A 45,609-nucleotide genomic window follows, 5' to 3' on the forward strand; every position below is an offset into this window, starting at 1 on the left:
GGCAGGGCCCGGCGCCCCGCCGCGGCCGCCCGAGGCGGTTGCCGAACCGGCAACCGCCTTGGTTGCCGAACCGGCAACGATATTTGCCGATACGGTCGGGCCGGTGGATGGTGGGACGCATGAGTGCGACACACCACCACCAGGACCGGACCGCGCCGACGACGACGGTCGAGTACTGGGAGTCCTTCTACCAGGAACGCGACCAGATCTGGTCGGGACGGCCGAACTTCCTGCTGGTGCGGGAGATCGAAGCGGTCGCCCCCGGTACGGCACTGGACCTGGGCTGCGCCGAGGGCGCCGACGCCATCTGGCTGGCCGAGCGTGGCTGGCGGGTGACGGCGGTGGACGTCTCGGAGACCGCGCTGGCCCGCGCCAGGGCGCAAGCGGCACGACAGCAGCTGCCCAGCGAAATCGATTGGCAGCGGCACGATCTCGACCACACCTTCCCGTCCGGGCGGTACGACCTCGTCACGGCGCAGTATCTGCACTCACCGGCGGCCGAGGACGGTGAACGGACGCGAATCCTGCGCCGGGCCGCCGAGGCGGTGGCGCCCGGCGGGCTGCTGCTGATCGTCGGGCACGCGCAATGGCCCAGCTGGGTGCTGGAACCGCCCGCCGACGTGCACTTCCCGACCACCGCCGAGGTTCGCGCCGGCCTCGCGCTCGACCCGGCCGAATGGCAGGTGGAAGTGGAGGACGAGGTCGAGCGCGAGCACGCGGGGCCGGAGGGACAGCCCGGCACGCGCAAAGACAACATCCTGCGAATTCGCCGCCGCTGATCCGAGCCCGAACCCCGCTCGACGCCGTCGGCCCGCACAGCGCACTCCCAGGTTTGCCCCAGGTTGCGGGCAGGCAGCCTTCCTAGCCTTCGAGGAGAAGTTCACACGGAAGGAAGGCGAAGATCATGGCGTCGACAACGAGCGTCCCGCCGGACGTGGAGGCCGTCGCGAGACCCGTCGGCGCCCATCGCGCCCCGGCCCTCGAGCGATCACGGGCGGATCGCGCGTTCTTCGGGCCCGCGACTCAACCGCGGTGGGCGCGCCCGGCGCTGTTCGCGCTGCTGGTCGCGACCGCGGTGCTGTATTTCTGGAACCTGACGGTCTCCGGGTGGGCGAACGAGTATTACGCCGCCGCGGCGCAGGCGGGCACGCAGAGCTGGAAGGCGCTGCTGTTCGGCGCGCACGACGCGGGCAACGCGATCACGGTGGACAAGCCGCCCGCGGCGCTGTGGGTGATGGGGCTGTCCGGGCGGCTGCTCGGATTCGGTTCATGGTCGCTATTGGCGCCCCAGGCCTTGATGGGCGTCGGCTCGGTGGCCCTGCTGTATGGCGCGGTGCGGCGGTGGAGCGGCCCCGGCGCGGGCCTGTTGGCCGGTACTGCGTTAGCGGCCACTCCGGTGGCCGCGTTGATGTTCCGCTTCGACAACCCGGACGCCCTGCTGACGTTGCTGCTGGTCACGGCGGCCTACTGCACGGTGCGGGCGATCGACGCACCCGGGCTGCGCTGGCGTTCGGCGAGCACCGGCTGGCTCGCGCTGGCCGGTGTGGTCATCGGATTCGCGTTCCTGACCAAGATGATGCAGGCGTTCCTGGTCCTGCCCGCGCTGGGGTCGGTGTTCCTGGTCGCCGCGGCGGGAGGCTTCTGGTCCCGGATCGTCAAATTGTTCACCGCGTGCGCGGCCATGGTGGTCGCGGGCGGATGGTACGTGCTGCTGGTCGAGCTCTGGCCCGCGGATTCGCGCCCCTATATCGGCGGTTCGACCGACAACAGCCTGTGGGAACTGGCGCTCGGCTACAACGGGATGGGCCGGCTGCTGGGCGGCAGCGGCAATCCGAGCGGAGGCTCGGGCGGACCCGGTGGCGGCGGCATGGGCGGCGCGTTCGGCGGCGACACCGGATTGGCCCGGCTGTTCAGCGGCAGCATGGCGACCGAGGTGTCCTGGCTGCTTCCGACGGCGCTGATCGGCCTGGTCGCCGGGCTGTGGCTGAGCCGCCGCGCACCGCGTGCCGATCGGCTGCGGGCGGCGATGATCCTTTGGGGCGGGTGGCTGCTCGGCACCGGCCTGGTATTCAGCTACATGAGCGGCATCATCCACCCGTACTACACGGTGGCCTTGGCGCCGGGCATCGCCGGTGTCGCCGCAATCGCGGTGACGCAGTTGTGGCGGCGGCGCGGGCACGCGGCGGCCAGGATCACGTTGGCGCTGCTGTCGGCGGTCACCGGCGGCTGGGGCTTCGTCCTGCTGGACCGCACACCGGACTGGTTGCCCTGGCTGCGCTGGACGGTGCTGGTTTCGACCGCACTCGCGGCGGTGGGCCTGCTGGTAGGCGCGCACCGGTCGCGCGGGATCGCCGTGACGATCGCGGCGGCCGCGCTGCTCAGCGGAGTCGCCGGGTCCACGGCCTACGCGGTCGAGACGGTCACGCACGCGCACAGCGGCGGCATCCCCACCTCCGGGCCCGCGCAAGCAGGTTCGATGGGCGGGCTCGGAGGTGGGCCGGGCGCGGGAGCGGATGGTCCGCCGACCGACGGCCGCACCGGCTCCGCGGACGGCACCGACCTGCCGACGGGAGACACCACTCCCGCCGGTACCGAGCTGCCGATCGGAGACACGCCCGCCGCCGGCGACGGCCGGTCGACCGGCGACGCGGGTGGACCGGGCGGAAGCGCCGGCAACGCGGAGCTGGACGCCCTGCTGGAGAACACCGACAGCCGGTGGTCGGCGGCGAGCATCGGCTCCGGCACCGCCTCGAGCCTGGAATTGCGCACCGGCACGTCGGTGATCGCGATCGGCGGCTTCGGCGGTGGCGACGACGCGCCGACGCCGGCGCAGTTCCAGCAGTATGTGGCCGATGGCGAGGTGCACTACTTCGTCGCGCAGGGGCAGGGCATGCGCCCCGGCTCCAGCGGGGAGAAGTCGGCGGCGGACGAGATCACCGAGTGGGTGAAGGCGCACTACACCGCGAAGACGGTCGGCAACATCACGGTCTACGACCTGACCGCACCTACCGGCAACTGATTGCCCGGAATTCGACCGCAGGAGTATCGCCGCGCCGCACGGTGCGGCGATACTCCTGCCGCGTGTTCGGCGGCAGCGCCTCGACACCGCCGCCGGCCCTTCGAGTTCGGCGCGGCACTGGCAACCACCGGAGGCGGCCGCCACAGATCGCCCGCGGCGAGGGCGCACCGAGGCGTATGGCGAGCCCACCACCTGATCAGCTCGCCGGTCCGGCAATCGCCACGAACCATGGGGCCGAAGCCCAGGGGCACACACCATCGCGGGCAGTGATGATCCGCGGTGCGGCGCACAGCATGCCGATCGGCTGCCCGCACAGACCCCTTGCTGACGCACGATCGCATCGCTTGTCGCCGACGAGCCCGGGCACCCGGATCGGACACCAGGCGCAGGCAGCCGCACCGGGCATGGTGGACGCGAAGGACGGTGAACAGCGCGCCCGGCCAGTGGTGCGCTCCCAGGAAACACCCAGCTTGCTCGCAGGTTGCTCCGTGCCTGCGAGGCAATCATGGACTCATGACCGGCACCGAACCCGAAGCCCGCGTCCTCATCGTGGACGACGAACCGATGATCATCGAACTGCTCGCCGTGAGCCTGCGGTTCCAGGGGTTCGAGGTGGCCGCCGCGCTCAGCGGCACCGAGGCACTGGATCGGGTGCGCGGATTCCGGCCGGACGCGTTGATCGTGGACGTGATGATGCCCGGTATGGACGGATTCGGGATGCTGCGGCGGCTGCGCGCCGACGGGGTGACCGCGCCCGTGCTGTTCCTGACCGCGCGCGACGACGTCGACGACAAGTTGACCGGACTCACCCTCGGCGCGGACGACTACGTGACCAAGCCGTTCAGCCTGGAGGAGGTCATCGCGCGACTGCGAGTCATCCTGCGCCGCAGCGGCCTACAGTCCGCTGACGAGGGCGTCAACCGGATGACGGTGGGCGATCTGGTGCTCGACGACGACAGTCACGAGGTGTGGAAGGCGGGTGCGCCGGTGTCGCTGTCACCGACCGAGTTCACCCTGCTGCGCTACTTCATGGTCAACGCGGGCAAGGTGCTGAGCAAGCCCAAGATCCTGGACCACGTCTGGCGCTACGACTTCGGCGGCGACGCGGGCGTGGTCGAGTCGTATGTGTCGTATCTGCGGCGCAAGGTCGACACCACCGAACCGAAACTGCTGCACACGCTGCGCGGCGTCGGTTACGTGCTGCGCGAACCCCAGGCGAGCCGGAGGTGAGCGTACGAACGGAACTCGCGCGGCGGATATCGGCGGTCCCGCTGCGGGTGGGACTGGTGATCGTGCTGCTGCTGCTGACGGCGGCGGCGCTGTTCGCGTCGGGTGCGGCGGTGACCTCGGCGCTGAGCCGATCGCTGACCCAGCGTACCGACGAGCAGCTCTACGACGCGGCGCGGTCCTGGGCGCAGCCGCGTCCGATGCGGCGGGTGATCACCGGTGACGGTCGCACGCAATGGATTCCGGCGGATCTCCCGGCCGCGCCGGTGCAGCCGAGATCGGTGGGCGAGCAGCCGCGCCGGTTCTTCGAACTGCGCACGGGAGCCGACGGCCAGGTGTATTCGGACCCGCCCGGAGGCAACAGCGCCGCGGGGGCCCCGGACCTGGGCGGCGCGAGCGCCCAGACGCCGAGAACGGTGGACTCCTCGGACGATTCGCCGGTGCGCTGGCGGGTGCTGACCACGACCAACGAATACGGTTCCACCACCATCGGCCTGCCGCTGACCGACAACCAGGAGACGGTCTCGCGGCTGATCTTCTTCGAGGTCGGCACGGGGGCAGCGGCTCTGCTGGCCCTGGGCGCCGTCGGCTACCTGGTGATCCGGCGCAGCCTGCGGCCGCTGCGCGAGGTGGAGCAGACCGCGGCGGCGATCGCGAGCGGCGACCTGCACCGGCGGGTGCCGGTGCGCGGCGTCGACACCGAAGTCGACCATCTGGCGCGGTCGTTGAACGAGATGCTCGCCCAGATCCAGCACGGCGTGGCCGCGACCGAGGCCTCCGAGGAAGCCGCCCGACGCTCGGAAGCGCGGATGCGCCGCTTCGTCGCCGACGCCAGCCACGAACTGCGCACGCCGCTGACCACGATTCGCGGTTTCGCAGAGTTGTACCGGCAGGGCGCCAGTACCGATACGGGAATGGTGGTCGGCCGGATCGAGGCCGAGGCCGAGCGCATGGGTGTGCTCGTCGAAGATCTGCTGCTGCTGGCGCGGCTGGACGAGAAGCGCCCGCTGGAGCGCAGACCCGTAGACCTGCTCGCGCTCGCCGGCGACGCCGTGCACAACGCGCGGGCCATCGCCGCCCGCCAGAAGCCGTCGCCCGCCGCGCCGGACCGCTCGATCACCCTGGTGATCGGCGAGGGCGAAGGAACCATGGATGTCGTCGGCGACGAGGCGCGCCTGCGCCAGGTCCTGGGCAACCTGCTGGGCAACGCGCTCACCCACACTCCGCGCGAAGCGGCGATCACGGTGCGGCTCACAGCCGCGCCCGATCGCGTCCGCGTCGCCGTGATCGACACGGGCCCCGGCCTGTCGCCCGACGCCGCTGCGCGGGTATTCGAACGCTTCTACCGTGCGGACGCCTCGCGCACCCGGACCAGCGGCGGCACCGGCCTCGGCCTGTCCATCGTGCAAGCGCTGGTGACCGCACACGGCGGCCGGGTCTCGGTCGACAGCGAACCGGGCCGCGGGGCGACCTTCACCGTGGTGTTGCCCCGGGAACCCGCCGATAGCCTGCCCGTAGGAGAGTGGGCTCGGTCCGGGTAGCACGGGGTCCGCTCAGCGCGATCCCCGACGGAAACCGTCGGCCTGCGCCGCGCCGGTGCGCGGCGCCCCAGGGACGCCGAGCTGTCGGACGGCCTGGCGGTGCGCATCGGATCGCCGATGGCGTAGGCGGCCGCCGCTCAGCGTGGCGCGGGTAGGAAGATGTCGTCGAGCGGGGTCCCGGAGCCGGGGGTAGCGCCTTCTTCGGCGAACCATTCCCAGTGCATCACACGGGCGAGGACCGGGTTGGGCAGGCGCAGGAGCACTTTCGCGATGGTCGCGAAGCGGCTGGAGCCCTCGATGATCGAGCGGTGGGCGGCCAGGGCGGTTTTGCGTTGCGCGGCATGGGCGGCGACATCGATCCGATGGGTGATCGCCGAGCGCGGACTGAACAGCGTGGCGAGGGCCGACGGGTCGTAGCGGAAGGGGACCCGCAACCGCTCCAGCGAACGAACCAGGCGCGTGTAACCCTCGCGCGGCAGGGTGGCGTCCAGGACGCGCGACACACCGGCGAGTTCCGCCGCGCGCTTGCCCACTCGGTGCACACGGACGTGGTCGCGGTGCCCGTATCCGCCGTTGCTGTCGTAGCTGAGCAGAATCTCCGCGTGCTCCTCGCGAAGGATCGCGGCCAACCGCCGCGCCGCCTCCTCGGGATCCGCGCGGGCGAATCGCATCCGGTCCGGCGGGTCGGCGTACAGCACTGCGCCGTGTCCGCTGTCGGCGTAGCCGAGGTGCACCACCCGGTGCACGCCGAGGGCGGCGGCGCCGGCCTCCAACTCGCCCAGGCGCAACGGCTTGCGGCCATCCAGATCCTCCATGTGGCCATCGGTGGCCACCACGATCACCGTCCGGTGCCCGGCGGCGGACAGCTTGGCCAAGGTCCCGCCGGTCAGCAGGGTCTCGTCGTCCGGGTGCGCGTGGAATGCCACAACGGTCGCCATCGCACCAGTGTGCCAAAGGCATTCACCACAGATCCCTGGCCAGCCGGGTCGCGCCGACGAGCATGTAGCCGCCGGTCAGGGCGACCATGGCGACCGCGGCCGGGCGCGGGGCGTCACTGCGCAGGAGGCGCACCCCGCCGTGCGTGGTGTCCAGGATGTCCACGAGCAACGCCAGACGCTGCCAGCGTGGCAGTTCCTCGGCGGGGGCGGTCAGATACCCCAGGCCCAGCGCGATCGCCCGCGCGCCGAAGATCCGGGTCATGTAGTCGAGTTCGGGCGTGGGACATACGCCGAGCGCCCTGGTCAACGTCCGTGGCGCCACGAGAGCGGCCGACCCCAGCGCGACCCGTCCGAGCGCCAGGCCGCGCAGGGCACCGGCCAGTGGGGAGCGGGTTTGCCGCATGCTGTTCGTCACCATGCCCCGAGCCTCGCCCAGAACGCCGATCAGGTCGATTACCTGCGAGGTAATCGACCTGACGACGGTATGGGCGAGGGACTCAGGGCAGCGGAACCCACTGGTCGAAGAACCAGAAGCCGTGCGGGCTGGGCTGCGGGTCGCCATGGTGCTGCTGCTCGGGAGCGTGGTCGCGGCCCTGGTCGCGATCGTTGTGACCCGGATCCGCGCTCGCGACACCCGCGCCCGCGCCGACCGCGGCCAACGCGATACCCCCGGCCACCGCCGCCTTCGCCACCTTGGACTTCAACACCTTCATACTTGTCTCCTCGATCCGGCCCGTCGGGCTCCCGGCCGAACTTCGACCGCGGAGACAATCCTCGGTGCGCGATCTCGAGACACTCCGATACTGCGCTGGGAACCTCCTGGCAACTCGAATCTGCTCCTACAGCGAATCGACAGCTTCGAGAAAGCCTCCGGCGCGCCGGGCGTCCGCCAGGGACTACCCTGAGGTCCTCCGCCATCCGCCCACCAGGAGAGGACAGCCGTGAAGCTTCTCGTCACCGGCGGCGCCGGTTACATCGGCAGCGTCGTCGCCCACCAGCTCGTCGACGCCGGCCACGAAGTGGAGATTCTCGACGACCTGTCCACCGGCTTCCCGGAGAACCTTCCGGCGCGCGCGGCATTCCACCAGCTGTCGATCCACCGTGTCGCCGACGTGCTCACACCCGCGTCCGGTTTCGACGGCGTGCTGCACTTCGCCGCCAAGATCGAAGTCGCCGAATCGGTCGCGAACCCCGAAAAATACTGGTGGAACAACATCGAAGGCTCGCTCGCCTTGCTTCGCGCCATACGCGCCGCCGGCATCCCGCGACTCATCTTCTCCAGCACCGGGTCGATGTACACCGGCGACGGAAGCACGCCTTTCGACGAGAACGCGGAAGTGCGTCCGGCCAATCCGTACGCGGCGACCAAGGCGTCCGTGGACATGATGATCGCGGGCGAGTGCGGCGCGAGCGAACTCGGCGCCGCGTCACTGCGTTATTTCAACGCCTCCGGCGCCGTCGTCGCGCACGACATGCGGCTGGGCGAGCGCCACGACCCGGAGTCGCATTTGATCCCGATCCTGCTGCAAGCCGCGGCGGGACAACGTGATTCGTTCACGCTCTACGGTACCGACCATCCCACGCCGGACGGCACCTGCATCCGCGACTACGTGCACGTAGCCGACCTCGCCGCCGCTCATCTGCTGGCGCTGGAGGCCATCCGCCCCGGTGAATACGAGGTGTACAACCTCGGCAACGGCAGCGGCTACTCCAACCGGCAGGTGCTCGACACGGTGCGGGAGGTCACCGGACGCGACTTCCCGGTCCACTACGGTCCGCGCAGGCCGGGCGATCCTGCCGTCTGCGTGGCCGCCAGCGGCAAGGCGGGCGCCCGGCTCGGCTGGAAGCCACAGCGACCGGATCTGGCCGACATCGTCTCCGACGCATGGCGCTTCCACCGGTCGGTGTACGGCGACTGATCGACCGAGCAAATTTTCGGCGTATTCTCACGTAGTCCCGGGCAACCTCCATCCGCGCGCCCGGGAATCGCGAGTCGATCAGAGAATGAACAGAATCAGCGCCTTCTGCAGGGTGTCCATGATACGGCCGATGGTGATCGCGATTTCGACGGTGCCCACGACAGGCCCCTTTCCTCGGACATGGCAAATCCTCGACACATCAATTCAAGCGCGCGCGAACGCGATTCGCCAAGCGCGCGCCGGGTCTCGTTCGGGCGGATCGGCGAGGTTCATCCACGGTGCCCCGCTCGTCGAATCATCTGTGTCGCGAGACCGGTCGCGACAGCGGGGCCGATCAGCGCACCGCACAGGCATTTCGATCCATCGACAGGAGCACAGGTGACGTCGTCGCAACCGTTGGTCCGGGAGGACTCGCACGACTGTTCTCGGCATGCGGCCGACACGGTAGGGCAAGCCGCGGCGATACTCGGCATGCTCCATCGAATCCCCGCCGACCACGCGGAGGTATCCGCGCGCCTGACGCCGCTCGCCGATCGCAGTGCGGACATCGCGTGCGAACTGCTCGGCGAGTCGGCGGGCCGGTGCGCGCTGGGCCGGGCGCTGCACAGCGTCGTCATCCATCTCCGGACGACGGCCGAGCTCGCGAACCGGCACCGCGTGACAGTGCTCGCCGACGAACTCGTCGAGATCATCGGCATCGTGCAGGAGTGCGGGCAGAACACGGCCCGATCGTTCGCGGCGCCGCTGGACTCCATGTGGGCGGCACACTACCGCGCCGAGATCCTGCGGCTGGCCGACGACGCCGACGACGCTTTCCGCCGCCTGTTCGCGCGGTGGTACTTCGACACCGACGACCTGACGACAGTGGCCGGTATGCGGGAGGTCGGCGACGAACTGGAGAACGTGGTGCGAGCCTTCGAGTCGGTCGCCGACGCCGCGGTGGCCGCGGACCGGCCGGGCGAGCTGGTCGGGTGACCGCTCGCGGCCACTACATTCCGACGAAATCGATGATCGGCGCCGGGTAGTCCGCCGGATCGACCTGCTCGCGCCACGGCCGGTGGACGCGCGCACCGGGGAGGTGCGCCAACTCGGGAATCCAGTGCCGGACGTACGCGCCGTCCGGGTCGTAGCGCTCGGCTTGGCGCAGCGGGTTGAGCACCCGATTCGGCCTGGTGTCGGTCCCCGTCCCCGCGACCCACTGCCAGTTGAGCTGGTTGTTGGCCAGATCCCCGTCCACCAGCCAGCGCAAGAAGTGCTCCGCCCCCACCCGCCAGTCGACGCGCAACGACTTGGTCAGGAAACTGGCCGTGATCAGCCGCGCCCGGTTGTGCATCCAGCCCTCCGCGTGTAGCTGCCGCATGCCCGCGTCCACGATCGGATGCCCCGTGCGCCCCTCCCGCCAGGCGTCGACGGCTTGCGGGTCCTCGCGCCAGCGGATCTCGCGGGCACGGTAGTCCGACCAGGCCGCGGATGGGCGGGCGGCCAGCAACTGGTGGTGGAAGTCGCGCCAGGCCAGCTGCCGGGCGAACGCGCGCCCGCCCTCGGTGGACATGTCGACCCGGTGCACCAGCTCCACCGGAGACACGCAGCCGAAGTGCAGATACGGCGACAGCCGCGAGGTTGCGTCGGCGGCGAGGTCGTCGTTGTCGCGCGCGTAGTGCTCGACCGGCCCGGACAGCCAGTCGCGCAGCATCTTTCGTCCCGTCGTCGCACCGCCCACCGCCAGCCGCGGCGATGTCCGGCCCGCGCACAGCTCCCCCGCGTCCGGCAGCGGCAGGCTCGACACCTCCGGCACCGTGAGGCCGCGCGGCGTGCCGAGCGGTGTGCGCCGCGGCGCTTCGGACCAGCGTCGGAAATACGGGCTGAAGACGGCGAAGTGGTCGCGCCCGGTGGCGGGCAGCAGCGTTTGCGGATCGGCGGCGGTGATGGTGGCGGGATGCGTATGCAGCTGACAGTCGCGGCGCGCGAGTCGTTGGCGCAGAGCGCGTTCCCGGCGGCGGCTGTAGCCGCTGACGTCGGCGGCGACGTGCACGCTCTCGGCGTGCACCTGGGTGACCACGCGATCGACCTCCGCGGCCACGTCCCCGCGGCGCAGGACCAGGTTGCCGCCGAGTGCGCGCAGTTCGTCGTCCAGCTCGGCCAGAGCCGCCGCGAGGAACCGCGCGCGGTTCGGCGCGGCGAAGCGGCCGGAGAGGATGGCGTCGTCGAGCACGAACAACGGCACTACCGCGGCGCCCTCCCGGTGCGCGGCGGTCAACACCGGGTTGTCCCGCACCCGCAGGTCGCGGGTGAACAGAGCGATCGCGACGGTCATCGCGCACCCACCCGTCGTACGGCGCGAATTCTCATCCTCGGGCCTCCTTGCCGGACGGTGGAATCGTGCTCGGCGCCCATGAGGGCCGCGCCGGCGCGGCATCGGGCGGCTCAGCCACACCGCCGACGACGCGACCCTCGCGGGTGCCGAGCATCCCGGTCACCCCGCGCAGAGCGGGACGATGCGCGACTCACCGCCCGTCGTCGGCGAGGTCAGGTACACGCACGTGTTCTGACCGGCCGCGGTGATCGCCGCGCGCACCTGCTGCCAGGCATCCGCGTCCAGCGAAACCTCGCGAGCCAGGACGAACCCGGATATCCGGCTCGGGTCGGTGACCACCGCCCACGAATAGTCCGGGCCGAGCGCGGTGACGATGTAGTTGGTCGGCCCCTCCCTGCGATCCTGGGTGGGCACGCCGGGGAAGCTGACATGCAGCTGCGCCCCGGTCTCCCGGTCGTTGACAGTCGCGGTGCCGTTGATCTCGTTGCGCGTGTTCGCCCACGTGGTGCAGGTGTTGCGCACCGCGATGTCGCCCTGCGGATCGAGTGTGTAGTTCGCCTGCGTGTCGCGCGCGCAGTTCAGATTGAAGTATTGCGGGATGGCGGCGAGTTGACGCCAGGTGCCCAAGTACCGCTCCAGCTCGAGCCGCGGCACCGGGGCGGGCCCGTCGGCCGGGCTGAACGCCGCGGCGGAACCGCCCGCCGCCAGCGCCGTCACGGACAGCGCCGACACCACCCCGGCGAGCAGGCGGGTCGACGTACGCAGCAGATTGCGACGATGCACGCTAACTCCTAGAAATCGGCGACGCTGTCCACTCTAGCACAGAACGATGCATAATTGATGCAACATATTTCGTTCCCGGAGGATCGATGACGCGGCGGACAGCGCACCGGCATCGGGGGCCGCGCGACCGTCGGACACGGGCGCGCTCATCCCGCGAACCACCGTCCCGCTCGGGCCGCTCGGCGACCCGTGATCGTCGACCGCGCCGTAACCGGCCACCGAGGTGCGTCGAAGCGACGATTTCGCGAGTCCGCGGTTCCGTCTCGATGCCGACTCGCTCCGCGAATCGCCCGCCGCGCGCCGGGCAGTCGCTCCGCTCGGATGCCGTCGCGCCGCGGCCGCCGCTGCTCACCGCCCTGGACGCCGGCGCCCGGCACTCGCCCACCCGTGCTCGGACCGCACGGCGGCCCGCACGGAACGTCGGGGCACGAAATCGAGGATGACGTGGCGCCATCGCGCGGACCCATCGACAACCCGGGCGGGAATGATCCCGTCGGCGGCGACGGGCACAATAGGGCGATGCCCGCCGGTCCTGTCCCTGTGTCCGACGCGGCCGGATATACGGTGCGCGCGGTCGCCGAACGTCTCGGTATCCCGACCGCGACGCTGCGCAGCTGGAATCGCCGCTACAACATCGGTCCACCGCAACACCGCCCGGGTAAGCACCGCCTGTATACCGAGGCCGATATCGCCATGCTGGAGCGGATGCTGACGCTGATCCGCGCGGGTGCGAGCCCGGCGGGCGCGGCGGCGGCGGTGCGCGGACCCGCGCCCACGCTCGGGCACCGGGAATCGCTGCTGGCCGCGGCTTTCGCGCTGGACACCACCGCGGTGTCCAGCCAGCTCGAAGCGCACGTGCGCGCGTTCGGCGTAGTGGACACCTGGGACCTGCTGTGCCGCCCCGCTTTCGCCGACATCGTCGATCGCCAGCTCGGCGGCGAGGGATGCATCGATGTCGAGCACCTGCTGTCCTGGTGCGTCATCTCGGTGCTGCACCGGACGAGCCCGCCGTCGGCGGCCGACGGCGCGACGCCCGTGGTGCTCGCGTGCACCAGCGGAGAGACGCATTCGCTTCCGCTGGAGGTGCTGCGCGCGGCTCTCGCCGAACGCGGCGCCGGAGCGCGGATGCTCGGCGCCGACGTGCCCGCCACCGCACTCGCCGACACCCTGGCCCGGTTCGACCGTCCCGCCGCCGTACTGCTGTGGTCGCAGCAGGAGTCCACGGCGTTGACCTCCGCCGTCCGCGCCTGCCTCGGCGCGGGCGCGCGCGTGCTGGTCGGCGGCCCCGGATGGGAGGCGGTCCTCCTCCCCGAGGGCGTGGAACGAGTCGACAGCCTGCTCGACGCCGCCGACCGGCTCGCCTGAACGCACGGCTCGGGTAGCTCGCTTCACCCCTCCATGATCGATGCGAAATTGATGCATCTGCAATGTGGAAACCGGTGCGGCGGCCGTCGCAGCAGAATGAGCCGCAACTATCGAGCACCAAACTACCGATGTCCCCGTTGGCGGTATCTCGCCTACGCCGATGCTGGGTACCGCATCCGCTACCGCAACGGGAGCGCCGGGGGCCCGGCCGGGACCAGGGCCTCCCACGTCACCCCGCGGGCCTGCCGAGCAGATGACGCAGCGCCGGTTCCAGGGCGGGGGTGCGGAATCGGTGACCGGCTTTCGTCAGCCGGGTGGGAACGACGCGCTGACTGGCGGACGCCACTTCCCGGTTGCCTTCGCGGCCCAACAGCAACGCGGGAGCGAACCCGGGTACGGGGAACAGCGCCGGACGGTGCAGCACGCCCGCCAGGACCTTGGTGTACTCCGCGTTGCGAACCGGGTGGGGGGCAACGGCATTGACCGCCCCGGACAGTCCGGTGTCCCAGAGCGCCCGATGGTAGACGTCGATCAGGTCATCGATCCCGATCCACGACAGCCACTGACGACCGTCGCCGATGCGCCCGCCCAACCCTGCCGTGAACAGCGGGCGCAACAGCCGCAGCGTGCCTCCGCGCGGAGACTGCACGATCCCGGTACGCACGCGCACCACCCGCACACCCGCTTCGGCGGCGGGCACCGTCGCGGCCTCCCACTCCTCGACCACATCGGCCAGGAAGCCGTCGCCGCGCATCGACTGCTCGGTCAGCGTCTCGTCGCCGCGATCGGCGCCGTAGTAGCCGATCGCGGAGGCGCTCACGAAGACCGGCACCGCCGCCCGCGCCGCTACTTCGGCGAGTCTGCGGGTCGGCCCGATCCGGCTGTCCGCGATCGCGCGCTTGTGCCCGGCGGTGAATCGGCCCGCGATGGAGGCCCCGGCCAGATGCACCACCGCGTCCACGCCGTCCAGCAGATCCGGCGCGGGATCCGCGGGGTCCCATCGTCTTTCGTCCGCGGCGCGCGGCGCGTGCCGGACCAGCCGCACCACACGATGCCCGCCGGTGGACAGGAACGCGGTCAGCGCCGAACCGACCAGGCCGGACGCTCCGGTCACCGCGACGGTCCTGGACACGAAACCCTCCCCCGCCGCCCGCGCGTGCGCAGCGAGGTCGTCGGCGAGCTGCCGGTGGCGGTAGGCGAACATGGGCCGCAGGACCGTGGCGGGCACCGGCGCGTCCACCCGGTCGATCACCCGGGTATGCGTCCGGTCGACGACCTCGAAATCGTGGGTATGCCGCCACGGCAGCAATCCGGCCGGCAGCGAGCCGACGCCGTCGACGGTGACCGCGTCGACGAACCGGCGCGGCGGGTCGTACTCGCCGGGATCGTGCCGGGCCACCCAGCGCAGGCCGCCGGGCAATCCGAGCACCGCCTGCCCGTCGGACAGCGAGTCCGACTCGGCACGCGGTGACACCGGCTGCCACGGCGGCGCCAGGCGGGCCAGCGCGCCGGGGCGGGCGTGCCAGGCGAACACCTCGGACCGGGGTAGATCGATGACGCTCGCGTACTCGATACCCATGACCCGACTGTAGCCCCAAACCGACCCGATGCAGCGTTTCTGCATCGTTCTTCGACTCACAATCTCATAAACCACAGGAAACGGTCGATGAACAGGACGTCCGATGCAATTTGTTGGCTCGAAATCCCCCCGACCGGCAGGGTCGCGGGGTCAGACGACGAAGGGGATCAACGCTTTCCGGTCCACCGGATACGCAGCGAACTTCTCCCGGTACCACTTGTGCGTGGCGAAGGCGCGCGGGACCAGATTGCCCGCCGTGATCAGGAAGATCACCACGCCGGCCAACGACCACGTCGCCAGCGCGAAGCCCGCCCAGGCGATCAACTCACCCAGGTAGGCCGGGCTGCTCACGAACCGGAAACCCGCGCCGTAGGGAATCCGGTATTCGGCGGCGCCCGGATCGTTCTTGTCGCGCAGGTTGCGCACGATCGACTCCGAGCGCACCAGCAACGCGAACCCGCCCAGATAGAAGACGAGCCCGAGCAGGAACCGCGGATCGGTCAACCACGCCGGTCCGTATTGATCGAGATAGTCGTGACCGAACAAGCTGCCGTTGAGATAGCCGTGCAGCGCCGTGACGAACACGCCCGCGGCGAGCACCGAGATGTTGAAGCTGCTCCGCTTACCGGGCATCTGCCGGATGGACAGCGGGAAGAACCAGCCGCGATTGCCATAGTGCAGTACCCAGATCGCGGCGAGCGCCGAGGAGGTGGGCTCGAAGCGGTTCGGGCCCGCGAGATAGCAGATCGCGAATACCACCGTCGCGGGCATCTCCATCAACCACCAGCCCAGCTTGGGGTTCAGATTGAAACCGACCTCGGTCGAGGCGAACCGCCCGTAGGGACTCTGCGCGAAGAAGCCGCCGAAGACGACGAACGCCGCGAACACGAAGCCGATCGTCAGTACGGTGTCGTAGGCGGTGTTCCCGGTATACCAGTCCATCGAGACCCCTTGCCGTGCGGAGGCGACCGGCGTGACACCGGAACGCGACGCCAAAACTAGAACTTGTTCTACCATGTGTCCAGTCCCGGCTCGCATCAACGGAGGTATTGCCCATGCCGCTGGATCCCTCGGCCGCGGCGCTGCTCGCGGCCGTCGAGGCGTCGCCGCGCGCGGTCGGCGCGCACGACAAGTCCGCGTGGGTGGGACTGTTCGCCCCCGGCGCCGAGGTCAACGATCCGGTGGGATCCCGCCCGCACGTCGGCCGCGCCGCCATCGAACGGTTCTACGACACCTTCGTCGGGCCGAACACCATCGCGTTCCGGGTCGACCGTGACCTGGTCCATCCGCCGACGGTGGTGCGCGATCTGACCATCGTCACCACGATGTCCACCGGCGCCACCGTCTTCGTACCGATGCATCTGCGCTACCGGCTGGTCGAGCGGGACGGTGCGTGGCGGATCGCCCACCTGGCCGCGCATTGGGAGCTGGCGGGCATGATCTGGCAGCTGCTGCGCACCGGGCTGCCCGGGTTCGCCGCCGCGCTGAAGCTCGGGCCGCAACTGATCGTCAACCAGGGCGTCGGCGGGGCGCTGGGCATGCTGCAGGCGCTCGGCGGCGTGGGTCGCCGCGGGAAACGCGCCACTACGGGGCTTTTCGCTGCCGCGGCGAGCACCGACCTCAGCCGCGTGCGCGAGTTGCTCGGGCATCGGGCCTATCTCGAGCTGCCCGCGGGCACGCCGGTATCGGTGGAGGAATTCACGAACCGGGTGCGCAACATGCGCTGGAGCAAGGTGATCGCCGCGGGCCGCACCGTCACGGCGAGCGTGCGGCTCGGCGCGGTCGCCGGAGTCGCGATCGTGGAGTTCGCGGCCGGCGGCGACAGCATCGCGAGTGTGACGTTCTATCTCGACGGTGACTGACGCCGGATCGTCCGCTGCCGCACCCGGCTACCACACCGCGTTCAGGACGTGAGCTGTCCGGCGCGTTCCACCGTCCGGCCGGTTGTCGCAGCTTCGACCACCGCGACCGGTGCCGCATGCTCGGTCCAGCCGGGCGGACCGAAGACGTATCCGAGCCGCCCGCGCCAGGTGCTCGCACCACGCACGTCGCGGATCAGCGCGGCCAATTCGTGATAGTTGACCTTCAGCGGGTTGTCGGTGCCGATGTTCTTGGTGAGGCCGTAGCGGACCGGTTCGGATTCGGCGGCGAAGCTGCCGAACATGCGATCCCAGATGATGAGGATGCCGCCGTAGTTCTTGTCGATGTAGGGCTTGTTCGAGCCGTGGTGGACACGGTGGTGCGACGGGGTGTTGAACAGGAACTCGATCGGGCGCGGCAGCGTCCGGACGCGCTGGGTGTGGATCGGGAACTGGTACAGCAGCCCGATGCCCTGCAGCAGGAAGATCATCCAGGCCGGAAACCCCAGCAGCGCCGCGGGCACCCACGCCAGCCCGCGCAGGATATTGGGGACCGGATGCAGCCAAGAGAGCCGGATCGCGGTGGAGAGATTGAAGTACTCGCTCGAATGGTGCACGTTGTGCGCGGTCCACATCAGCCGCACCCGGTGGTCGGCGCGATGCGCCCAGTAGTAGCAGAGATCCGTGACGATCAGGCCGAGTACCCAGACCCACCACGAGCGCGGCGAAAGATGCAGCGGGGTGATCGCGGCGGCGGCGACCACCGCCGAGAACGGCACCAGATACTGCATCAGCGGTTTCACCAGCCGGCCCAGGGTGAACGTCGCGATGTTGGACGCGGTGTCGCGGGCCGACCCGCTGGTGCCGGATCGGTCGGGATCGCGCCGGTAGGAGATCCACTCCACCAGCATGAGCACCGCGAACGCGGGAATGGCATAGCTCAACAACTCCACACGGCCCATGAGTTCTCCTTCATCGTCCGCCGTCGACATCGACGCTACGGCTGCGCGGCCTCGAGAACATCGCGCCGACGAGGGATCGCGCGTCCCCCGCGCGGGGGACGCGCGCGGCTCGGTCGGCGGGCACAGTGAGTGGTCGGCGCTGCCGGGCGCGCTCGCTAGGATCGCCGCGTAACTCGACGCTGAACCGGACGGAGGCGGTGGCGAACTGTTGGATGTGAGCAGGTCGCTGGCGCGGCAGTCGGTGGTGGTGGCCGTGGCAGCGGCCCTGATCGACGCAGTGGTGCTGGGGCTGTGCGGCGTATTCGCCGTGGCCCCATGGCAGACGGCCGCCGCGATCACCGCGATCGTCGCCGCCGATCTGGCCTTGGCCGCGCCGCCCCGGACCGCCGGGGTGGTGGCGGTGGCGCAGGTGCTCGTGCGATTGCTGGCCGCGCTGCTGCTGCACCGCCACGGGTTCCCGGTGCGGTTCGCCGACGTGGGTTTCCTGGTGGCCGGATATCGCGCGGGGGCATGGCTCGCCGGGCCGAAATCCGTGCTGACCATGCTGCTGCTGTGCGCCGGCGTGGCCTCCGCCCACGCGCTCACCGCAAGCAATGCCGCCCAGGACTGGCGGCTACTGCTCGCCTCCACCGTCTCCGCGGGTTGCGTGCCTTGGCTGGTCGGCCGTTACACAGCCGCGCGCGGCGCCTACATCGCCGACCTCGAGCAGCGTGCCCGGTTGCGACAGCAGGAGCACGGGGTGGCTCTGGAGCGGGCGGTCACCGACGAGCGGGCGGCCATCGCCCGCGACCTGCACGACGTGATCTCGCATCACGTCAGCGCGATCGGCATCCACGCCGGCGCCGCCAGGCTGGCGCTGGGCGGCACGGCGAACCCGGCCGCCGCCCGATCACTGTCCGCGGTGGAGTCCAGCAGCCGGGCCGCGATGGTCGATCTGCGCCGCCAGCTCGATCTGTTGCACGGACGCGACGACGACGGGCAGCGCCAGCCGGGACTCGCCGACATCGACGGGCTGATCGAGCACGTCCGCGCGGCCGGCCTGCAGGTCGAGACGACCGTGCGCGGCGACGCGGTGGAACTGCCCGACTCGTTGAACATCACCCTGTATCGCATCGTGCAGGAGATGCTGACCAACGCGCTGCGGCACGGGGACGGCACGCACGCGCGGCTGGAGGTGGAGTACCTGCCGAAGCGGGTGGTGCTGCGCGCGACCAATCCCCTCGCCCGTGAACCGGCCGCCGCCGACACCTCGGTCCCGCGCGGCCTCAATGGGATCCGCCGCCGCGCCGAGCTGTTCGGCGGCGAACTGGACTACGGCAGCGACGCCGCGCAGTGGCACACCACGGTGTCCGTGCCGATCGGAGGATCGTGAACCCGCCCATCCGTATCCTGATCGCCGACGACCACAGCATGTTCCGCTCCGGCCTGCGCGCCGTCGTCGACAGCCAGGCGGACCTCGATTGCGTCGCCGAGGTGAGCGACGGCCGCGCCGCCATCGCCGAGACCGCCCGGCTGCGACCGGATGTCGCGATCCTCGATGTCCGGATGCCGAAGCTGGACGGGCTGGCCGCCACCGGCGCGATCGTCGCCGCGGGCGGAACGCACGTCCTGGTGCTCACCACCTACGACAGCGACGCCAACCTGCATCGCGCCTTGCAGGCGGGCGCGAGCGGGTTCCTGCTGAAAAGCCTGCCGCCCGAGGAACTGGTCACGGCCATCCGGATCGCGGCGCGCGGCGACGCGCTGATCGATCCCTCGATGACCCGCCGCCTGGTCTCCCGCTTCGCGAGCACGCTCGCGCCGCCGCGCACCCCGCCGGAAGTCCACCAGCTCACCGCTCGTGAACTCGAGGTACTGCTCCTACTGGCCGACGCGCACAGCAATGCCGAGATCGCCGCGCAACTGGGCGTCGGCGAGGAGACGGTGAAGACCCACGTGTCCCGCGTCCTCGCCAAGCTCGGCGTGCGCGATCGCATCCACGCCGTCGTCTACGCCCATCAGCACGGGCTGGTCACGCCGTAATAGGCGCGCTCGGCCGCGCCTCTCAGACGCGGGGCCACCCAACTACTCATCGACGCCGAGGCGCACAGTCGCGAGACCTCCGATACGGAGTAGTCGAGGATCCGTAGCGGGCCGCGCGACGCACCCGCCCTTGCTCCACCTTCGTGCGGCGAGACGACCCGTCGGCGGAGCGGCGCTCACCTCGCCGCTCCGCCGACACGGCTCAGGCGCCGCTCGGCGGTTCGCCGACGGTGGTCGTGGGATCGATGATGCCGAAGACCTCGCCCTGCGGGCCCTGGACGATGCCCATACGCCCGAAGGGGCTGTCGTCGGGTCCGGACATGACGGTGGCGCCGAGATCGCCCGCGTCGGCCAGCGCCTGGTCGGTGTTGTCGACCTGGAACCAGGTCAGCCAATACGACGGGTTGTCGCCCGGCATCTTCGTCGAGTCGTTGACGCCGCCGACGGCGTCGCCGTCGGGCGTCAGGCTGAAGGTGGAGTAGACGAAGTGCTCGCCGTCGCCGATCTCGGCGTAGTGCCAGCCGAACACCTCGGCGTAGAACTCCTGGGCCTGCTTGTAATCGCTGGTGTGCAGTTCGTTCCAGCAGTAGGCGCCGTGCTCGTTGTAGATGCCCGCGCCCGCGTGGGCCTTGGCCTCCCAGACCCCGAACACCGCGCCGGTGGGGTCGGCGCCGACGAACATGCGGCCGACATCGAGCACGTCGAAGGGTTTCATCATCAGCGCACCGCCCGCCGCGCTGACCCTCTCCCCGATCGCGTCGGCGCTGTCGGCGGCGAGATAGGTGGTCCACACAGACGGCATCGGCATGCCTTCCGGCTTGGGTCCGATGCCCGCGGCCGCGCGGCCGTTGCGCATCGCCATCAGATATCCGCCCGCCTCGGGCGGGCTGTCCTCGATCTCCCAGCCGAAGAGGGCGCCGTAGAATTCGCGGGCGCGCGCCGGATCGTCGACCTGGCAGTCGACCCAGCACGGCGTTCCCTGCGGCCAGCTTCCGTCATGTGTGGGCATTGCGAGTGCCTCCTGACACGGGTTGCCGATGTGCGGCCGAGACAGCCGGCACACGGCTAGTCAACCACCAGCATTCCGTGGAAGTGAGCCGATTCGGCCGACCGCTCGATCGGGTTCGCGAGCGTTGGAACTCAGGAGAAAGACCCCTTACACAGATCAGTCCCCGGTAGTCTCGCCGAAACCGTGAGCGTCGGTCGTCGCTGACGACTCCGGTGTTTCGACTGGCTTACCGGGGGCCTAGCCGGATCCTGGGTCGGTGTCTTCACTGCCTGCCGACGTCTCGGCTGACCGTGCGCTCACCTACCGGTGCTCCGGTGTAATGACTAGTCTCCTCCACATTTTCCGCTAGTCAAGAGGTCGAACCGCCGATTCTCCGAGCCGGTGCGCGGCCGCGCCGCGCACCGCGGACATCCTTCAGCAAATCGATCTTGACGTGTACTCTTGGCAACCGAACCATGCGATTGTGACTGGGGTCACACCCCGTCGCCCGACTGCTCCCGTCTGCCCGATGACCGGGCAGACCGTCCCGTTGGAGTCCCCATGGCGCTCGTCGTCGGTCCCGCCTCGACGAGTACGCACGTGCGCGCGCACATCCACCGCAACTGCCCCGCCGGAGACACCGCATCCGTCGCTACGGAGGCATCATGAGCGCACCGAACCGATTCGACGAGTTGCAGCAACGCGTCGCGGACCTCGCACCGGTCTTCCGCGAACCGCTGGATTCGCCCTACGAGATCTCCAACGAGTTGTTCGCCGCGCTTCGGCACGTTCTGCACGACGTCGGCGGCCAACCGGACATCCCGGTCGAGTACCGGGAGAAGGAGGAAGAGCCCTGGGAGATGAGCACCTACATCACGTGCGAATGCCTCGGCTGGCGCGGCGTGTGGAACTCCGAGGAACGCAGGCGAGCGGAGAACGACCTCGGCGCGACGCTGTACTTCGGCCTCCCGTACTACGCGCGCTGGGCGACCGTGGCGGCGAAGACCTTGGTCGCCAAGGGATTGATCACCCCCGACGAACTCTCGGCCAAGTTGGACGAGGTGCGCGCCCGCAGAGAGGCGCGGCCATGAGCAGGAAGTATCGGATCGGCGATCACGTGCGGGTGCGCGACGCCACCTCGATGTTCCACACCCGCACCCAGGCCTACACCCGCGGGCACACCGGTGTCGTCGTCGAGTACCGGCCGGAGTGGATCATCCCGGAGGACGAGGCGTGGGGGCGCGAGGACGGTCGCGTCGAGCCGTTCTACGTCGTGCGATTCCGTCAGAAGGATTTGTGGCCCAAATACACCGGCTTCGACGCCGACACCTTGGAGACGGAGGTCTCCGAGCGCTGGCTCGAGCCCGCAGAGGAGGACGCCCAGTGAGCCGGACCCACGATCACGACACGCACGCGCCGATCCGGACGAGCGACGAGATCAGCGAATTCGAAGTGCTCGAGACGGCGGTCCGCGAACTGGCCATCGAGAAGGGGCTCTTCTCCCAGGAAGACCACCGCAGGTTCGCCGAGTGGGCAGAATCGGTCGGTCCGCACGGCGGATCGAGACTGGTCGCCAAGGCGTGGACCGACCCGGACTTCAAGGCACGCCTGCTCGCCGACGGGACCGAGACGTGCAAAGAGGTCGGCATCGACTGGCGCGATCCCACCGGATCCGGGACGCCGAGCGACTACACCTACTTCTACGTGCTGGAGAACACCCCGCAGGTGCACAACGTCATCGTGTGCACGCTGTGTTCGTGCTATCCGCGACCGGTTCTCGGGATGTCCCCGGACTGGTATCGCACGCCCAATTACCGTCGCCGCCTGGTGCGCTGGCCCCGCGAGGTACTCGCCGAGTTCGGCTTGCACTTCCCGCCCGACGTCGAGATCCGGGTGCACGATTCGAACCAGAAATCCCGGTTCATGGTGCTGCCGATGCGCCCCGAGGGTACCGAGGGCTGGACCGAGGAGCAGCTGGCCGCCATCGTCACCCGCGACACCATGATCGGAGTGGCGCTGCCCCAGGTCGACTGGACCGCGCAGCAGCCGCCGAACCGAGTCGAGACCGCACCGAGACAGGAGGGACGCCGGTGACGAGCGGTCCGTACGAAGTCCTGCTGAACACGCTGGGACCCGCGCCACGCCGGGAGAGAACCCTGCCCGACCTCGATCGCAAGCCCGACCCATGGGAGTCCAGCATGCAGGCCATGTGCGAATGCCTCTCCTGGCGCGGCGCCTTGGACAATCTGGAGCGCCGCCATGCCGAGGACGAGCTCGGCGAGACCATCTACCAGGACTTCCCGGTCCGCACCCGCTCCGTGGTGGTCACCGCGCACGCGCTGATGGACCTCGGCGTGATCAGCCCGGAGGAACTGCGCGCCCGCATGGACGCCGTTCGGGAGCGGTTCCACCGGCAGTAGACCCACCAGAACGGGCGGACATCTCCGAAGACTGCCGAACCGGAGCATCGAAAACGAAAACGAAAAGGCCCGGAACCTCGTGGTTCCGGGCCTTTCGCTAGTAGCGGGGACAGGATTTGAACCTGCGACCTCTGGGTTATGAGCCCAGCGAGCTACCGAGCTGCTCCACCCCGCGTCGGTGAACACAACATTACACACGGGTTCACACAGTCTGCAAATCGCCAGCTCAGCAGCGGTTTCGCCGCGGTAGACGGACCACTGGAGCCGTCGACAGGAACATGCGCGCGACCCCGAAGGCGCGACGACAATCCCGGCGACAAGCACATTCAACAACGCGCGCGCAAGATTTGCCACACGTTGGCCACTTCAAACGTGACCTAATTCACCATTTCGACGTGATCTCACTCACATAACGATGCGATAACTTACCTCCGCACCGGCGTGTTGATGCCGTTTCCCACCTGGAAAAACGGGGATATTCCCGTTATTCGCTTCATGCAATTCCGGCGTTATCCAGATGTGATCTGCTGAGATTTCTTCGTTACCGTCAATCCACGGCCCGGATCATCCGAGACGGGCTCGAACTCGAACCGCCGAACACCGGCAACCCTGTCCCGCGGTTCGAGGATCCCCGACGACCTGGGGACAGGGACGCGGCGCAGTTCCATCGCCGTGCCGGCGGGCGCAGGGAGGGAAACGACCATGACTGAGAACCGGAAGATCAGCACCCGCGCCCTCGGCCTCGCCGCCATCACCGGCGCTCTTGTTGCCGTCCCGTTCGCATTCTCCACCGCTTCCGCCTCCGCGGCGTCCCACGACTGGGACGGCGTCGCACAGTGCGAGAGCGGTGGCAACTGGGGGATCAACACCGGAAACGGCTACTACGGCGGCCTGCAGTTCTCGCAGAGCACCTGGGCCGCCAACGGCGGCAGGGGCTCCGCGCACAACGCGAGCAAGGAAGAGCAGATCCGGGTGGCGGAGAACGTGCTCGCCACCCAGGGCCCCGGCGCGTGGCCGGTGTGCGGCCAGTACCTGCGCCCGGGCACCTCCGAGCCCGAGCCCCTCGTCGAGGCCGAGGAACTGCCCGCCGTGCCCGAACCCGCCCAGCCCGCCGTCAGCGCCGCGCAGTCGGCGGTCGAGCAGGGCCGGTCCGCCGCGGACGAGCTCGCCGAGCAGTACGGCGTGAAGGACCAGCTCCAGCAGATCCTCAGCCAGAACAGCGCGCTGATCGACGCTCTCGGTCGCTGACCCGTCCCGCGTCACGAACACCGAAGACGCCGCCATCGTGAACGATGGCGGCGTCTTCGGTGTTCGGGGCTGTTCGAACGGCGTCGCTATTCAGCGACCCGCGTCCTGGTACGCCTTGACGGCGGCTTCCAGCTCGTCCAATGCCCGGCCGAAATCTTGGAAGTTGCCGCTGCGCATGGCATTTCGCACATTCTCGATCTTCCGGTTGAGTTCGGCCGCCGCGGCGTCCTTGGCGGTGGACGATCCCGCCGTGGGCGGCGAGACCGACGCGGGCGGCGGCGTCGCGGCAGCGCCGGTCCCGTTGTTGCCCTGATCGGCAGGCGGCGGAGCGGTGCCGGGCTTCGGCCTGGTGCCCGAGTCACCGCCGAACGGCGTCGCCAGCGCCCCCGCACCCGGGATGACCTGGTTCAGCGCGTCCGCCAATGTCGAGGCGTAGCCCACCTTGACGTTGCCCGCCTCGTCCCGATAGCTCACCAGCACGCGCAGCAACTGCGGGAAGGTCGCCGTGTTCGGCCCGGTGTTGCGTTCGTTGTAGAACGGCTCCACATAAAGAATGCCGCCGTCCGCGACCGGCAAGGTCAGCAGATTGCCATATTTGATCTTGTTCGAATTCGACAGCAGCGTTTTCTCGCGCGATACGTCCGGCGAGGTCGTCATCCGGTTCTGCGTCTGCTGCGGACCCAATGTCTGTGTATCCGTGGGCAATCGAAGAATCGTGAATTTCCCGTACCCGTCCGGATCGGAGCGCACCGAGATGTACGCCGCGAGGTACGGCCGGTTGTAGCCGGTCATCGCGCTGGTCAAATTGAACGTGGGCTTGTTCGTCTTCGAGTCGCCCAGCAGCACGTAATACGGCGGCTGATTCGCGGTGGTCCCGCCCTCGGTGGTCGGATCGGCGGGCACCGACCAGAAGGCGTTGTTGGTGAAGAACTCCCGGGGATCGTCCACGTGGTACTTCGACAGCATTTCGCGCTGGACCTTGAACAGATCCTCCGGATAGCGGAAGTGCGCCCGCAGTTCCGGCGAGATCTCGCTCTCCGGCTTCACCGCGCCAGGGAACACCCCGCGCCATGCTTGCAGCACCGGATCCGAGGAGTCCACCTCGTAGAGGGTGACGCTGCCGTCGTACGCGTCGACCGTCGCCTTCACCGAGTTGCGGATGTAGCTGACCGACTTGCGCGGCAGCAGACGTCCGGTCTTCTTGTCGATGCTGTCCTCGACCGCGCCCTCCAGCTCGGTGTTCTGCGCGTACGGGTAGTTGTCCAGCGTGGTGTAGGCGTCCACGATCCAGACGATCCGTCCGTCCACCACCGCGGGGTAGGCGTTCCCGTCGGTGGTCAGCCAGGGCGCGACCTTCTGCACCCGCTCGCGCGGGCTGCGGTTGAAGATGATCTTCGAGTCGTCACCGATGGCCGAGGAGAACAAGATGTTTCGCTCGGCGTACTTGGCCGCGAAGGCCAACCGGTTGAACCAGTTGCCGATCGGCACGCCGCCCTTGCCGGTGTAGGTGAATTGCGCTGTGTCGGAGTCGTACTCGCGCGGACGCTGGCCGTCCATCGCGCCGACGATCGCGTAGTCCGGGTTCGCCTGTGAGATCAGCTCGCCGAAATACACCCGCGGCTGGTCCACCCTGATCCGCTGCTTGTCCGCGGGCGTGAACAGATCGCTCACCATGAAGATCGGGTAACCGCCGTCGCCGCTGCCCCCGGCGGCGTTGGGATCGTCCGACGGCGGCTTGTTCACCCGGTTGGCGGGGGCGGCGACGAAGCCGTTGCCGTGGGTGTAGACGGTGTGCCGGTTGATCCAGTCGGTCTGGTTGCCGCTCAGCGCCGCGGGCGAGAGCTCCCTGGCGGCGACGATGTAGTCCTGCACGTCGCCGTCGAGGTTGTAGCGGTCGATGTCCAGCGACTCCGGGAAGCCGTAGAAGTTCTTCAGCTGGCGCAGCTGAGTGAACGTGGGCGAGAGGATGTTCGGATCGAGCAACCTGGCGTTGCCGATGGTGGCGGCGTCCACCGGCACCTCGAGCGGGTTCTTGTTGCTCTCGCCCTTGTAGTCCTTGTAGTCGATCCTGTCATCGGTGATGCCGAACGCCTGCCTGGTCGCGGCGATGTTGCGTTCGATGTACTCGCTCTCCTTGTCCGCGGCGTTGGGACGCACGGAGAATTGCTCGACCACCAGCGGCCACACCGCGCCGACCAGGATCGACGACAGCACCAGGAGCGCGGCGGCCATCGCCGGCACCCGCAGATCGCGCAGCACGATGCCGGCGAAGAAGGCCAGCGCGCAGATCACCGCGATCGACAGCAGGATGAGCTTCGCGGGCAGAACCGCGTTGATGTCGGTGAACGAACCGCCGGTGAAGGTGGGTTCCTTGCGGCTGCTGGAGAGCAGCTCGTAGCGGTCGAACCAGTACGCGATCGCCTTGAGCAGCACGAAGGTTCCGGCCAGCAGCGCGAGCTGGATCCGCGCGGCGCGGGTGAGCGTGCCCTCGCGACCGGTCAGGCGCAGTCCGCCGAAGACGTAGTGGGTGACCAGGCTGGCGAAGAACGCGATGACCACCGCGACGAACAGCCAGTTCAGCACCATGCGGTAGAAGGGCAGGTCGAAGGCGTAGAAGCCGACGTCGAGGCCGAACTCCGGGTCCTTCTCGCCGAACGAACCGCCGTGGAGGAACAACTGCACCGTCACCCAGTTCGACTGCGCCACCAGGCCCGACAGCAGGCCGAGCAGCACCGGGATGCCGACGCCGAACAGCCGCAGCCTGCTCATCACGGTGGTGCGGTAGCGCGCGATCGGATCGTTCGGGCCCGCCACCGGCACGAACACCGGCCTGGACCGATAGGCCAGCAGCAGCGCCAGCCAGACCACGAGTCCGACGAATGCCGCCACGACGAGGAATAGCAGGACCCGGGTCCGCAACACCGTGAGATACACGTTGCGGAAGCCGACCTCGCCGAACCACAGCCAATTCGTGTAGGTGTCCGTCAGCCGCGGCCCGAGCAGCAGCAATGCCGCCAGGACGATGGCTGCCACCAGCAGCACACGGCTGCGTCGGGACAGCGAAGGTAAGCCGGTGGGGGGCCGCATGCCCACGATGCCACTCTCCAAGGTCCGGCGACGCTCGCACCGATACGCCCGGCCGATGCGCCGCAGTCCGATGTTGCGGGTGGTCCTTGCGGACCGTCCCGGCCCACTCTACGGAAATCGGACACCATGCAGCTGGCAGGGTTGCGATCGCCGCGCCGGGGAACCGATCGCACGGGTTTCCGGCTGACCCCGTCGGCCGTTTGATTGGATGTTCGCGTGACCCCAGACCTGCACGCCGAACTCGTCCTTGCCCGATCCGTCCGGGAGGTGGCGGAATTCGTCGACGCCGAGGGGTGGGGGCGTCCCCCGCAGATGTTCGCCTTGGTGCCGACCGCGGACCTGGTCGCGGCGCAGCCGGAACTGGAGGAGCAGCTCGACGAGGGCGACGAGCTGACGCCGGTCGCGCAGGAGGCTTTCCCGGACGACATCACCGGCGGCTCGATCGCCTTGGACGAATTCCTGGCCACCACCAGCTGGCCTCCCGCCGTCCGCGGTTGTGTGCTGGTGCAGGAGATCGTGGTGCTCCCGCCGGACGCCGAGTCGACGCTCGACGACGCGCTCGCGCCGCTGCTGGCCGATCACGACGCCGCCGACGCGGCCGCGCGCGCCGCCGCCGAGGCGCACCCGGAGCGCCGGGAGGCCCGGTTGTTCGCCGCGGTGCTGCGTGACGGCGCGTCGCTGTGCCTGCTGCAACTGCGCCCCGAGGACGACGCCGACGATTTCGGCGACCTCGACCTGCGCACCTATCCCAACCTGGCGCCCAACCTGGTCGAGGCGCTGCACCATACCCTCGAGTGAAAAGACCCGGCCAAGCGCTCGGCCGGCTCGCCGGCGAGGCGCGCTGACACTGACCTCGGCCGCCCGCCGGAACCCGTGGGCACAGCGGCGCTGTCGCCTGCCGCAATCTCGGATGCGGGGCTGGAGCCGCCGGAGAGCGAGATCCTGCTGCTGCTCGCCGCACGGGAAGCCGCCCGCGTGCCCTGCTACGCGCACGCGGTGCGCACCCGGACCGGGTCTCGCGGCTTCCGGCCGGGGTCACCGGCCTCGCGTCGCGACGTCAGCCGCAGCTGACCGGTTCCTTGCCGGTGTTGATCTCGGTGAGCGACTGCACCGCGCCGGTGAGGTTCTCGACGCGCACCAGCCGCAGGCCGTCCGGGGTCCGCTGCTTGGCCTCGTTGCAGTTGGCGGCCGGGACCAGGAAGGTCTCCGCGCCCGCGTCGCGCGCGGCCATCATCTTGTACTGGATGCCGCCGATCGGACCGACCTTGCCGTCCTGGTCGATGGTCCCGGTGCCCGCCACGAATTTGCCGCCGTCCAGCTCGCCGGGGGAGAGCTTGTCGATCAGGGCCAGGCTGAACATCAGTCCCGCGGACGGTCCGCCGATATCGGCGAGGTTGAAGGCGACCTGAAGCGGCGGCCGGGCGCCCTCCCCCGGCGTCACGCCGAGGTAGCCCTTGGCCGGGTCGTCGGGGCGCGCGCCGAGGACGATCGTCGCGGTCTGCTCGGCGCTGTCGCGCCGGTACACCACGGTCAGCGTGCTGCCCGGCGCCTGGGACGAGACCGCGGTGACGACGTCCTTGGGCGCCGTCACGGGCGTGCCGTTGATGCTGATCAGCTCGTCGCCCGCGCGCAGCACGTCGTGAGCGGGCCCGTCGTCGGTCACCTTGCGCAGCAGCACCACCGTGGGCAGCCGCAGGTAATGCAGCGCGGCGACCTCGGCGTTGCCCTCGGAGTCCTTGAAGTCCTCCTGGTTGGACTTGTCGATCTCCTCGCGCGAAACGCCCGGCGGGTAGACCTCCGAGCGCGGCACCAGGCCGTGCTTGCCACTGGCCCAGAAGCCGAACGCCTCGAAGATGCTCAGCCCGTCCCGCACCGACACCGTGGTCATGTTGAGATGACCCGTGGTCGGATCGACTTCGGTGCCGCGCACGTCGACGACATCCTTGCCGTCCACCTCGCCGAGAGTGTCGAAGGTGGGACCGGGCCCGAGTGCGACGAACGGCACAGTCAGCACACTGCCGAGGACACCGAGCACGAGCACCGGGATCAGAGCGGCCACCAGGGTGAGGATCCGACGATTCACCCGGACCACAGTAATGACAGCAGGCGACGCGAGGCGCCGGAGGCGGTCATTTTCCCCGGGCGCGCCGCCGCCGGTTTCGCGCCGCGCGAACATCGGGACGCTGTGCTACGCGCGTAACGTGAAGGGCATGAACGACCTCCCCTTCGGATTCTCGAACCGCGACGACGACGATCGTAAGCGCGGTGACGAGCCGGGCGGTCCCGGTCCGAACGACCCGCTCGGTTTCGGTATCGGCGGGTCCGGCGCGGGCGGATTCGACCCGGCGCAACTCGGGCAGATGCTGACCTCGCTCGGCCAGATGCTCAGCGGCATGGGGCAACCCGGCTCCGCGCAGGCCGGGCCGGTGAACTACGACGTCGCCAAGCGACTTGCCCGCCAGCAGCTCGGCTCGTCCGTCGCCCCCGTGTCCTCGGGCGCCGCGAGCGCGGTGGCCGACGCCGCGCATCTGGCCGAACTCTGGCTCGACAGCGCGACCACCCTGCCCGCGGGGGCCACCAAGACGGTCGCCTGGACCGCCAACGACTGGATCGAGCAGACCCTGCCCACCTGGCAACGCCTGTGCGACCCGGTGGCCCAGCAGATCTCGGGGATGTGGACGTCTGCGCTGCCCGAGGAGGCCAAGCAGTTCGCCGCGCCGATGGTCGGCATGCTGGGCCAGATGGGCGGCTTGGCCTTCGGCTCGCAGCTCGGCCAGGCGCTCGGGCAGCTCGCCAAAGAGGTTTTGACCTCCACCGACATCGGACTCCCGCTGGGCCCCACCGGCACCGCGGCGCTGCTGCCCGCGGCGATCTCGGAGTTCAGTGCGGGGCTGGAGCAGCCGGAGAGCGAGATCCTGGTGTTCCTCGCCGCCCGGGAAGCCGCCCACCAGCGACTGTTCGCCCACGTGCCGTGGCTGCGCCAGCAGGTGCTCGGCGCGGTCGAGGACTACGCGCGCGGCATCCGGATGGACTTCTCCGCGCTGGAGCAGGCCGCGCAGGGCATCGATCCGATGTCGCTGACCGATCCGGCGAAGCTCGAGGAGATCCTGGCGCAGGGCACCTTCGAGCCGCAGACCACCCCGGAGCAGAAGCAGGCGCTGGAACGGCTGGAAACGCTGCTGGCGCTCATCGAGGGCTGGGTGCAGGTGGTGGTCGCCGAGGCCGTCGGCGATCGGTTGCCCGGCGCGGGCGCGCTGGCCGAGACGCTGCGCAGGCGGCGCGCCACCGGCGGGCCCGCGGAGCAGACCTTCGCGACGCTGGTCGGTCTCGAATTGCGTCCGCGCAAGCTGCGCGAAGCAGCGGCACTGTGGCGCAGGCTCACCAACGATGCCGGCATGACCGCGCGCGACCGGGTCTGGGCGCACCCCGACCTGCTGCCGGACTCCGACGATCTGGACTCCCCCGCGGGCTTCATCGACTCGGTGATCGGCGGCGGCGCGGCCGTGTTCGACGATCCGCTCGCGCAACTGGCCGAAACCGAAGCGCGCGAGCAGGCCGCGCGCGAGCACAAGGATGACGACGCCGGGCCCGACCTGGGCAAAGAGGGCGGCGCATCCGCCTGATCCGCCTTGTGGATGAAGTGAAATCCTGTGGATAACTGAGGATTTCGGAGCGAGCCGCGCACCCTGCGATCCGCATACTGATGACATGACAGCGATATGTCGTGGTCCTCGATTGCGTCCGAGGGTGACCGTGCTGGTCCGCCCGACCGGTGTCGTCCAACTCGGGTGCGATCCGGAAACCGCGGTGGTGCTCGGCCCGGAAGGCATGGACGCCGAGACCGTTCTCACCTTCCTCCGCCTGCTCGATGGTCTGCGCACCAAGCCGCAGATCATCTGGCGGGCCGGAGAGTGCGGCATCGATGCCGAACGGGCTGTGGCATTGCTCACGCTGGTCGACGAAGCCGGGCTGCTGGACCACCCGCAGGACCGAGCCGGCCAGGTTCGGGCGGTGCGGGTGCATGGGCTCGGCCCGCTCTCGGACGCGGTGTCGGCCGGGCTGCGCGCGCTGGGCGTGCGGCCGAGCCGTTCCCGGGACTATCCGTCCGGCACGGCGACGGTGCGGTCCTGGGGAGCGGACCTCGTCGTACTCGCCGACACGCTGATGCCCGATCCGCGGCTGGTGAGCGCCTTGGTACTGCACCGCATTCCCCATCTGCAAATGCGCATCCGGGACAACAAGGGCGTCATAGGGCCCTTGGTGCTGCCCGGCGTGACCAGCTGTCTGCGCTGCGCGGACCTGATCCGCTCGCAGAACGACGCCGATTGGCCGCATCTGGCGGCCCAACTCCTCGGCCGTGTCGGACACGCCTCACCCGCCGGGATCGCGGCGACGACGGCGGTCGCCCTCAGCGAACTGGAGGCGATCATCGCCTGCTCACCGCGGCGCACGCCGGCCACCCTGGACGCGACTCTGGAACTGGATCTCGATTCACATGTCCTCGATCGGCGCGGATGGGACCGCCATCCCGCATGCGCGTGTGCGCGCATTTCCGCAGGCCTCGCCGCCGCAGCCCGGGCGTGATCAAGATTGCCGTGGCAGATCGGCCGGTCCGTCCGCCATGATGGGTACGTGTCTGAGATCGTGCGCCGTCGCTCGTCCCGCAACGCCAAGTTGGCCAAGATTCCGCTCGGCATCGCCGGACGGGCGGCGGTGGGGTTCGGCAAGAAGCTCGCCGGAGGCGACAAGTCCGAGATCAACGCGCAGCTCAATCAACGCGCCGCCGAGCAGCTGTTCACGGTGCTGGGCGAGCTCAAGGGCGGCGCGATGAAGTTCGGGCAGGCGCTCAGCGTGATGGAGGCCGCGGTCCCGGAGGAGTTCGGCGAGCACTATCGGGAGGCGCTCACCAAGCTGCAGGCCGCCGCGCCGCCGATGCCCGCCGCCACCGTCCACCGGGTGCTCGACCAGCAGCTCGGCACCCAGTGGCGCACCCGCTTCCGCGAGTTCGACGACATTCCGGCCGCGTCAGCCAGCATCGGGCAGGTGCACCGGGCGGTGTGGTCGGACGGGCGGACCGTGGCGGTGAAGGTGCAGTACCCCGGCGCCGACGAGGCGCTGCGCGCGGATCTCAAAACCCTGTCCCGCATGTCCGGTCTGGTCGCGTCCGTGATCCCCGGTGCGGACGTCAAGCCGATCCTCGCCGAGATCACCGAACGCACCGAGGAAGAGCTGGACTACCGCAACGAGGCAGCCAACCAGCGCGCCTTCGCCAAGGGCTTCGACGGGCACGCCGAGATCGTGGTGCCCAAGGTGGTGGCCAGCGCGCCGAAGGTGATCGTCACCGAGTGGCTGGACGGCGTCGCCGTCTCGACGATCATCAAGCAGGGCGCCGAGGATCCGGCAGGCACCCTCGCGCTGCGCAATCGCGTGGCGGGGCTCATGGGCCGGTTCCACTTCTCCTCCCCGGAGGTCGTCGGACTCCTGCACGCCGACCCGCACCCCGGCAATTTCATGATGCTGCCCGACGGCAAGCTCGCGGTCATCGATTTCGGCGCGTGCGCACCGATGCCGGACGGCTTCCCCGTGGTGCTGGGCCGCATGCTGGCCCTCGCGGTCGAGCAGCGCTTCGCCGAACTCACCGAACTGCTGTACGACCACGGCTGGGTGATCCCTGGCCGAGTGGTCACCCACCAGGAGATCGCCGACTATCTGCGGCCGTTCACCGACCCGATCCAGGCCGACTCGTTCCACTTCACCCGCAGGTGGATGCAGCGGGTGGCGGGCAAGGCGTCGGAGTTCGCCAGCCCGGAAATGAAAACAGCGCGGGCACTGCAACTTCCGGCGGAATACGTGATGATCTTCCGCGTCCTCGGCGGCTCCGTCGGCATTCTTGCGCAACTCGACGCCGAGCTGCCGTTCATGGAACTCGTCCGAACCTGGATGCCCGGCTTCAGCGAGGAGCGCACGGCCTCCTGACCCCCGGATCAGTGTGCATTGCACTCCCAGCCCCGCCGAGTGCGAGTCTTACGAGCACTGTTCGCGGCCCGGCTTGTCTCCGTGTGGCGAAACGTTTGCGCCGCAGCCCAAGAGTCGCGGTCGCTCGTACACGAGCCTCAGGAGGGCCGCGGCCCCACGGTGCCGTAGGCGCGGCAGATCAGGCAGAGCGCACGTTCGCGGTCCGGCTCACGTGCGAGTGACCGAAGTGCATGCGCCGCAGGCGCGAGTTCGGTCGCTCGCAGGCAAGACTTCCCGGGACCGCCCGCACGCGGTGCCATGGGCGCCGCACATCGAACATCGACGCAGACCAGCCGCCCACCGGGCGACGGTGGGCGGCTGGTCTGCTTTCTCGTTCGTTGGCTCGGTCCGTGCCGGGACCGACGGAATCGAGCACATCGACCGGAGGGAGGGAAATCACTCCCCGGCTCATGCCGGGACCGCGACCTTGCGCGGACGGCCGCGGGGACGCTTGCGGGCGATCACGACACCCTGGTCGAAGATCTCGCCGCCCCAAACACCCCATGGCTCACGACGATCCATGGCGGCGCTCAGGCAGCCCTTGCGGATCGGGCAGGTCGCGCACAGCGCCTTGGCCTGCTCCAACTGGACCGGGCTCTCGGCGAACCAGAGGTCCGGGTCTCCAGCACGGCAGGGCAGGACCTTGGTGATCTCCTGGGTCCGGGTAGTCGACGCCACGGTTCGGCATGTCACGTCAGTAGTGGCCTGCGGCCAACCCTGTGCGGTGAACACGTCGTTCTCCTTCAGCTCGTTGCAGCGGTTCGTTTGTTGTGGCGAAACCGGTGCCGGTCGGCTGAAGGGCCGGAGAATACTGGCCACGGTTTCGCTGTCGTGCGATCCGTGGCCAGGAGGTCGGGGAGGAGCTCCCTACCTAGGTCGACATCTGTGTCGAGTCCTGAACACGATCGCTGGGTGTGCGGTGCGGAGGCGTGCTGCCAGCGGATCCGCCGGCTCGAAGCCGGCTTCAGCCGCGAAGACACCGACTGCTGCCTCGGCAGCCGCCGGGTGCCAGCCCGCGCTGGGCTTGCCCTGGATCTCGGTGCGGATAGACGTGTGCATCGCAACGGAATTCACTTGCATGCACGACGTGCCGAACGCACCGATTCCGGACACACCGATCCCCTGCAAGGCGAGGATCCCCCGGGAGGCCGCCATGGGCGCATAGACCGCAACGCCACTGGCGCCGAAGTTCATGATGTTGTCCACTGCTCTGCCTCCCTCCTGTACTCGTTGTGTCGCTAACTGTGCGCGCCGAGATGCCCTCCCGGTGCGTAAAAACACCATAGGCAAGATCTTCGAGCGCGACAACCTATTTTCTACCTGCGGTTTTGTGATATGGATCGAAGCCGGGACGCCACGATCGCGAGCACGTCGGCCCCGAACTGGTCGATCTTCTTCGCACCGATGCCCGCGATCGCGGCCAGCGCGGCGTCATCGGCGGGCAGTTGTTCGGCGATCGCGGTGAGTGTGGTGTCGGTGAACACGACGAATTCGCGGACTCGCAGCGCCTGCGCCTTCTCCGCGCGCCAGTCCCGCAGTGCCGCAAGCAATTCCGCGTCCAGTTCGGCCGGGCAGCGACGGCAGCGGCCGAGCATGGTGGCGTAGGTGCCGATCAACGGTTTCGCGCAGACCCGGCAGGTCGGGCGGACGCCGTTCGAAGCAGGCGGCGAGGCCGCGATCCGCGAGGCGGGCGAATCGTCGGGGACGAGGCCGTTGAGGAATCGCGAACGCCGCCTGGAGCGCCTTCCGCCCTCGTTCCTGGCCAGCGCCCAGGACAGCCGCAGATGTTCGCGCGCTCTGGTGACGCCGACGTAGAGCAGCCGCCGCTCCTCCTCGAGCGCCGCCTCGTCGGCGACCGAGCCGTCGTCGGCGAGGACGTGCGCGATCGGCATGGTGCCGTCGGACAAGCCGACGAGGAACACCGCATCCCACTCCAGACCCTTGGCGGCATGCAAGGAGGCCAGCGTGACCCCCTGCACCGTGGGTGGATGCCTGGCCTCGGCGCGGGCCGCGAGTTCGCGCAGCAGACCGGTCAGGTCGAGCCGGTCGTCGTGGCCGACCAGTTCCTCAGTCAGGCGTACCAAGGCGATCAACGAGGACCACCGTTCCCGCGCCTGCGCGCCCGCGGGCTCGGTGGCGGTGAGCCCGAGCGGGGCGAGCACCGCGCGCACCAGCGAGACCAGGGCATTGCCACTGCGCGCCTGGTCGGGTAGATCCTCGCGCGACGCGGCCTGCCGCAGCGCCTGCACGGCCTGCCTGACCTCGGCACGCGCGAAGAAACCCTCGCCGCCGCGCACCTGGTAGGGAATGCCGCGCTCGGTGAGCGCCTGCTCGTAGCTCTCGGACTGGGCGTTGATCCGGTAGAGCACGGCGATCTCGGCGGCCGGTGTGCCGGCCTCGATCAGCCTGCCGATCGCCACCGCCACCGCCGCGGCCTCCGCGGGCGCGTCGTCGTATTCGGCGAACACCGGCTCGGGTCCGTCGGCGCGCTGGCCGATCAACTGCAGCCTGGTGCCCGCGATGCGCCCGCGCGCCGCTCCGATCACCCGATTGGCCAGCGACACCACCTGCGGAGTCGAGCGATAGTCGCGTTCCAGGCGGACCACGGTGGCATCGGGAAAACGACGGGAGAAGTCCAGTAAGTAGCTCGGCGTGGCGCCGGTGAACGAATAGATCGTCTGGTTCGCGTCGCCGACGACGGTCAGATCGTCGCGGTCGCCGAGCCACGCGTCGAGCACGCGCTGTTGCAGCGGCGTCACGTCCTGGTACTCGTCCACGACGAAGCTGCGGTAACGGCCGCGGAATTCGTCGGCCACCGCCGGATAGTCCTCCAGCGCCGCCGCCGTGTGCAGCAGCAGGTCGTCGAAGTCCAGCAGCAGCCCGTCCGGCGTCGCCTTGAGCTTCTCGTAACCGGCGTAGACATCGGCGACCCGCAGTGCCTCGTAAGGCGTCTCGCGCCGCTGCTTCGCGACCGCCGCCACGTAGTCCTCCGGTGCGATGAGCGAGCCCTTCGCCCACTCGATTTCGCTCAGCAGGTCGCGGACGCTGTCGGTGGCCGTGGACAGCCCGGCCCGCTGCGCCGCCTGCGCGACGATCGGGAACTTGGCATCGATCAGCCGCCACGGCACGTCACCGACGATCTGCGGCCAGAAATACTTCAGCTGCCGCAACGCCGCCGCGTGGAACGTCCGCGCCTGCACCTGGGTCGCTTCGCCGCCGAGGCCGAGCGCGCGCAGCCGGGTGCGCAACTCGCCCGCAGCCCGCGCGGTGAACGTGACCGCGAGCACCTGATCGGCCTTGACATGCCCCTGCGCGATCAGATGCGCGATGCGATAGGTGATGGTCCTGGTCTTGCCGGTCCCCGCGCCCGCGAGCACGCACATCGGACCGCGCGGCGCGCGCACGGCGGCGGCCTGCTCGGGATCGAGGTCTGCGAGGTCGAGAGCGGGCACGCGGTCCATCATGACAGCGCCCACCGACACCCACCGTGCGGGCGTCCGCCCGAGCCCGCACCGACGTCACCGCGGACAATCGCACCGACGAACGGTGCGGACCGACCGCTGTCGAGGTCATCCGACACCTCATGATGTCGGCGACGCAGCTGACAACCGCGATCCATCGACATCACCAACACATCGGACTCGGCCACCTACATCACTGCCGACGTGCCGCGCTTCGAGGCGAGTGCGGCGCCGTGTTCCGCGCCCCGGTGCGGAAGGCCCAGGGACCGCGGCTTGCCCACAGGCGTGGTAGGCCACGGCTCTGACCAGCGGGCGGGCGCCGAGCAGGTGGACAGCCCCCAACCGATCAGCGGTCGCGCAGTAGCTGTAAGTACCGGAGAAAAACGCCGCCCGATGCACCGAGCGGGGCGAAGTACTCCGCGTCGCACGCCTCGACCGCGACGATGGCCCGGTTGACCAGTGCCACCCCTGCTTCGGTGGCGACCAGGGCCTTTGCCCGTCGATCGCTCGGGTGGTCGCGGCGTTCCAGCAGGCCCTTCTGCGCCAGCGTGCGCACCACCTGGGAGGTCATCATCGGGTCGGTAGCGGCGTATTCGGCCAGGTCACGCTGCCGCACCGGGTCCGCGCGACCGGCGGCGAGATAGGTCAGCGAGGCGAGCAGCACGAACTGCACATGGGTCAGATCGAACGCAGCGAGCGCCGCCCGCTGCGCCGCCTGCCAGCGATTGGTCACCTGCCACAGCAACAGGCCGGGGCTTTCCTCGGCCGTGTGGAATCTGGAGCGCAGCCGCCCGTCGTCCGCCTGCATCGGCCTTCCACACTCCTCGGTCATCGCCCGCGCGATCAGCGCGTAATCGTGCGGGCTGAGTTCTATCAGGCGGCGTTCTATCAGGCGGCGTTCTATCAGGCGGCGTTCTATCAGGCGGCGTTCTATCAGGCGGCGTTCTATCAGGCGGCGTTCTATCAGGCGGCGTTCTATCAGGCCGCGGCGCAGAACGTGCCCCAATTCGGCACGCTGGTGAATTCCAGATCGGCACGCAACTCCTCGATGTCGGTGGGTACTTCGGCCGACGCTCGCTCACCACGACGATCCGCCGGTGCGGCGGGCGTCCGCCGCGAGCCTTCGCCGAAGGTCTCGGCCACTCACGCCGCGATCCCCTCCGCGACGGCGACCAGCGCGTCCAGGTCGGGCTGTACGGATTTCGCCAGCCCCGCGCCGAGGATCTTCGTCCACAGCCGTCGCAGCGGTCCGTCGATCGAGACCGTCACCGTGATGGTGGTGCGGCCGTCGGCGACGGCGACTTCATGAGCGAAAGTGAGCCGCGCGCCGAGCAACTTCGACACATCGATGAACTCGCGGTCGGTCAGGCGCTCTATCACGAATCGGACCTTCGGCCCGCCTTTCGGCCGCAACGTCCCGGTCGAGCCCTCGGCGAACGGTCCGTCCAGGCGAACCCACTCGGTGTCGGTGTTCCATTCCGGCCAGGTCGCCATGTCGGCCCAGCGGGCGAAGAAGGCGGTGGGCGGAGCACTGGAGCAGGCGTGCGCGGTGGCGATGAGCGTCATCCATTTAGTATGCGCGCATACTAAATGAGAGGCAAGGCGCGAAGAAGTTCGAGTTGGAACAGTGGGCAGCCGTCCAGCGTTGCAGTGTCCGTGACTGACGCGAACCCCACTTTGACGATGTACTCGACCACCTGGTGCGGCTACTGCCGCAGGCTCAAGAAGCAGCTGGAAGAGGCGGGCATCACCTACGTCGAGATCGACATCGAGCAAGATCCGGTGTCGGCCGAGTTCGTCGGCAGCGTGAACGGGGGCAACCACGTCGTGCCCACTGTGAAGTTCGCCGACGGCTCCACCGCGACGAACCCGTCGCTGGCCGCCGTCAAGCAGGTCCTCGCCGGTCTGTCCTGATCAGCCGCGCGCGGGTCGCATCGGCCCGCGCGCGAGTGCGTCAGTCGATCGCGGCCCAGGATTCGATGATGGTGCGCGCGATCGAGATCGAGCCGGGCAGCAGCAGCTGGGCGCCCTCGTCCCGCTTCGACCAATCGCCCACCGCCAGAGCTTCCCGCACCTGCGCGCGGGTGAACCAGTCGGCTTCGACGATCTCGCCATCGGAGAAGATCAGCGGCTGTGCGGGATCGGCGACCGCGGCGAAGCCGAGCATCAGCGAGCGCGGGAACGGCCACGGCTGGCTGCCCAGATAGCTGATCTCGCGCACGTCGAGACCGACTTCCTCACGCATCTCGCGCTCCACGCAGCGTTCGAGCGACTCACCCGCCTCGACGAACCCGGCCAGCAGCGAGAACAGCGATCTCGGCCAGCTGTTCTGGCGCGCGAGCAGCACCCGGTCGCCGCCGTCGTGAATCAGGCAGATCACCGCCGGATCGATCCGTGGGAACTCCTCGTAACCGCTCTCGGTGACGCGCGACCATCCGGCCTTCGACGAAATGGTCACCGTGCCGTCCGCGCCGTGGAAGCCGGCCTTGTCGTGCCAGTTCAGCAGCGCGATCGCGGTGGACAGCAGCCCGGCGGTGCGGTCGTCGACGGTGCCGCCGGCCAGCGCGCGCAGATCGGTCAGCGTGCCCTCCAGTTCCGGATCGCGCACGGCCCACAGATGGATGCCGTCCTCGACGCCGAGGAACACCGCGGCCGGACTGGGTTCGGCGGACAACTCCAGGGCCGCGTCCAGGACCAGAACGTTCCCCTCGAAGCGCACCTGCCCGCGACGGTTGACCCGCAGAAGCTTGGCGTCGGCCCAGCCCTCCTTCAGAGCCTGGGCATCACCTCGGATCTGCTCGGCCCGATCGATGACGGTACGGGAGAGCAAGGGAACACCATTGAGCTGAAATGCCGGCACGGTTCGAGACTATCGCGCCCGAGCTACCACCCGGTCCGCGCCGGGGTCACTTGCCCGCCCGGCGGATGTACAGCAGTTTGTCGCCCGCCTCGACCGCGTCCACTTCCGGCTCGCCGACCCGGTGGAGCACCCCGTTGCGCACCACGCCGAGGACGATATCGCTGAGATGCCGCGGCGAGCCGCCGATCTCGGACGACTCCACCTCACGCTCGGCGACGGCGAAGCCCTCCTCCGGGGTGAGCAGGTCCTCCATCATCTCCACGACCGTGGGGGTGGTCGTCGCGATGCCGAGCAACCGGCCCGCGGTCTCCGAGGACACCACCACCGAGTTCGCGCCGGACTGCCGCACCAGATGGGTGTTCTCCGCCTCCCGGATCGACACCACGATCTTGGCGGCCTTGTTCAGCTCGCGGGCGGTCAGGGTGACCAGCACGGCGGTGTCGTCCCGGTTGGTGGCGACGACCACCGACTCGGCGTTCTGCGCACCGGCCAGCCGCAGCACGTCGGATTGGGTGGCCGAGCCGTGCACCGTGACCAGCCCGGCGTTCGCGGCCGCCTCCAAGGCGATCATGTCGGTGTCGACCACGACGATGTCGGCGGGTTGCACCCCGTCACCGAGCATGGCGTCGATCGCGGTCCTCCCCTTGGTGCCGTATCCGACGACCACGGTGTGATTGCGCACGGTGTGCCTCCATCGCTGAATCTTGAAAGCCTGCCGGGAACGTTCGGTCAGCACGCTGAGTGTGGTTCCGACCAGGACGATCAGGAACAGGATGCGCAGCGGCGTGATGATGACGATGTTCGCCAGCCGCGCCTCGGGCGTCACCGGGTGGATGTCGCCGTATCCGGTGGTCGACAGCGACACCGTCGCGTAGTAGAACGCGTCCAGGAACGACAGTTCGCTGGCCGAGTTGTCGTGGTAGCCGTCGCGCCCGATGTAGACCACCAGCGCGGCCAGGAACAGCAGCGCGGTCGCGAACAGCACCCGCCTGGTCAGTGAAATCCATGGACTGGTCTGCACTTCCGGGATGCGCAGCACGCCGACCAAGGCGAAATCGGGGCGGCTGGCCAATTCCAGTTTGCGCGCTCGCTCACCGAACACAGGGCACACCCGTCATCTCGTCGCCAGCGTCGGTCATCCCCGGCATTCCTCGTCCCTCCGGCACAGCAGGGGAGCCTACTGTGTTTGTTTTTCCAGCGCCTGCGGCGCTGGGTGTTCGCGGCCCTTTTACGGCCGGCGAACGGCGCATACTCGGTCCCGCTTCGCTCGAAACCGGGAGTCGAGGTGCGCGGGCCGCGTCGTCAACGGACGATGCTCGCTACGGGCGATTGCCGGTCTCCCGCCGACGGGACCATGCGGGTTTCGGGCCTGCGCGCCGTTCGAGACGCGGACAATCGGGTCCGGCTCGGAGCGACCCGGGCTCGACGCGAAGCAGCCTGGATGTAAGGGTTTCCTCATGGCTGAAAACACGCTGACATCCGTGTCCGACGGCGGGCGGCGGCCTGCGCTGGCGCTGGCCGCCCTGCTGTTCGGCGCGGGGGTGTTGCATTTCGTCCGGCCGAAGCCTTTCGATTCGATCGTGCCGCGCTTCCTGCCCGGACGCGCTCGCGACTACACCTACGCTTCCGGCGTGGCCGAGATCGGCGTCGCCGCCGCGCTCGCGATTCCGCGTACCCGCAGCATCGGCGGACGCCTCGCGGCGCTGCTGTTCATCGCGGTGCTCCCGGCCAACGTGCAGTTCACCGCGGACATGCTGGCCAGCGAGAAGGCGCCGCGGCTGGTCAAGATCGGCTCGGCGCTGCGGCTGCCGTTGCAGATTCCGCTCGTCACTCAGGCGCTGGCGGTGAGCCGGCGGGCGCGGCGTTCCTGATCAACTCGGCCAGCTCCTGCGGACCGGCCAGGTTGACCGGCGCGATGGTGCGACCAGTGCGCACGTAGTGGAACGCGGCGCCGATCCGGTCCAGCATCTCGTGCTCGGGCCGTCCCTCGCGCGCGGCCATCAGCCGCGCCCACGCCAAGCGATAGACGGCCAGCTGCATGGCGACCGCCGCTTCCTCGGCGGCGCTGGGCTCTGCGCCGGTCTTCCAGTCGACCACGGTCCACCGCCCGCCCGGTTCGGCGAACACCGCGTCCATCCGGCCGCGGATGACGGTGCCCGCGATCGATGTCTCGAACGGAATCTCCACCTCGATCGGGCTGCGATCGGCCCACCGCGAGTTCAGGAACGCCTCCTGCATCGCGGTCAGCTCCGCGTCCAGGCCCGCGTCGGCCGCACCGCTGTCGGCCGCACCGGGCAGTTCGTCCAGACCGAGCAGGCGCGTGGAGCCGAACCACCGCTGCACCCAGGCGTGGAAGGCGGTACCGCGGCGGGCCAGCGGATTCGGCGGGTAGGGCAACGGGCGACGCAGGCGGGCGGCGAGTCTCGCCGGGTCGGCGCGCAGCTCGACCAGGGCGGTCGCCGCGATCTGACCGGGTAGCTCGACCTCCTCGGCGGCGACCGCGGCGGCCCGGTGTTCGGTCAGCAGGGCGTCGACGTCGGCGGCCCAGCCTTCGGGATCGCCGGGGTCGGGCGCGGGCTGGGTGTGCTCGGGCCGGAACCGGTCCTCCGGCGGGGGCGGAGCGAAACCGGTCGCGGCGAATGCCGGCTCGCCTGCGGACAGGTATTCCTCCACCGGGTCCGGCGCCGTACCGAAATAGGGTTCGACGTCCGCGTAGGGGTCGGCGTATTCGGTTGCGATGACTTCGAAGTCATTCGCGAACTCGTCCGGCGGGTACTCATCGTCGGGCGGGTAGTAGTCCGGTTCGTACGCGAGATCCGGCTCGTCTTCCGGCGGCGGGGGCGCCATCTCGACACGGTCGGGTCCGGGGCTGCGGTCCGCGGCGGCGCCGGACGAGTCCGGGCCGTGGCGCTCGGCATCGGGGGGACGGGCACGCAGTTCGGCCAGCGCGGCGCGGACCAGCGCGGCGCCCTGTTCGATGGGGTCGCGGCGGGTGCTGAGCGGGTCGCGCGGCCACTCGGCGGTCGCCGGGTTGTCAGTGAAGGGGTTGACGGCGTCGGCGGCGGGCGGGTCGTCCCAGCGGTCGATCGTCAAGACGTCGTGGGCTGGGCTTTGCGGGTCCTGGTGCGCGTGCTTCAGTTCCAGCAGGAAATCCGAGGGTCCTTTCGGGGAACTGCCGGTCTCCGCCCAGTGGTGGGCCGAAACCAGCAGGACGCGTTCGGTTCTGGTGAGCGCGACGTAGAACAGGCGGCGTTCCTCATCGATCCGGCGGCGTTCCAGCGCCTCCTTGTGCGCTTTGATCGCGCGGTCGAGGTCCGCGCGGTCGTACAGGTCGGTGAGATCGAGTACGGGCACGCCCTCGGCCGCGTCGTCCTGCTGACGGTCACCCCGCAGCGACGTCGGCAGTTCCGCCAGCGCGCCCAGCCACGTACCGGAGCCGACTTTGGACGGGAACACGCCCTCCACCACGTGCGGGACCGCGACGATCTCCCATTCCAGGCCTTTCGCCGCATGCACGGTCAGTACCTGCACGCGGTCCTTGGCGACCTCGACCTCGCCCGGCTCCAGACCGTTCTCGACCTCCTCCGCGGCGGCGAGAAACGCGAGCAGCCCGCCGAGCGAGGCGCCGGTGTCCGCGGCGTACCCGGCTACGACTTCGGCGAACGCGTCCAGATGCTCGCGTCCGGCCCCGGTACCCGCCATGGCTCGCCGCGTCTGGGTCTCCACACCGACGCCGATGGTGCGCTCGACGTCGGCGACCAATTCCGCCAGCGGTTGACCGCTGCGTTCGCGCAACGCGGCCAACTCCCGGCCCAGCGCCTCGATACGGGCGAACCCGGCGGAGGAGTACTGGTCCGGCGGACCGGGGTCGGCGATCGCGTCGGCCAGCCCGGCCTGTTCGGCGGGTTCCGGCGCCACCTCGCGCAACGCCTCGTCCAGCGCGGCACCGTCGGCGATCTCGGCCGGACCCTGGGAACCGGGACGCCGGATCGACAGGTCCCTGGCGCGGCGATCGAGGGCGGCGATGTCGGCGACGCCGATGCGCCAGCGCGCGCCGGTCAGCACGCGCATGGCGGCGCTGCCCGAGCCGGGTTCGGCGATCAACCGCAGGGTGGCGACGACGTCGGCGACCTCCGGCGTGGCGAGCAATCCGCCGAGCCCCACGATCTCCACCGGAAGCCCTTGCGCGCGAAGGGCTTCCGCGAGCGGTGCGGCATCGGCGTTGCGCCGCACCAGTACCGCCGAGGTGGGCGGGGGCTGTTGCGCCGCGCGCCGGGCGGTCCACTCCGCAGCGATCCGCTCGGCCACCCAGTCACGTTCGGCGGCGACGGTGTCGGTCAACGCGAGCGCCACCAGCCCCGGCCCGGCGTCGGGCTTGGCGCGCAACGCGTCGACCGTCACCCCGCCGCCCTCGATAGCCTTGCGCCGCAACGGTTCCGCGACCAGGTTCGCCAGCGCCAGCGCTTCCGGCGGATTGCGCCAGCTGGTCAGCAGCGCCAGCGTGGGTGCGGGAACGCCCGGCGCAGTGGGGAAATCGGTGGCGAACCGGGGCAGATTCGCCGCCGAGGCACCGCGCCAGCCGTAGATCGACTGCATCGGATCGCCCACGGCGGTCACGGCAAGGCGTTGCCCGTCGTGCGGTTGCGAGCGCTGATCGCGCCGCTGGGCTGGGGCGTGCGGGTCATGCGCACCGGCGAACCGCGGTGGCCCTTCTCCCCCCGTGTCGACGCGCCGCATGCCTGGCGCCGAGTCGCCGGGACGGGCGCCGGCGGTCTGCGAAGACTCGTTGTCCGGCATCTGGTCCGGCTCGCGCTTTCCCATGCCGGACTGCGGGGCACGGCTGCCCTGTGTGAGCCGGTCGGCGGCCGGATCGCGAGCATCGTCCACCGACGCCCCCCGTTGCCCCGTAGATGGATCGAGATGCGTCTCGTCGCGCGCGGAGTTGAAAGCGCCTCCGCCCGACACATCCGGGCTCCCACCGAGGCCGTGTGGCTCGCGGGCCGCCGTGCTGGCGTCCGGCTGATCTCCATCCACCCTGGGCCACTGTGGATTCAGCTCGCCCGGCTCGCCCGCGCCGCCGCGCCGCAGATACCCTTCCTGTCCCGGCGAATCGGCGTGCGCGGCCGAACTGGGCGACACATCGCCCGGCGCCGAGCCACCCCAGAGCGGCTGGCCGACATTCTGCGGATGCGCGCCGGGGCGCACCACCCGCTCGGAATCGGTAAAGACTTCTGCGCGTGGCGAATCCCGGCTTCCGGCGGTGGCGCAATCACCATTCGCTTCCCGAGATACGTCGGGTGCGTCGACCCTGTGCGTCGATACCTGGTCCGACGCACCCTCCGGCGCACCGCCGAACAGGGCGGCGAGCAGGACGCGCTGGGCGTGGCCGGTGTCCTGGTATTCGTCGAGCAGCACCAGGCGGAACCGGGCGCGTTCGGCGGCGGCGACCTCGGGGTGCTCGGCGGCCAATCGCGCGGCCAGGGACATCTGCGCGCCGAAATCCAGTGCGCCGCGGCGGCGCAACGCCTCGCTGAGCTGTTGCACCAGCGGCAGCAGCGCGACCCGCTCCCGCTGCACCTGCACGATGTTGAGCAGCGTTTGACTCGGCCCGCCCCGCTGCCGCGGACCGGCGGGCAGCGTGTGCACCAGCTTCGCCAGTTCGGTGTGCGCCTCGGCCAGTTCCTCCGGCTCGACCAGATGCTCGGCGAGCTGTCCGGACAGCGCGAGCACCGCCTCGGTGACCGACACGGGGGTGCGTTCGGTCTCCAGGTCGCCGTCCCAGGTGCGGACCACCTGGTGGGCGAGTTGCCAGAGCTGGGTCTCGGTGAGCAGGGCCGCCGAGGGTTCCACCGGAAGCAGCAGGCCGTGTTCGGTGAGCAACCTGCCCGCGTACGAGTGGTAGGTGCTGATCTCCGGTTCCGCGCCGGTCAGCTGCGCGCGCAGCCGGCCGCTCGGGTCGAGTTCGCGCAGCAGCGGCGCGCCGGCCAGCCGGGCCAGCCGGG

At 69.6% G+C, this 45,609-nt stretch carries 42 protein-coding genes and 1 tRNA gene; 22 read left to right on the top strand and 21 right to left on the bottom strand.

The genetic code is table 11. The annotated features are described in order from the left end of the window. Positions 1-119 precede the first annotated feature (119 nt). From NA8_RS21650 to NA8_RS21665, 4 genes are all read left to right on the top strand, one after another. Positions 120-779, top strand: a complete 660-nt coding sequence (locus tag NA8_RS21650) for a class I SAM-dependent methyltransferase (RefSeq protein ID WP_063052180.1) — start codon at positions 120-122, stop codon at positions 777-779. A 125-nt stretch (positions 780-904) separates the two neighbouring features. Next, positions 905-3,019: an ArnT family glycosyltransferase gene (locus NA8_RS21655; RefSeq protein WP_063052181.1), complete on the top strand. Its 2,115-nt coding sequence runs from the start codon at positions 905-907 to the stop codon at positions 3,017-3,019. 513 nt (positions 3,020-3,532) lie between these two features. After that, positions 3,533-4,249, top strand: a complete 717-nt coding sequence (locus NA8_RS21660; RefSeq protein WP_063052182.1) for a response regulator transcription factor — start codon at positions 3,533-3,535, stop codon at positions 4,247-4,249. Continuing rightward, the gene (locus NA8_RS21665; RefSeq protein WP_063052183.1) at positions 4,246-5,787 is read left to right on the top strand and encodes a sensor histidine kinase; all 1,542 of its coding nucleotides are present in this window, start codon (positions 4,246-4,248) and stop codon (positions 5,785-5,787) included. Before NA8_RS21660 ends, NA8_RS21665 begins: the two co-directional genes overlap by 4 nt. A gap of 137 nt (positions 5,788-5,924) precedes the next feature. On the opposite strand, the gene NA8_RS21670 is transcribed toward NA8_RS21665, so the two are convergent. The 3 genes from NA8_RS21670 to NA8_RS21680 all read right to left on the bottom strand — a co-directional run bounded on the left by NA8_RS21670 (position 5,925) and on the right by NA8_RS21680 (position 7,429). Further along, complete coding sequence (locus NA8_RS21670) at positions 5,925-6,725, bottom strand: PIG-L deacetylase family protein (RefSeq protein WP_063052184.1); 801 nt, start codon at positions 6,723-6,725, stop codon at positions 5,925-5,927. A gap of 22 nt (positions 6,726-6,747) precedes the next feature. Further along, the gene (locus tag NA8_RS21675) at positions 6,748-7,143 is read right to left on the bottom strand and encodes a hypothetical protein (protein ID WP_245663940.1); all 396 of its coding nucleotides are present in this window, start codon (positions 7,141-7,143) and stop codon (positions 6,748-6,750) included. A gap of 79 nt (positions 7,144-7,222) precedes the next feature. After that, complete coding sequence (locus NA8_RS21680) at positions 7,223-7,429, bottom strand: hypothetical protein (protein WP_063052215.1); 207 nt, start codon at positions 7,427-7,429, stop codon at positions 7,223-7,225. A 237-nt stretch (positions 7,430-7,666) separates the two neighbouring features. On the opposite strand from NA8_RS21680, the gene galE reads away from it, so the two are divergent. Both galE and NA8_RS21690 read left to right on the top strand, forming a co-directional pair. After that, complete coding sequence (galE, locus tag NA8_RS21685) at positions 7,667-8,644, top strand: UDP-glucose 4-epimerase GalE (protein ID WP_063052185.1); 978 nt, start codon at positions 7,667-7,669, stop codon at positions 8,642-8,644. Positions 8,645-9,022: 378 nt separating this feature from the next. Further along, positions 9,023-9,619, top strand: a complete 597-nt coding sequence (locus NA8_RS21690) for a hypothetical protein (protein WP_063052186.1) — start codon at positions 9,023-9,025, stop codon at positions 9,617-9,619. A 13-nt stretch (positions 9,620-9,632) separates the two neighbouring features. On the opposite strand, the gene NA8_RS21695 is transcribed toward NA8_RS21690, so the two are convergent. Together NA8_RS21695 and NA8_RS21700 are read right to left on the bottom strand one after the other, a co-directional pair. Beyond that, positions 9,633-10,958: a cryptochrome/photolyase family protein gene (locus tag NA8_RS21695; RefSeq protein WP_063052187.1), complete on the bottom strand. Its 1,326-nt coding sequence runs from the start codon at positions 10,956-10,958 to the stop codon at positions 9,633-9,635. A 159-nt stretch (positions 10,959-11,117) separates the two neighbouring features. After that, positions 11,118-11,741 carry a lipocalin family protein gene (locus NA8_RS21700; protein WP_245663941.1) on the bottom strand — a complete coding sequence of 208 codons (624 nt, stop codon included), beginning with the start codon at positions 11,739-11,741 and terminating at the stop codon, positions 11,118-11,120. 519 nt (positions 11,742-12,260) lie between these two features. On the opposite strand from NA8_RS21700, the gene NA8_RS21705 reads away from it, so the two are divergent. Beyond that, complete coding sequence (locus NA8_RS21705) at positions 12,261-13,106, top strand: MerR family transcriptional regulator (protein ID WP_063052217.1); 846 nt, start codon at positions 12,261-12,263, stop codon at positions 13,104-13,106. Between the two features lie 229 nt (positions 13,107-13,335). Here the strand turns inward: NA8_RS21705 and NA8_RS21710 are convergent, their stop codons facing one another. After that, entirely contained in the window at positions 13,336-14,685 is a 1,350-nt protein-coding gene (locus tag NA8_RS21710) for a TIGR01777 family oxidoreductase (protein ID WP_063052188.1), read from the bottom strand. Between the two features lie 150 nt (positions 14,686-14,835). Continuing rightward, positions 14,836-15,627 (bottom strand): phosphatidylethanolamine N-methyltransferase family domain-containing protein, encoded by a 792-nt coding sequence (locus NA8_RS21715; RefSeq protein WP_063052189.1) that lies wholly within the window; start codon positions 15,625-15,627, stop codon positions 14,836-14,838. 113 nt (positions 15,628-15,740) lie between these two features. Here NA8_RS21715 and NA8_RS21720 point away from each other — a divergent pair, with 113 nt between their 5' ends. After that, positions 15,741-16,547 (top strand): nuclear transport factor 2 family protein, encoded by an 807-nt coding sequence (locus NA8_RS21720; protein ID WP_084466979.1) that lies wholly within the window; start codon positions 15,741-15,743, stop codon positions 16,545-16,547. Between the two features lie 41 nt (positions 16,548-16,588). Here NA8_RS21720 and NA8_RS21725 read toward each other — a convergent pair whose 3' ends face one another. Then, complete coding sequence (locus NA8_RS21725) at positions 16,589-17,506, bottom strand: sterol desaturase family protein (RefSeq protein WP_063052191.1); 918 nt, start codon at positions 17,504-17,506, stop codon at positions 16,589-16,591. A gap of 214 nt (positions 17,507-17,720) precedes the next feature. On the opposite strand from NA8_RS21725, the gene NA8_RS21730 reads away from it, so the two are divergent. Next, on the top strand, positions 17,721-18,878 hold the full coding sequence (locus NA8_RS21730; RefSeq protein WP_245663942.1) for a sensor histidine kinase: 1,158 nt from the start codon (positions 17,721-17,723) through the stop codon (positions 18,876-18,878). Next, positions 18,875-19,528, top strand: coding sequence for a response regulator (locus NA8_RS21735; protein ID WP_084466980.1), 654 nt, complete (start codon positions 18,875-18,877; stop codon positions 19,526-19,528). Before NA8_RS21730 ends, NA8_RS21735 begins: the two co-directional genes overlap by 4 nt. A gap of 202 nt (positions 19,529-19,730) precedes the next feature. Here NA8_RS21735 and NA8_RS21740 read toward each other — a convergent pair whose 3' ends face one another. Continuing rightward, positions 19,731-20,537: a VOC family protein gene (locus tag NA8_RS21740; RefSeq protein ID WP_063052193.1), complete on the bottom strand. Its 807-nt coding sequence runs from the start codon at positions 20,535-20,537 to the stop codon at positions 19,731-19,733. Between the two features lie 644 nt (positions 20,538-21,181). Between NA8_RS21740 and NA8_RS35790 the strand changes: the two genes are divergently transcribed. Genes NA8_RS35790 through NA8_RS21760 form a run of 4 tightly spaced genes read left to right on the top strand, consistent with a single transcriptional unit; the run spans position 21,182 to position 22,936 of the window. After that, the gene (locus NA8_RS35790; RefSeq protein ID WP_063052194.1) at positions 21,182-21,607 is read left to right on the top strand and encodes an SH3-like domain-containing protein; all 426 of its coding nucleotides are present in this window, start codon (positions 21,182-21,184) and stop codon (positions 21,605-21,607) included. After that, complete coding sequence (locus NA8_RS35795; RefSeq protein ID WP_063052195.1) at positions 21,604-21,903, top strand: SH3-like domain-containing protein; 300 nt, start codon at positions 21,604-21,606, stop codon at positions 21,901-21,903. The genes NA8_RS35790 and NA8_RS35795 overlap by 4 nt, the downstream gene beginning before the upstream one ends. Then, positions 21,900-22,610 carry a thiocyanate hydrolase subunit gamma gene (gene scnC / locus NA8_RS21755; protein ID WP_063052196.1) on the top strand — a complete coding sequence of 237 codons (711 nt, stop codon included), beginning with the start codon at positions 21,900-21,902 and terminating at the stop codon, positions 22,608-22,610. The genes NA8_RS35795 and scnC overlap by 4 nt, the downstream gene beginning before the upstream one ends. Further along, positions 22,607-22,936, top strand: a complete 330-nt coding sequence (locus NA8_RS21760) for an SH3-like domain-containing protein (RefSeq protein WP_063052197.1) — start codon at positions 22,607-22,609, stop codon at positions 22,934-22,936. Before scnC ends, NA8_RS21760 begins: the two co-directional genes overlap by 4 nt. A gap of 101 nt (positions 22,937-23,037) precedes the next feature. Here NA8_RS21760 and NA8_RS21765 read toward each other — a convergent pair. After that, positions 23,038-23,111: transfer RNA gene (locus NA8_RS21765), tRNA-Met, on the bottom strand. Between the two features lie 527 nt (positions 23,112-23,638). On the opposite strand from NA8_RS21765, the gene NA8_RS21770 reads away from it, so the two are divergent. Continuing rightward, positions 23,639-24,184 carry a transglycosylase family protein gene (locus NA8_RS21770; protein WP_063052198.1) on the top strand — a complete coding sequence of 182 codons (546 nt, stop codon included), beginning with the start codon at positions 23,639-23,641 and terminating at the stop codon, positions 24,182-24,184. A gap of 90 nt (positions 24,185-24,274) precedes the next feature. Here the strand turns inward: NA8_RS21770 and NA8_RS21775 are convergent, their stop codons facing one another. Beyond that, a complete protein-coding gene (locus tag NA8_RS21775) occupies positions 24,275-27,277 on the bottom strand; it encodes a UPF0182 family protein (RefSeq protein ID WP_063052219.1) in 3,003 nt (1,000 codons plus the stop codon). A gap of 210 nt (positions 27,278-27,487) precedes the next feature. On the opposite strand from NA8_RS21775, the gene NA8_RS21780 reads away from it, so the two are divergent. Beyond that, positions 27,488-28,069 (top strand): PPA1309 family protein, encoded by a 582-nt coding sequence (locus NA8_RS21780; protein WP_063052199.1) that lies wholly within the window; start codon positions 27,488-27,490, stop codon positions 28,067-28,069. 75 nt (positions 28,070-28,144) lie between these two features. After that, positions 28,145-28,342 (top strand): hypothetical protein, encoded by a 198-nt coding sequence (locus tag NA8_RS21785; RefSeq protein ID WP_063052200.1) that lies wholly within the window; start codon positions 28,145-28,147, stop codon positions 28,340-28,342. Here the strand turns inward: NA8_RS21785 and NA8_RS21790 are convergent. Further along, on the bottom strand, positions 28,329-29,354 hold the full coding sequence (locus NA8_RS21790) for a YlbL family protein (RefSeq protein WP_218019492.1): 1,026 nt from the start codon (positions 29,352-29,354) through the stop codon (positions 28,329-28,331). The genes NA8_RS21785 and NA8_RS21790 overlap by 14 nt on opposite strands. A 127-nt stretch (positions 29,355-29,481) precedes the next feature. Between NA8_RS21790 and NA8_RS21795 the strand changes: the two genes are divergently transcribed. The 3 genes from NA8_RS21795 to NA8_RS21805 all read left to right on the top strand — a co-directional run bounded on the left by NA8_RS21795 (position 29,482) and on the right by NA8_RS21805 (position 33,247). Next, positions 29,482-30,894, top strand: coding sequence for a zinc-dependent metalloprotease (locus tag NA8_RS21795; protein ID WP_063052202.1), 1,413 nt, complete (start codon positions 29,482-29,484; stop codon positions 30,892-30,894). Positions 30,895-30,979: 85 nt separating this feature from the next. Next, entirely contained in the window at positions 30,980-31,855 is an 876-nt protein-coding gene (locus tag NA8_RS21800; protein WP_063052203.1) for a hypothetical protein, read from the top strand. A 48-nt stretch (positions 31,856-31,903) separates the two neighbouring features. After that, entirely contained in the window at positions 31,904-33,247 is a 1,344-nt protein-coding gene (locus NA8_RS21805; protein ID WP_063052204.1) for an ABC1 kinase family protein, read from the top strand. A 447-nt stretch (positions 33,248-33,694) separates the two neighbouring features. Here the strand turns inward: NA8_RS21805 and NA8_RS21810 are convergent, their stop codons facing one another. From NA8_RS21810 to NA8_RS21830, 6 genes are all read right to left on the bottom strand, one after another. Next, on the bottom strand, positions 33,695-34,018 hold the full coding sequence (locus NA8_RS21810; RefSeq protein WP_157106825.1) for a WhiB family transcriptional regulator: 324 nt from the start codon (positions 34,016-34,018) through the stop codon (positions 33,695-33,697). A 135-nt stretch (positions 34,019-34,153) separates the two neighbouring features. Continuing rightward, positions 34,154-34,492 (bottom strand): hypothetical protein, encoded by a 339-nt coding sequence (locus NA8_RS21815; RefSeq protein WP_063052205.1) that lies wholly within the window; start codon positions 34,490-34,492, stop codon positions 34,154-34,156. A 110-nt stretch (positions 34,493-34,602) separates the two neighbouring features. Then, positions 34,603-36,750: an ATP-dependent DNA helicase UvrD2 gene (locus tag NA8_RS21820; protein WP_063052206.1), complete on the bottom strand. Its 2,148-nt coding sequence runs from the start codon at positions 36,748-36,750 to the stop codon at positions 34,603-34,605. A 343-nt stretch (positions 36,751-37,093) separates the two neighbouring features. Next, the gene (locus NA8_RS21825) at positions 37,094-37,753 is read right to left on the bottom strand and encodes a MarR family winged helix-turn-helix transcriptional regulator (RefSeq protein WP_245663943.1); all 660 of its coding nucleotides are present in this window, start codon (positions 37,751-37,753) and stop codon (positions 37,094-37,096) included. After that, complete coding sequence (locus tag NA8_RS33915) at positions 37,726-37,890, bottom strand: hypothetical protein (RefSeq protein ID WP_157106826.1); 165 nt, start codon at positions 37,888-37,890, stop codon at positions 37,726-37,728. The genes NA8_RS21825 and NA8_RS33915 overlap by 28 nt, the downstream gene beginning before the upstream one ends. Beyond that, positions 37,891-38,313, bottom strand: a complete 423-nt coding sequence (locus tag NA8_RS21830) for an SRPBCC family protein (RefSeq protein WP_063052208.1) — start codon at positions 38,311-38,313, stop codon at positions 37,891-37,893. 117 nt (positions 38,314-38,430) lie between these two features. On the opposite strand from NA8_RS21830, the gene NA8_RS21835 reads away from it, so the two are divergent. Continuing rightward, entirely contained in the window at positions 38,431-38,661 is a 231-nt protein-coding gene (locus NA8_RS21835; RefSeq protein ID WP_157106829.1) for a mycoredoxin, read from the top strand. A gap of 40 nt (positions 38,662-38,701) precedes the next feature. Here NA8_RS21835 and nudC read toward each other — a convergent pair whose 3' ends face one another. After that, positions 38,702-39,607 (bottom strand): NAD(+) diphosphatase, encoded by a 906-nt coding sequence (gene nudC / locus NA8_RS21840; protein WP_063052210.1) that lies wholly within the window; start codon positions 39,605-39,607, stop codon positions 38,702-38,704. A 46-nt stretch (positions 39,608-39,653) separates the two neighbouring features. After that, on the bottom strand, positions 39,654-40,709 hold the full coding sequence (locus tag NA8_RS21845; protein ID WP_063052211.1) for a potassium channel family protein: 1,056 nt from the start codon (positions 40,707-40,709) through the stop codon (positions 39,654-39,656). A gap of 355 nt (positions 40,710-41,064) precedes the next feature. Here NA8_RS21845 and NA8_RS21850 point away from each other — a divergent pair, with 355 nt between their 5' ends. After that, positions 41,065-41,478: a DoxX family protein gene (locus NA8_RS21850; RefSeq protein WP_063052212.1), complete on the top strand. Its 414-nt coding sequence runs from the start codon at positions 41,065-41,067 to the stop codon at positions 41,476-41,478. On the opposite strand, the gene NA8_RS35260 is transcribed toward NA8_RS21850, so the two are convergent. Continuing rightward, positions 41,435-45,609: 3'-5' exonuclease (locus NA8_RS35260; protein ID WP_063052213.1), on the bottom strand; the 4,175-nt coding region annotated here is incomplete at its 5' end. The genes NA8_RS21850 and NA8_RS35260 overlap by 44 nt on opposite strands.

Origin of the sequence: Nocardia arthritidis NBRC 100137, from assembly GCF_001612765.1 — a bacterium.
GTDB lineage: Bacteria > Actinomycetota > Actinomycetes > Mycobacteriales > Mycobacteriaceae > Nocardia > Nocardia arthritidis.

Excerpts from the sequence above, each read along its gene's own strand:
- NA8_RS21650 (WP_063052180.1), top strand. The coding sequence starts at position 120 with ATGAGTGCGACACACCACCACCAGGACCGGACCGCGCCGACGACGACG.
- NA8_RS21655 (WP_063052181.1), top strand. The coding sequence starts at position 905 with ATGGCGTCGACAACGAGCGTCCCGCCGGACGTGGAGGCCGTCGCGAGA.
- NA8_RS21660 (WP_063052182.1), top strand. The coding sequence starts at position 3,533 with ATGACCGGCACCGAACCCGAAGCCCGCGTCCTCATCGTGGACGACGAA.
- NA8_RS21670 (WP_063052184.1), bottom strand. The coding sequence starts at position 6,725 with ATGGCGACCGTTGTGGCATTCCACGCGCACCCGGACGACGAGACCCTG.
- NA8_RS21675 (WP_245663940.1), bottom strand. The coding sequence starts at position 7,143 with ATGGTGACGAACAGCATGCGGCAAACCCGCTCCCCACTGGCCGGTGCC.
- NA8_RS21695 (WP_063052187.1), bottom strand. The coding sequence starts at position 10,958 with ATGACCGTCGCGATCGCTCTGTTCACCCGCGACCTGCGGGTGCGGGAC.
- NA8_RS21705 (WP_063052217.1), top strand. The coding sequence starts at position 12,261 with ATGCCCGCCGGTCCTGTCCCTGTGTCCGACGCGGCCGGATATACGGTG.
- NA8_RS21710 (WP_063052188.1), bottom strand. The coding sequence starts at position 14,685 with ATGGGTATCGAGTACGCGAGCGTCATCGATCTACCCCGGTCCGAGGTG.
- NA8_RS21715 (WP_063052189.1), bottom strand. The coding sequence starts at position 15,627 with ATGGACTGGTATACCGGGAACACCGCCTACGACACCGTACTGACGATC.
- NA8_RS21720 (WP_084466979.1), top strand. The coding sequence starts at position 15,741 with ATGCCGCTGGATCCCTCGGCCGCGGCGCTGCTCGCGGCCGTCGAGGCG.
- NA8_RS21725 (WP_063052191.1), bottom strand. The coding sequence starts at position 17,506 with ATGGGCCGTGTGGAGTTGTTGAGCTATGCCATTCCCGCGTTCGCGGTG.
- NA8_RS21740 (WP_063052193.1), bottom strand. The coding sequence starts at position 20,537 with ATGCCCACACATGACGGAAGCTGGCCGCAGGGAACGCCGTGCTGGGTC.
- NA8_RS35790 (WP_063052194.1), top strand. The coding sequence starts at position 21,182 with ATGAGCGCACCGAACCGATTCGACGAGTTGCAGCAACGCGTCGCGGAC.
- NA8_RS35795 (WP_063052195.1), top strand. The coding sequence starts at position 21,604 with ATGAGCAGGAAGTATCGGATCGGCGATCACGTGCGGGTGCGCGACGCC.
- NA8_RS21770 (WP_063052198.1), top strand. The coding sequence starts at position 23,639 with ATGACTGAGAACCGGAAGATCAGCACCCGCGCCCTCGGCCTCGCCGCC.
- NA8_RS21795 (WP_063052202.1), top strand. The coding sequence starts at position 29,482 with ATGAACGACCTCCCCTTCGGATTCTCGAACCGCGACGACGACGATCGT.
- NA8_RS21800 (WP_063052203.1), top strand. The coding sequence starts at position 30,980 with ATGACAGCGATATGTCGTGGTCCTCGATTGCGTCCGAGGGTGACCGTG.
- NA8_RS21820 (WP_063052206.1), bottom strand. The coding sequence starts at position 36,750 with ATGATGGACCGCGTGCCCGCTCTCGACCTCGCAGACCTCGATCCCGAG.
- NA8_RS21830 (WP_063052208.1), bottom strand. The coding sequence starts at position 38,313 with ATGACGCTCATCGCCACCGCGCACGCCTGCTCCAGTGCTCCGCCCACC.
- NA8_RS21835 (WP_157106829.1), top strand. The coding sequence starts at position 38,431 with ATGTACTCGACCACCTGGTGCGGCTACTGCCGCAGGCTCAAGAAGCAG.
- NA8_RS21850 (WP_063052212.1), top strand. The coding sequence starts at position 41,065 with ATGGCTGAAAACACGCTGACATCCGTGTCCGACGGCGGGCGGCGGCCT.